The organism is Saccharopolyspora dendranthemae, from assembly GCF_007829955.1.
Taxonomy (GTDB): Bacteria; Actinomycetota; Actinomycetes; order Mycobacteriales; family Pseudonocardiaceae; genus Saccharopolyspora; species Saccharopolyspora dendranthemae.
The window spans coordinates 396756-452790 of record NZ_VIWX01000003.1 but is presented as its reverse complement, the minus strand read 5'-3'; the positions used below and the strand labels follow the sequence as shown (position 1 = coordinate 452790).

Below are 56035 nucleotides of genomic sequence, written 5' to 3'. Positions count from 1 at the left end.
GGTCAGTCGTCGTCGTGCCTCTTGCCCGGACCTTCGATCGTCATGGCCACGGAGAAGGCCGCCCAGATGACGATCGGGATCGCCGGCCAGAAGAACTTGAGGTCACCGGACACGGCCGAGGTCACACCCCAGATCGCGATCATGACGACCGCTCCGCCCGCCCAATCCCGCCACTCCTTGGACACCTTCGCCTTGTGCTCGTCGCGGGCGACGACCTCGGCGGACGGCTGGGGAACGGGGAGATCGCTGGTCAGCGGCCGCAGCTCGCCGAGCGTGGCCGCCGCGTAGGCGCGCTGGAGCCGCTCGTCGTACTCGGTGACGGTCAGACGTCCCTCGTCCAGCCCGGCTCGCAGCCGCCCGGCGACCTCGTCGCGGTCGGAGTCGGACGCCCGCATGCCCCCGTCGTTCGGCTCGACCATGCCCTCACCCCCAGGTGTCGATTGACCGGCCGTCACGTTCACCCGATCAATGACGTGGCGAAAATCGCACATCGTCTCATCAGTTTGCCTTGATCGGCACCGCCGCGGTGGTGGAACCGCGATCGCGCCCCTGGTCGCCCCGGGCGTTCAACAGCGACAACTCCAGAAACACCCGGCACCCCGGATGACCGCGCTCCGGTCGCCGCTGCAGCGAAAATAGCAGAAACCTGAACGAATGCCCAAGTAGTTTTTCGACCCGGGGTCTCGCAGAATCACCGACTGTTCCCGAAATTCGCGCCCAGGCCCCCGTGGTTACCAGCGGGTAACAGGGCGTACGCTCCCCAAACGGACAACCCCCGAAACAGGAGGCCACGAGCATGGGTGCTGTGCAGATCACGCTTGGCGCGATCTCAGTCGCGCTCGGCGTCGTCGCGTGGAGCATGTTCGCCATGACCATCGCCCGATTCGTGCGGATCATCCGCCTCGGGCAACCCGACGGCACCCGGAACGCTCCGGCTCTCGCGCGTCTGGCCACGCTGGTCAAGGAGTTCGCCGCGCACACCCGGATGAACAAGTTCCGCAACGTCGGTGTGTGGCACTGGCTGGTCATGTGGGGCTTCCTGCTCGGCTCCCTTGCCCTGTTCGAGGCCTACGGCGAGGTCTTCGTCCCCACCTGGGGCTGGCCGATCCTCGACGACCTGGCGATCTTCCACTTCGTGATGGAGTTCCTGGGCGTCGGCACGATCGTCGGCATCCTGGTGCTGATGGCGATCCGCCAGGCCAACCACCCGCGCAAGGCCGGGCGCGTCTCGCGCTTCCAGGGCTCCAACTTCAAGTGGGCCTACTTCATCGAGGCCGTGGTGCTCGTCGAGGGCATCGGCATCATCGGTGTCCGCGCCGCCAAGGCCGCGCTGGGCGTGCACGAGATGCCGCTGTGGGCCGAGTTCGCCTCGGGCCCGATCGGGCAGCTGCTGCCCGCCAGCGAGAACCTGGTCTCGGTGTTCGCCTTCATCAAGCTGATGAGCGCCACCATCTGGCTGATCGTCGTCGCCCGCACCATGACGATGGGTGTGGCCTGGCACCGCTTCTCCGCGTTCTTCAACATCTACTTCAAGCGCGAGGACGACGGCGACGTCGCCCTGGGCGCGGTCAAGCCGATGATGTCGGGCGGCAAGCCGCTGGACTTCGAGGAGGCCGACCCGGACGAGGACGTGTTCGGCGCCGGCAAGATCGAGGACTTCTCCTGGAAGGGCTGGCTGGACTTCACGACCTGCACCGAGTGCGGTCGTTGCCAGTCGCAGTGCCCCGCCTGGAACACCGGCAAGCCGCTGTCGCCGAAGATGATGATCACCCAGCTGCGGGACCACGCCTACGCGAAGGCCCCGTACCTGCTGGCCGGTGGCAGCAAGGACATGGCAGGCGACGAGGTCGGCATCACCGGTGACGGCGCCGAGGAGAAGCTGGCCGGGATCAACGCGCTGGCGCTGGCCGAGGCCGAGCGCCCGCTGGTCGGCGGCCCGGAGGAGATGGGCGTCATCGACCCCGAGGTGCTGTGGTCCTGCACCTCCTGCGGTGCCTGCGTCGAGCAGTGCCCGGTCGACATCGAGCACGTCGACCACATCGTCGACATGCGCCGCTACCAGGTCATGATCGAGTCGAACTTCCCGACCGAGCTCGGCGGGATGTTCAAGAACCTGGAGAACAAGGGCAACCCGTGGGGCCAGAACGCCAAGGACCGGCTGGCCTGGACCGAGGACCTGGACTTCGAGGTCCCGGTCTTCGACGGTGAGCTCGCCGACGACGACGAGTACCTGTTCTGGGTCGGCTGCGCCGGTGCCTTCGAGGACCGCGCGAAGAAGACCACCCAGGCCGTCGCCGAGCTGCTGCACATGGCGGGCGTGAAGTACAAGGTGCTGGGCCCGGAGGAGACCTGCACCGGTGACCCCGCTCGCCGCGCGGGCAACGAGTTCATCTTCCAGATGATGGCCCAGCAGAACGTCGAGGTCCTCAACGGAGTCTTCGAGGGCCGCGAGCCGGGCAAGCGCAAGATCGTCGCGACCTGCGCGCACTGCTTCAACAGCCTCGCCAACGAGTACTCCGAGCTCGGCGGCGACTACGAGGTCGTGCACCACACCCAGCTGCTGAACAAGCTGGTCCGCGAGAAGCGCCTGACCCCGGTCGCCCCGGTCGCCGAGGACGTGACCTACCACGACCCCTGCTTCCTGGGACGGCACAACAAGGTCTACACGCCGCCGCGCGACCTGGTCGGCGCCGCGGGCGCGACCTTCCGCGAGATGCCGCGGCACCAGGAGCGCTCCATGTGCTGCGGTGCCGGCGGCGCCCGCATGTGGATGGAGGAGCGCATCGGCAAGCGGATCAACCTGGAGCGCGTCGACGAGGCCCTGGGCACCGCCCCCTCGAAGATCGCCACGGGCTGCCCGTTCTGCAAGGTGATGCTCTCCGACGGCGTCACGACCCGGAAGAGCGAGCAGGCCGCCGACGAGTCCGTCGAGGTCCTCGACGTCGCCCAGCTCCTGCTCAACGCCGTCAAGCGCGGCGATGGCAAGCAGGACGACGCAGCTGAGGCGGAGCCCGCCAGCAGCTGATCGGTCTGAAACGCGAAGAAGGGCACCTCCCGCGCGGGAGGTGCCCTTCTTCGCGTTCAGCGGCCGGTGAGGGAGCTCAGGAACCGCCGCCAGGAATCAGCGGGGAACGCCAGCGCCGGGCCGTCCGGGTCCTTGGAATCCCGCACCGCCACGGCTTCGCTGACGAACGCGACTTCAACGCAGTTCCCATCGCCACCGCCGCCGCTACGACTGCTCTTGCGCCACTGGGCATCCGAAAGATCCATGGTTCCGCGCCTTCACTCGTGTTAGCAGTCGGACACTAGCCGACTGATGAGCGCGGCCGAATCCTCGTCGTTCAAGGCGCTGACCCGCATCTGCTCGAAGGTCGAGGCCGCCGTCGAGACAGCATCTGGCTTGTCGATGTGCAGCGAACCGGCCGCGTGCTCCAGGAAGAGGACGTCGTCCTCGTCCACGTCCGCATAGCTGAGCAAGGTGAACGAGCCCTCCAACCCGCGATGAGCACCTGCCACCACGGGCAAGACACGCAGCTCCACGGTCGGGAGGTCGATGAATCCCAGGAGCGCGACGAGCTGCCCGCGCATCACCGCGGGCCCACCTACCGGTCGCCGCAGCACTGACTCATCGACCAGCGCCGAGAGGTGCAGCGGAGCGTCCGAATCGTGCAGACGATGCCGCCGGCGCATCCGCGCGGCCACCGCTCTGTCGATCTCCTCGGCTTCCAGCACGCTCACGCCCTCGAACACTCCGCGCGCGTAGTCCTCGGTCTGGAGCAATCCCGGCACGAACGACGGCTGCCAATCGCGGACCGAAACAGCCTCTTCTTCCAAGTCGTAATACCCGCGACTGGTAATGCCGTACGCGTGCCACCACGGCTTCGCCTTCGCTGACCTGGCCAGATCGACCAGGCCCGGGTCGTAGACGTCGTAGAGGTCCATCATCGAGCGCACCTCGTGCACGGACGTGCCGACCTCGCCGGTCTCCTTGCGGCTGAGAGCACTTGTCGACATGTCGAGCGAGGCGGCGGCATGCTCCTGCGTGATCCCCGCGCTCTCGCGCAACCGCCGGATCCGCCGCGCGAGCCGACGTCGCCGGAACGTGGGGCTGGTGCGCACGATTTCCATGATCGCAGCGGGATCCCGGGATCGGGATTCCCGATTGCGGTGATCCCGGTGGGGTGATCCCGCCCGGATGCTCCACGCCATGACACCGAGGCTCTTCGGCTTGGCCGAGAAGAACATCGACGGAACACCCGACCCGGGCAACGTCCAGATCTGGGGGATGGAGCTGGACGGCAGAGCGGTCCTCTACTGGCTGGAGGACGGCATCAGCCAGTTCGCGGTCTTCGACACCGCCGAGAGCGCCGACGAGCGCTTCGGCCGGATCTTCGACCTCGCGCTGTACTTCCCCTAGACGCGATCGAGGGCGTCCCCCTGCGCCGGGGACGCCCTCGATCCGGGGAAGGGGATCAGCTGCCCATCTCCTCCAGGGAGCGGCCGTTGGTCTCCTTCAGGTACTTGACCACGAACACCACCGACAGCGCCGCGAACGCCGCGTAGATGAAGTACGTGACCGGCAGGTTCCAGTCCCGCATGCTCGGGAAGCTCACCGTCACCAGCCAGTTCGCGATCCAGTTCGTCGCCGTGCCCAGGGCCAGCGCGGCGGCGCGGATGCGAGCCGGGAACATCTCGCCCAGCAGCACCCACATCACGACGCCCCAGGAGGCGGCGAAGAACAGCACGAACGCGCTCGCCGAGATCAGCGCGACGACGCCCCACTGGGGCGGCAGCACCGCGTCCTCGCCGACGACCTGCGCGAAGCTGAACGCCCAGCCGGTCACCGCCAGCGACACGGTCATGCCGACCGAGCCGATCACCAGCAGCGGCTTGCGGCCGATCTTGTCGACCAGCGCGATGGCCACGAGCGTGCCGATGATGTTCACGATCGAGGTGAACAGGCTCAGCAGAAGCGAGCTCTCCTCGTCGATGCCGACGGAGTGCCACAGCGACGACGAGTAGTAGAAGATCACGTTGATGCCGACGAACTGCTGCAGCGCGGCGATGGCCATGCCGACCCACACGATCGGCAGCAGGCCGACCTTGCCGCGCAGGTCGCTGAGCCGGGGCTTGCGCTCGCCGCCCAGGGCTTCCTGGATCTCGGCGATCTTGGCGTCGGCGTCACCCGACTCGATCTTGGCCAGCACGTCCCGCGCCTGGTCGATCTTGCCCGCGGCCACCAGGTAACGCGGCGACTCCGGGATCGCCGAAGCGACCACGAGGTAGACCACGGCCGGGACCGCGGCCACGCCCAGCATCCACTGCCAGGCCTGGATCGGCCCGAGCATCCCGGACGCGCTGCCGCCCGCGAACGCCGCGAGGGCGTAGTTGACCAGCTGAGAAAGGGCGATGCCCAGCACGATCGCCAACTGCTGCAACGAGGCGAGCCTGCCCCGGTACTCGGCCGGAGCCACTTCGGCGATGTAGGCAGGGGCGATCACCGAGGCGATGCCGATGGCGATACCGCCGACCACGCGCCAGATCGCCAGGTCCCAGATCGCGAAGGGAACGGCCGACCCGATGGCGCTGATGATGAACAGCACCGCGGCCAGCTGCATGACCCGGATCCGGCCGATCCGGTCGGCCAGGCCACCGGCGATGCCGGCACCGACGGCCGAACCCAGCAGCGCCGAGGACACGGTCAGTCCGGTCAGCGCCGAACCGACGCCGAAGTGCTCCTGGATCGCGTCGACACCACCGTTGATCACCGAGGTGTCGTAGCCGAACAAGAAGCCGCCGAGAGCCGCAGCCCCGGCGATCATCACCACGTGCCCGAGGTGCTTGGCGCCTCCGCTCTGGGCACGCGACTGCAATGCGGACATCGAATCTCCCGCTTGCCCACACGCCGATCCGCCCCGTTGCGGGATCGTTCCAGAGCGCCGGGCGCAGGGGATCGTAAGTTCTGAACCCCGTACTTGCCTTGCTCGATTCAGGGTGATTTGTTTCACCCCGGCTCAAACCCCCAGGCAACAACCCTTACCTGGCAAAACGTCACATTCCCTGGGAACGCACCCAGTCACCGCCCGACCCCGCACCGCACCCTCTCCCAGTTTTAGTCATAACTGAGCAGACATTTCGGACATGATCATGGCTCGGTTTGGACTAAAACTGGGAGCGGGCGACAGAACCACCCAACCGGGCCACGGCTCAGCGGCGGGTGCCGGCGCCCACGGCTCAGCGGCGGGTGTCGGTGACCTGGAAGTTGAGGTGCGCGCGAGACGGCGTCGGGCCGCGCTGCCCCTGGTAGCGCGAACCCGCCTGCTTCGAGCCGTACGGGAAGTCCGCGGGGCTCGACAGGCGCAGCAGGCACAGCTGCCCGATCTTCATGCCCGGCCAGAGGGTGATCGGCAGGTTCGCGACGTTGGACAGCTCCAGCGTGATGTGCCCGTTGAAGCCCGGGTCGATGAACCCGGCGGTGGAGTGCGTCAGCAGACCCAACCGGCCCAGCGACGACTTGCCCTCCAACCGGCTCGCCAGATCGTCGGGCAGCTTCACCGACTCGTAGGTCGAGCCGAGCACGAACTCGCCCGGGTGCAGCACGAACGGCTCGTCCTCAGCGGCCTCGACGAGCGACGTCAGCTCGTCCTGCTGCTTCGACGGGTCGATGTGGGTGTACCGGGTGTTGTCGAAGACCCGGAAGTAGCGGTCCAGCCGCACGTCGATGCTCGACGGCTGGATCATCGACGAGTCGAACGGATCCAGTTCGAGACGTCCCTCGTCCAGCTCTTTACGCAGGTCCCGATCACTCAGCAGCACACCACAAGGGTATCGGGAGCCTGAGTCGATCTTGATCGCCCACCGTGCTAATCTACGCAGCGTCGAACGGCAGTCGGCTTTCAACGACAGTCGTTGCGGCGATGCGGATGTAGTTCAATGGTAGAACATCAGCTTCCCAAGCTGAGAACGCGGGTTCGATTCCCGTCATCCGCTCTTCAGAGCAAAGACCCAGGTCAGAGGCATTCCGCCTCACCTGGGTCTTTCTTTTTCGGCATTTCTCGCGGGTCACCCGGAGCCGAGCCCCATCAGCGGTAGGCAGGGGGCGAGGCCTTCGACCTCGACCTGGACGGTGCGGTGGCGCTCCCACTGCGCGCGATCCAGGCGCAGCCGCCGCTCGATGGTCAGCCGGCCTCTGACGGCCCGGCGCTGGTAGCCGTCGGGTTGGTAGCCGAGCTTGGTGGACACCGCGTGGGACGCGACGTTGTCGTCGAAGGCGGCGGAGACCGCCTCCTCCGCGCCGAGGTGGAGAGCGCTCAGCTCATCCGCGGAAGACGAAAGTTCGCTGGGCCAGGAAGTTGAACGCCGTCCCCACGGCTTGAGAAATCGCCCAGGCCAGGGTGATCCGCCAGACGGGTTCCGGGAGCAGCTGCAGCGACAGCGCGTTGACCACGCCGACCAGCGCGAACGTCACCGCCAGCACGATCGCCAGGGTGATCACCTCGCGCGAGTTGCGGCGCGAGGTGAAGGTCCAGCGGCGGTTCACCAGGTAGACGGCGGTGCTGCCGATGCTGAAGCTCAGCACGCGCGCCAGCTCCGGCACGACGCCGAGCACGAGGATCAGCTGAAGACTGCTGAAGTCGACGACCGCCCCGCCGAGGCCGACGATCCCGAACCGGAAGGCCTGCGAGAAGAACCCCGCGCGGTTCGTCTCCCGAGGCGCGTCCGCTGCGTTGGAAACCACTCGTCCCCCCAGGTCACAGCTCGAACGGAGCGACCGTAGCAGCGCCGTCGCAGCTCGCATCAGCGCCTTCCGCCCGGACCGCTGCCTAGACTCGCCGCATGGCGGAATCGCACGGGTACGACGTTTCGATCGACTGGACCGGCAACCTCGGGACCGGGACCGACACCTACCGGACCTTCAGCCGAGCGCACGAGATCCTGGCCGGCGGGAAGCAACCGATCGCCGCCTCCGCCGACCCCGCGTTCCGGGGCGACCCGGCCCGCTGGAACCCGGAGGAGCTGCTGGTCGCGACGGTCGCCCAGTGCCACATGCTCTGGTTCCTGCACCTGTCCGCGAACGCCGGGGTCATCGTCGTCGACTACTCCGACGACGCCCACGGCGTGATGACCATGGACGAGCGCGGAGGCGGTGGCCAGCTCACCGAGGTCACGCTCCGCCCCCAGGTGACCGTCACCGACACCTCGATGATCGAGACGGCGAACGCGCTGCACGGGAAGATCCACGAGGTCTGCTTCATCGCCCGATCGGTGAACTTCCCCATCCACCACGAGCCTCACGCCCAGGTGCTCTGACCACACCAGGTTCCGAGGAACGCCTCGGGAAATGCGAGCACGCCGCCGGCGAACGAGTAGTGGCCCGCATTGCGCCGAGCCACCACTCGTCGCGTCAGATCAGGGCCGGAGGTTGTGACTGCACTCCCGCGCAACCCACGCGAACGCGGTGGGGTGATCGGCGCTGTCGTACACGTGCACCCAGCGAGAGCCGACGACGCCGTCGCCGCAGTCGTACGTCCCGCCGACAACGACCTCGTTCGTCGCGTAGATCGTGACCTCGGGGTTGGAAGCGAGCTTGCAATCGAGGTTCACAGCGCCGAGCGCGGCGCTCCCCGTCGTCGGCTCAGCGCGAATGGCAGCGGTCCCGTACTGATCGTTCGCGCAGATGGGATTGTTTCGCTTCGGCTGGACGCCTTCGGCCGTCTCGCCTGCTTGTGCCGAGCCGGAAAGCGCGAGTAGGGCACCGGCGGCGAGCAGGGCAGCAAGACTGGAACGCATCATCACTCCACAAAGGATGTCGTCGGGCAACACGTGACTCAACTCGTGTTGGAGTTCGAGGTGTCAAAGGATCACACGACGTGTCGATCTTTGTGGGAACCTTGGGTTCGGCGTCACTCGGACAGACCAGCGCTCGTCAGACAGCACGACCGCTCAGTCGCCACCTGATGCCCTCCCGGAGCTGACCGTCGCGCACGCCGGGCGGGTTCCGGCCGCGCCTACTGATCGACACCGATCGGGACCGCGAGGCCTTCCTCTGCCGCGAGCACTTCTCCGCCGAACTGCGATCGTGCTGCGGCCACGGCTGTCCCGCGGTCGTTGCCCGGCCAGAAGTGGGTGAGCATCAGCCTTTTCGCGTGCGCGAGCTCGGCCCACCTCCCGGCTTCTGCCGCGGTCAGCAGGTTGCGTTGCGGAAGATCTGTCTCACCTGGACGTTCGGTGGCCTCGACGATGAACAGGTCGGCGTCTCGGCCCAGTTCGGCGAGGCTCGGGTCCGGCCCGGTGTCACCGGTGTAGGCCACCGCGAAGTCGCCGTCCTGCAACCGGATTCCCGCGTTGGGCACGAAGTGCGGCAGGTCGAGACCGGTCAGTTCGAACGGCCCGACCCGGTAGGCCCCGGGAAGCGGCTGCTCGTCGAAGACCGCTCGCAGGTCGACGTCGGGTTCCAGCCCCGCGAGCCGGTCGAGCACTCCGGGCGGGCAGTACAACGGCAGCTTCGCTCCGCCGCCGTAGAACCTCGCCCGGAACAGCCCGTGCAGGTCGATGCAGTGATCCGGGTGCTCGTGGGTGATCACCACGGCGTCGACGCGGCCGTCCGGCCAGTGATCGAGGAGCCTCGGCAGCGTTGCGTAGCCCAGGTCGAGGACCACCCGAAAGCCGTTCCAGTCCAACGCGAACCCGCTGCAGGCCCTGCCCGGCTCCGGGAAGGCCGCGCAGCTGCCGAGCACGGTGACGGTTCGCATGCCCTCCAGGATGCCCGTATTTCGGTGGACGTGTCTGGGACGATGTTGCGGTTCTGATGTTCGCGGAAAGTGGGGGAACGATGGATCCGAAGGACGCCGACGCCAGCAGGTTCGCCGGGGAGGCGCTGTCCCGAGGCGAGCCCACGGGCTGGTTCGAGCCGCTCTACGCGGCCGCTTCCGGCGGAAGTGCCGTGGTGCCTTGGGATCTGGAGGCGCCGCACGGACTGCTGCCCGGGTGGGGACGAGATGTGGACGGCTCCGGGCGCTCCGCGCTGGTGGTCGGGTGCGGGTACGGGCGGGACGCCGAGTACCTCGCTTCCCTGGGATTCCGGACCACGGCGTTCGACATCTCCGAGACCGCGATCCGCGACGCTCGCGCGCGCCACGCCGGTTCCACCGTCGACTACGTGACGGCTGATCTGCTCGATCCGCCCGCGGCGTGGATCGGCGGTTTCGACCTGGTGATGGAGTCGATCACGGTGCAGTCGATGCCGCTGTCGTTGCGCGCGGAGGCGACCGAGCGGGTCTCGGCGATGGTCGCGCCGGGCGGGGAGCTGCTGGTGATCTCGGGAATCCGCGCCGAGGGCGACGAGGTGGACGGCCCGCCGTGGCCGCTGACCCGCAGCGAGATCGATGCCTTCGCCACCGGCGGCCTGCAGCCGAAGCGGATCGAGCAGGAGCCGCTCCCGGCGAACCCGGACGTGCGCTCCTGGCTCGCGACCTTCACCCGTTAGAGCACTGCTCGGCGGGCTCTCGCGCGAGCCCGCCGAGCAGGGACCTCAGAGTTCGAAGACGACGCCGGTCTTGACCTGCATCGTGCAGCTGTTGGAGAACGTCTGCGTGTAGTTGATCTCCTTGCCGCGCCACTTGCCCTCGATCTTCGCGGTGACGGGCTGGTACTGCATGGTGCAGACCTTCGAGACGTTCGCCTGCATGGCGGTGAAGTCGCCGTTGACCTTCTCCAGCTCCTCGCAGGCCTTCGCGGCGTGCTGGTGCGTGCCCCCGGCCGGGTGACACTTGAGCTCACCGAACTGGGTGGCGGTGATGTCCTGGCCCTGGACTGTCAGGCGCATCGTGCTCTCGGCGGGCGCCGCGCTGGCGACCCCGGGGACGATGGCGGTTCCGGCGATGATGGCCGATGCGAGAAGCACTCGGCGAGTCAGTTTCGCAAACACCGTTCCTCAACTCTCCTGTTGGGATGTCGGTTCAGCTGGGATTGAGCACGAGAAACCTTCTGCGCGCCAACGGTTTCCCGCGAGTTCTGGACCCGATCGACGTACCCGCCACACCGGTGCGACACACGCTACTGCACTACCCGCGGTGAACCCCGTGTCACCCAAACCGGGGACGCCCCAACGTGCTTCACGCACGAGTAGTAATCACGTCTACTGAGGACCAGTCACTTCGTCCGCCGATTCCCGCGGAAATCGACTGGATGATTTCCATTGAAATCCGCGTGCTCGGCACCGGCAACTTCGACGATCGCGGTCGGTCACCGCCCGAACGGCTGCCGTTGTCCGCCGCAGGTGCCAGGCTGGCGAACATGGACGCGAAGGAATTCAACTGGCCCCAGGCTCTGCGCGAGCAGTGGGAGTGGCACTGGACCAACCTGATCCGGCCGCGCATCGAAGGACTCACCGATGAGGAGTACTTCTGGTCGCCGGTCCCGAACAGCTGGAGCGTCCGGCCGCGCGGCACCTCGAACGCGCAGATCCAGGCAGGGGCCGGCGACCTCACGATCGACTACGGCTTCCCCGCACCGGACCCGGCACCGTTCACCACCATCGCCTGGCGGCTCGGGCACGTCATCGTCGGCGTGCTCGCCATGCGCAACGCCGCGCACTTCGGCGCCCCGGAAACCGACTACGACTCCTGGGAGTACGCGGGCGATGCCGCCACCGCGCTCCACCAGCTCGAATCCCAGCTCGACGTCTGGCTCACGGGAGTCAGCGGCCTCAGCGAAGCCCAGCTCCGCGAACCGGTCGGCGACAAGGAGCCCTACCCCGACGCCCCCTTGGCCGAGCTCGTCCTGCACATCCACCGCGAACTGATCCACCACATGTCCGAGGTCTGCCTCATCCGCGACCTCTACGCCCACAGCTGACGGCTTCCGGCCGCGCAGATCGGCTGCTTGAATCATGCCGTGAACGACTACACCGTGAGCAGTCAACGCGAGATCGCCGCCGACGCCGAGCGGATCTTCGACCTGATCGCCGATCCGTCGCACCAGCCGCACTGGGACGGCAACAACAACCTCTCCCAGGCCCCGGCAGGTCAGCGCGTCCGCGCCACCGGCGAGGTGTTCACCATGACGCTCACCAACGGAGGCATCCGGGAGAACCGCGTCGTGGAGTTCGAAGAAGGACGCCTGATCGCCTGGCTCCCCTCGGACGCCGGTCAACCCCCCGCCGGTCACCTCTGGCGCTGGGAGCTGGAACCGATCGGCGAGGGGCGCACCCTGGTCACCCACACCTACGACTGGTCCCAGCTGAAGGACGAGAAGCGCCTGGTCCGCGCCCGCGCCACCACGCCGGAGAACCTCAGGTCCTCACTGGACAACCTCGCCAACCACGCCGAAACCTGACCGCCCGCTGGTTCCCCGCCGAGTAGCCTGCGTGACCGTGAATGCCAGTGATGCCTGGATCGACGTGAGCGTCCTGCCCCCGTTCGTCGCTGCCGTCCTCGTCCTGCTGCTCGCACCCGGACCCGACATGGCGTTCATGGTCGCCACCGGGCTCCGCGACGGTCGGACCGGAGCGGCGCGCGCAGCTGTGGGCATCACCGCCGGAGTCAGCGTCTACGTGGTGCTCACCGCGCTCGGTCTCGGCGCGTTCCTCGCCACAGCACCCGGAGTCATCGACACGATCCAGCTGATCGGCGCCGCCTATCTCGCCTATCTCGCCTGGACGACCTGGCGGAGCAGCGGTGAGCCCTTGGAGGTGACCACCGCGCAACACACCGGGGTGTTCCGCCGGGGCTTCATCGTGAACATCTCCAACCCGAAGATCATGCTCTTCTTCACGGCGTTCCTCCCGCAGTTCCTCGGCGAGGCGACTGGAAATCCGGTCCTCCAATTGCTGATGCTCGGCTTGCTGCTGCAAATCCTCGGCCTCGCCGTGGATCTCGCAATCGGCTTCGCCGCAGGCACGTTCCGCACCCGAGTGCTCGAACGAGACAACGTCCGAAAGCTCCTCGAGCGCTTCGCGGCTACGGTTTACGGAGCACTGGCAGCCGTCCTCATCGCCGACACGACGCGCTGATCCCCGATTCCCGCGCGTGCCCGAGATCAGAGTTCGAGGAACATCAGGATCTCGTCGCGCGTGTCATCGGGGGAGAGTCGGAGCGCGCCCGGCCACCGGCCGATCTCCTTCCACCCGAGACGTTCGTAGAAAGTGCCCAGTTCCCATCTCGTCCCGGGCCACGCGACAGCCTCGTCCGGGGAGGAGCGCGCGATTCTGCACATCCCCAGACACGGCGCTGAATCGGGCCGGACGGGAACCTCTTCCGTCACTCTGTGAAGGTGGCGGGTTTCCCGGGGAGTTCGGGCCCGGACTTCGCGGTTCCGGCGAGAAGGATGGCGAGCACCCGGTCTCGCTGGCCGGTGCCGGCGTGGAGGTCCAGACAGTTCTGCGTCATCCCGGCTGCGGCGGTGGCGAGGAACGGCACATCGGTCCATGACAGGTCCGGGCGCACGGCACCGGCCTGTTGTGCTCGTTCAGTCGCCCGGCGAACGAGATCGCGCAATCGTTCGCGCGCCTGGTCGGCCTCGAGACTCCCGCCCTGCGCGGTCAGCGCGTCCGACAGCCCCTTGTTCTCCACCTGGGACAGCGTGAACGCCCGCAACAGCGCGGCGAAACCCCGACCCGGATCGGGATCCTCGAGCGCAGCCCGCGCCTCGTCCTCCAGTTCGCCGATGACCTCCAGCAGGATCGTCTCGAGCAACGCCTGCCGGGACGGGAAGCGCCGGTAGAACGTGCCCGGACCGACACTGGCCCGTTTGACGATCTCGTTGGTCGACACCTCAAGTCCGACTTCCGCGATGGCCTCCCGCGCCGCCGCGACCAGTGCCACCTCACTTCGCCGGGCGTCCGCCCGCAGTCCTGCCATGCACTTCACGCTAGACGGAGAATGGTTCTCCGTCTAGCGTCGACCGCATGAGAAGACGGGTGCGGCTGCTCACCGGTGCGTCCGGCGGCCCCGGCGCGGCGCTAGCGCGAGCGGCCTCGACGCCCAGGGACGAAGTGGTGCCGATCAGCCGGAAATCCAGGGAACACCCTGTGCAGGTTCGACAGGTCGTCGCCGCCCGTGCCCGCCAGCTGGCCGACTTGGAGACCCGATGGATCGTCTGACCGGAAAGACCGCGTTGATCACCGGCGGCAGTGAGGGAATTGGCCTTGCCATCGCCACTGCGTTCGCGCGAGAGGGGGCGAACCTCGTGGTCCTCGCCCGCGACAGGCAGAAGCTCGACGCCTTGACGTTGACGAACACGCGCACCGTCGCCGTCGACCTCAACGACGAGGACGCACTCGTCACCGCTGTCGAATCCCTGGACGTCGACGTGCTCGTGAACAACGTCGGCCTCGCGCAGATGCCGCCGCTGGCCGAACTCACCAAGTCCCAGTTCGACGCGATGGTGCACCTCAACCTGCGCGTGCCGGTGCTGCTGACTCAGCTGTTGCACGAGCGGCTGACCGCGATCGTGAACATCTCCAGCTACTGGGCGGACAAAATGGTCGCCGGCCGCCCGTCCTCGGTCTATTCGGCCACCCGCGGCTCGCTCAACTCGCTCACCAAGGCGCTGGCCAACGAGCTCGCTCCGCACGTCCGAGTCAACGCCATCGCACCCGGCTCAATCCACACGCCGACGTTCGAACGCGCGCATCTCGCGCAGATGACTGCGGACCAGCGAGCGGAATACGAGCACTACGTCCACGACGCGTATCCGGCCCAGCGGATCGGCGAACCCGAGGACGTGGCCGAAGCCGCCGTCTACCTCGCCTCAGACGACGCCCGCTGGGTGACCGGCACAGTGCTGCAGGTCGACGGGGGTTTGACGGTCAGGTAGTGCTCACGCTGCCCCACTTCGAGAACCCACTGGCCGGTGACTACTCCTGGGCCATGTCGACGAAACGGCTGTAGTGGAGCTGGTGGGCGACCGTGATCGTGGCCGTGGGGCCGGCACGGTGCTTGGCGACCATCAGGTCCGCCTCGCCCATGCGCGGGTCATCGCGTTCGAAGGCGTCGGGGCGGTGGATCAGGATCACCATGTCCGCGTCCTGCTCCAGCGAACCGGATTCGCGCAGGTCGGAGAGCTGCGGCTTCTTGTCCGTTCGCTGTTCCGGACCTCGGTTGAGCTGGGAGATCGCGACCAGCGGCACTTCGAGCTCCTTGGCCAGCAGCTTGAGGTTTCGGGAGAACTCCGAGACCTCCTGCTGACGGGACTCGACGCGCTTGCCCGAGGTCATCAGCTGCATGTAGTCCACGACGATGAGCTGGATGTCGTGACGCTGCTTGAGACGCCGGGCCTTCGCGCGGATCTCCATCATCGTCAGGTTCGGCGAGTCGTCGACGTAGATCGGCGCTTCGCTGATCTCGCTCATCCGGCGGGCCAGCCGGGTCCAGTCGTCGTCGGTCATGCGGCCACCGCGCATGTCGCCCAAGCGGATGCGCGCCTCGGCGGAGAGCATGCGCATCACGATCTCCGTGCGCCCCATCTCCAGCGAGAAGATGACGCTCGCCATGCCGTGCTTCACGGACGCTGACCTGGCAAAATCCAGTCCTAGTGTGCTCTTGCCCACACCTGGCCTCGCCGCGACGATGATCATCTGGCCTGCGTGGAGGCCGTTGGTCAAGGCGTCGAGGTCCGCGAAGCCGGTGGGGATGCCCTGGGACTCGCCGCCCCGGGACGCGATCGCGTCGATCTCGTCCATCGTGGGCTGGAGGAGCTCCTCCAGGGCGTGGTAGTCCTCGCTGGCCTTGCGCTCGGTGACGTCGTAGATCGACGCCTGTGCGCGGTCCACGACCTCTTCGATCGCCGCGCCCTCCGAGCCGTGGTAGCCCAGCTGCACGATGCGGGTGCCCGCCTCCACCAGGCGGCGCAGGATCGCCTTCTCCGAGACGATCTCCGCGTAGTAGCCGGCGTTCGCGGCCGTGGGAACCGTGGAGATCAGCGTGTGCAGGTAGGGAGCACCGCCGACCTTGACCAGTTCCTGGCGGCGCTCCAGCTCGGCGGAGACCGTGATCGCGTCGGCCGGTTCACCACGGCCGTAGAGGTCCAGGACGCAGTCGTAGATCGCCTGGTGCGCGGGCCGGTAGAAGTCGCTCGGACTCAGCGCCTCGACCACGTCGGCGATCGCGTCCTTGCTCAGCATCATGCCGCCGAGCACGGACTGCTCGGCCGCCAGATCCTGCGGGGGCTGGCGCTCGAACGTGCTCGCAGCGCCAGGGGCTCCACCGCTGTCGGTGAAGTACGGGTCGTCCTCCCGATCGTCGGGAACCGTCACCGGACCCCGTCACCTCCTCCGCCAGCAGCCTTCTCGCCCGTGCAACCCACGTGGCCGAACCTTCTAGTCCTCCCGCGTCCACGCCACGTGCGTACTGAGACTCACCGTAGGCATGGGCGTCCGCGCGCGAAGTTAGATCGCCCGCATAGAGCAGGCAACTCAAGTTGTGGATAAACCTCGGGACAACCTGTGGATAGCTTGATCCGAGGTGGGGATAACTCCGGACAGCGTTTCGGGCCACTGGGGACAACTTGGGGACAAGTAGCCTTGATCGACTAGAAACCCCAGTTCAGAGCCTGCGGATAAGCTGTGGAAGAAATCCGTGGAAAACTCCCGGCGTGTCGCCACCATCGGCGTGTCGCAATCAACAGCGGTGCGTGATCAGCGAGAGATCATCGTGACCGCCAGTGCGCGGCCGGGACACGGCATCGCCCACCCCGTCACACGAATGCCGGAGCGGGCGATGCCGTTGTGAGAAGTCCGGTACTACCGGGTCACTTGTCGCCGGTGACCTGGACGTTGACGTTGGCCGTCACGTCAGGGTGCAGCTGCACATCGACGATGTGCTTGCCCAGCGACTTGATGTGGCCGCGCAGCGAGACCGAACGCTTGTCGATGTTCGGGCCACCGGCCTTGCGAACAGCCGCGACGACGTCGCCGCTGGTGATCGAGCCGAACAGCTTGCCCTGCGGGGAGACCTTGGCGGTCAGCGTGACCGCGTCCAGGTTCTGCAGCTGCTGCTTGAGCTCGTGGGCGTGCTCCAGGTTCCGCACGCGGCGGTTCTCCTGGACGCGGCGGATGGTCTCCACCTGCTTCTGCGCACCCTTGGTGGCCACGATGGCCACGTTGCGGGGCAGCAGGTAGTTCCGCGCGTAACCGTCCTTGACCTCGACGATGTCGCCGGACTCGCCGAGACCGGACACGTCAGCAGTGAGGATGATCTTCACGACGTGATTCCTTTCTCTTGATCAGCGAGCAGTCGAGGTGTAGGGCAGCAGAGCCATCTCACGCGCGTTCTTCACCGCGATGGCGACGTCGCGCTGGTGCTGGCTGCAGTTGCCGGTAACCCGGCGGGCACGGATCTTGCCGCGGTCGGAGATGTACTTCCGCAGCAGCGTCGTGTCCTTGTAGTCAATCAGCGTGGCCTTGTCCTTGCAGAACACGCAGACCTTCTTCTTCGGCTTGCGCACAGGCGCCTTGGCCATGGGTCTTCCTCCTGAACGAAAAACTTCCTAAGCGTTAGCTGCGACGAAGCGTCAGAACGGCGGTTCGTCGCTGAAGCCGCCACCGGATCCCGCCGGCGGGGCCGAACCCCACGGGTCGTCGGCAGGCGGACCGGACGGGGCGCTGCTGCCGCCGCCGAAACCGCCGCCACCGCCACCGCGGCTGACCTTGTTGACCTTGGCGGTGGCGTAGCGCAGCGCCGGGCCGATGTCATCGACCTCGAGCTCGACGACCGTGCGCTTCTCGCCTTCCTTGGTCTCGAAGGACCGCTGGCGCAACCGACCCTGTGCGATCACCCGCATGCCCCGGGTCAGCGTCTCGGCCACGTTCTCCGCAGCCTGCCGCCAGATGTTGCAGCGCAAGAACAGCGCTTCGCCGTCCTTCCACTCGCCGCTCTGGCGGTCGAAGGTCCGCGGCGTGGACGCGATCGTGAAGTTCGCGACCGCAGCACCGGACGGGGTGAAGCGCAGCTCCGGATCGGCGGTCAGGTTGCCGACCACCGTGATTACCGTTTCACCAGCCATGACCTGGGGACTCCAGTCTGGTCGTTAGCGGGTACGGACCTGGATCAGGCAGACGCCTTGGCGGCACGGGCCTTGGCGGCGCGCGCGACCTTGCGGGGCTCAACGATCTTCCGCTGGACCTTGGTCCGCAGGATCGACTCGTTGAGGTTCAGCTGACGGTCCATCTCCTTGACGGTGGCCGGCTCAGCGTTGAGGTCCAGGACGACGTAGATGCCCTCGGAGTTCTTGTTGATCTCGAAGGACAGCCGACGACGGCCCCAGACATCGACCTTCTCGACGGTGCCACCGTCGTTGCGGACGACGTTGAGGAAGTTCTCCAAGGACGGAGCGACGGTGCGCTCGTCCTGGCTCGGGTCCAGGATGACCATGAGCTCATAGTGACGCATGAAGACCATTCACCTCCTGTGGACTCACGGCCACGGACTTTCCGTGGCAGGAGGGTCGTTCGCGTCAACGAACCCAGCAAGGCTAGCAAGCGGGTCCGACACTCCAACGATTGGCCCACTCAGCGGTACAAAAGCCCCGAGCAACCGGCGAAGCCGGTTGCTCGCCACCCGGCGACCAACCCACGTCAGGCAAGCACCGAAGGTGCTTTCTCAGTACCCCGAGCAAGCAACCGGCACCGCCGCGGGTTCTGAGCGGCTCTCTGGTGAGGACAGCCGCAGCGCCGCGTATCCACTCATACTCAAGTCGCGGATCCCGGAGCCAGAGAGCCGCTCAGGTTCCGCTACCCGCACCGCCCCGCAAAGCGACCACGGAGCTGTAAAACCCGAGGTCAATGACGACGAAGAACCCAGGTGCGGACTAGGGCTGCCGTGACTACCGCCAACGAGACAGCGGCGATGAGGACCGGGAGGGCCACTCGCTCGGAGACCTCGGTCGGGAGGGCTTCTGCCTGGCCGGCGGCGCGGATCTCGTCCTGCTCGTCCTGCACGCGCTGGCGCTCCTGGGCCTGGCGAGCCAGGTCACCGACGTTGGGCGCCATACCGGGCGCCGTGCCGGGCACCTGGCCGTAGCGGGCCTGGGCCCACGGCAGCGAGGCCCCGCGCAGGCTCGGCGGCAGCATGCTGACCGCGGCCGGAGCACCGCTGGCGGTGGGCATGGTGGGCACCGGGCTGGTGGCGGGTGCGGACGGCGGCGGTTCGACCGGCGCGGGGGCCGGCTGCGGCTGCGGGGTCTGCGAGGGCTGCTCCGGCGGCGGCTGCTCCTGGGACGGCGGCGGAGCGGGCTCCTCCTCGTCCGGCTCCGGGGCGTTGACCGTGAGCGAGTTGCCGAGGCTGACCAGGTTGGTGAAGTGGAAGCGGACCGATTCCACCTTGTCCTCGGGCAGGCCGAGGGAGCTCAGGCGCGACGTGGCGGCCTTGGCGATCTCGCGGCCGGAGAAGGAGTTGGCACCGGGCTCGGCGGTGCCGAGCGCGATGGGGCCGCTGGCGGCGAACTGCTCGGCGGCGTCGGAGGCGGGCCCGAACGCCAGCGGCATCGCCAGCAGGACCGCCTGGTTGACCTTGAAGTCGAGCGTCTTGGGCAGCACCGAGATCTGCTGGCCGACCTCGCCGGAGACGATGGCGATGGGGTGATCGACGACCAGCGGCTCGGACGCGGCGGCCGTTCCCATTCCCAGGCAGCTGCCCGCGAAGATCGCCAGACCCGCGACACCTGCCGAAACGGTGCGACGGAGCGCGCTCGGTTTGATCAGTGGGTTGGGGTTTCCCCTGGCACCCATGGTTCGCCCTCCCGCGATCGACTCCGAATCGAGAGACACTGTCTCAAAGCTCCTAACGCGTGAATACCGCCTTTGGTTGCGGCCATCCGGCAAATCCGTTGATGTTCCACAGTGTGGAACAGCCCGGTTCGCCCCGGATCCCGGGCCCGGACGACTCGGACGAATAGACTGCGGACCATGCGTATCGGCGCCCACGTTCGCGATGACGACCCGCTGACCGCTGCCGCTGAGCGCGGCGCGGAGGTGGTGCAGTTCTTCCTGTCCGACCCGCAGGGGTGGAAGGCGCCGAAGCCGCATCCTCAGGCTGAGCAGCTGCGGGGCAGCGACGTCGCCGTCTTCATCCACGCTCCGTACGTGATCAACGTGGCCTCGTTGAACAACAGGATCCGCATCCCATCGCGGAAGTCCGTCGCGCAGCAGGCGAAGGCCGCCGCTGAGGTCGGCGCGCAGGGGCTGATCGTGCACGGCGGGCACGTCACCAAGGACGACGACCCGGCCGAGGGCATCGCGAACTGGCGCAAGCTGTTCGAGCGGCAGGCGGCCGAGGGCGGTTTCGAGGTGCCGATCCTGATCGAGAACACCGCGGGCGGCGCGAACGCGATGGCCCGGCGGTTCGACGTGCTCGACCGGTTGTGGGAAGCGGTGGGCGAGTTCGGCGCGGGGTTCTGCCTGGACACCTGCCACGCGCACGCCGCGGGCGAGGACCTGCTGGACGTGGTGGACCGGGTCAAGGCGATCACCGGCAGGATCGACCTGGTGCACCTCAACGACTCGCGCGACGCGTTCGGTTCGTCGAGGGACCGGCACGCGAACATCGGTTCGGGCAACATCGATCCTGAGCTCCTGGTGGGCGTGGTGTCGAAGGCGGGTGCGCCGGTGGTGGTCGAGACCCCGGGCGAGGGGCAGGCCGCCGACATCGAATTCCTCCGCTCGAAGGCGAGCTGAACGGCGGTTTCCCGGCATGACCGGGTGAGAGGAGCCCGGTATCAAGGTCGCGCGGGGCTTGACTGTGTCGGCGTTGGCGGTGCTGTGCCTGCTGACAGCGGTGACTCTGGCGTTGGGGTACGCGAACAAGGCGCGTTGCACCGGGCCGGAGTTCAACGAGTGGGGCCGGTCCGGCCCGGACTACCAGTCGCGCTCGTATCGCGACGTCTGCTACTCCGACGTGCAGAACCTGTGGGTCGGCCGCGACATCGATCGTCACGTCTTCCCCTACGTGCACGGGGGCATCGACTCGGACGGGTCGTTGTGGGGCGGTGTCGTGGAGTACCCGGTGCTGACCGGCGTGCTGATCTGGGCGGGCGCGCTGCTGGTGAACACCGACGCCGGGTTCCTGCTCTCGTCGGCGCTGCTGATGGCGCCGTTCGGGTTGGCGGTGGCCTGGTGGCTGGGGCGGTTGAGCCGCTGGCGGGCGTTGCTGTGGGCGATCGGCCCGCCGGTGGTCCTCTACGCGTTCCACAACTGGGATCTGCCGGTGGTGGCGAGCGCGGTGGCGGCGGTGTTCGTGATGCATCGCTGGCGGGAGTCGCTGGCGCGTCGTTCGACGGTGGCCGCGGTGCTGCTGGGGCTCGGGTTCGCGTTGAAGCTGTATCCGGCGATCTTCGTGCTGCCGCTGATGTTGTACGTCTTCACCGAGGGAGGCAAGGACTGGCGGGGCGCCTTGCGGGTGGCCGGTTCAGCGGCGGGAACGGGCCTGCTGGTGAACGTCCCGTTCGCGCTGGCGGGTTTCCAGGGCTGGGCGGCGTCGTTCGAGTTCCAGTCCCGGCGTCAGGTCGACATCAGCACGAACTCGGTGTGGTACTGGGGTTTCCGGAACTGGACCGGTGACGACGGCTTCCAGAACGCGATAGACGTCGTCTCGCCGGGACTGATGCTGGTGTCGTTCGCGCTGGCGTGCTGGATCGGCTGGTTGCGGTACGAGCGGACCGGAACGTACCCGTGGGTGCAGGTGTCGGCGGCGATGCTGTGCGGGTTCCTGCTGCTGCACAAGGTCCACTCGCCGCAGTACACGTTGTGGTTGCTGCCGTTCTTCGTGCTGGTCCAGGTGCGCTGGGGCTGGATCGCGGCGTACCTGCTGGCGGACTTCGCGATGTGCACCGGGGTCTTCCGCTGGCTGTACCTGAACAACGAGGGCATCCCCAGCGGCATCCACGACGGTTTCACGGCGCAGGCGCTGATGATCGGCGTCTGGGGCCGGGCGGCCCTGCTGGTGGGTCTGTTCGCGGCGTTCCTGTCGGCCCGCACCACGATCCACCGCGAGGAGCCGGTGGCGGAGGTCCCGGCCGCGCCCTCGCCGACTCCCGCCAGGAACGGGAGCCTCAGCTGAGCAGGCCTGGAGATGAAGCGGGACCCGCGGCTGCGCGCCGCGGGTCCCGCGTTCTTCTGAGGGGTCCGGATCAGAAGACGGACTCGTCGAGCTCCATGAGGGAGTTGTCGGCGTTCTCGATGGTCTTGCGACGGCCGGTGAGCTCCGGCAGGACGTTCTTGGCGAAGAAGCGGGCGACCGCGACCTTGCCCTGGTAGAACGACTCGTCCTTGCCGGCGCCGGCGTCGAGCGCGGCGAGCGCGATCTCGGCCTGCTGCAGCAGCTTCCAGCCGATGAGCAGGTCGCCGACCGACATCAGGAACGACACGGCGTGCTGGCCGACCTTGTAGATGTTCTTGATGTCCTCCTGGGCGGAGGTCAGGAACTCGAACAGGGTGCCGAGCTGGCCCTGGGTGTCCTGCAGGGCCCGGGTGACCAGCGCCCGCTCTTCCTTGAGGCGCTCGTCGGCGTCGGTGGCCTCGAGCGTCTTCTGGATCTCACCCGCGATGTGGCCGATGGCCGCGCCCTGGTTGCGGACGATCTTGCGGAAGAAGAAGTCCTGCGCCTGGATCGCGGTGGTGCCCTCGTAGAGGCTGTCGATCTTGGCGTCGCGGATGTACTGCTCGATCGGGTAGTCCTGCAGGTAGCCGGAGCCACCGAGGGTCTGCAGCGAGTGCGTGAGCATCTCGTAGGCCCGCTCGGATCCGACGCCCTTGACGATGGGCAGCAGCAGGTCGTTGACGGCCTCGGCGAGGGTGACGTCGGTGCCGTCCTGCTTGCCCTGGGCGATCTGGTCCTGGTAGTCGGCCGTGTAGAGGTACACGGCGCGCAGGCCCTCCGCGTAGGACTTCTGCAGCATCAGCGCGCGGCGCACGTCGGGGTGGTTGGTGACGGTGACGCGCGGGGCGGTCTTGTCGGTGCTGCGGGTCAGGTCCGCGCCCTGCACGCGCTCCTTGGCGTAGTCGAGGGCGTTGAGGTAACCGGTCGAGAGGGTGGCGATGGCCTTGGTGCCGACCATCATCCGCGCGTACTCGATGACCTGGAACATCTGCGCGATGCCGTCGTGGACCTCGCCGAGCAGCCAGCCCTTGGCGGGGGTGCCGTGCTGGCCGAAGGTGACCTCGCAGGTGGCGGAGGCGTTGAGGCCCATCTTGTGCTCGACGTTGGTGACGTAGACGCCGTTGCGCTCGCCGGGCTCACCGGTCTCGCCGTCGAAGTGGTACTTCGGCAGCAGGAACAGGCTCAGGCCCTTGGTGCCGGGCTTGGACTCGATGCCCGGTCCTTCGGGGCGGGCGAGCACCAGGTGCATGATGTTCTCGGTCATGTCCTGGTCGGCGGAGGTGATGAAGCGCTTCACGCCGTCCAGGTGCCAGGTGCCGTCCTCCTGCTGCACGGCCTTGGTGCGGCCGGCGCCGACGTCGGAGCCCGCGTCGGGCTCGGTGAGGACCATGGTGGCGCCCCAGCCGCGGTCGATCATGAGCTCGGCCCACTTCTGCTGCTCCGGGGTGCCGTTCTTCCAGAGGATCGTCGCGAAGTTCGGGCCCGCCATGTACATGTACACGGCCGGGTTGGCGCCGAGGATCAGCTCACCTGCGGCCCAGTTGACGGTCGGCGGGATGCCGTAGCCACCGAGCTCGTCCGGCAGGCCGAGGCGGTACCACTCACCGTCCATGACCTGCTGGTAGGACTTCTTGAAAGCCTCGGGCAGGGTCACCGAGTGGGTGGCCGGGTCGAAGTGCGCGGGGGTGCGGTCACCTTCGACGAAGGACTCGGCGAGCGGGCCGGTGGCCAGGTCGTTGAGTTCGGTAAGCACGCCGCGGACGGTGTCCTGGTCGGACTGCTCGAAAGCGCCCTTGCCCAGTCGCTCCTGCACCTTGAGGACCTCGAAGAGGTTGAACTCGAGGTCTCGGACGTTGCTCTTGTAGTGGCCCATCGAAGGCTCCCTCTTGCGCGCTGCTGCGGGTGGGCCCGGCTACGAGCCCTTACTCGTCGGTAACAAGAGGGTATTACCTGGCGGTAACTTCTGTCGAGGCGACCCGTGCCACCCTCCCCCCGCACCCCGCCTGACCTGCGTTCCCGTCCGCAAAAATCCCCCTGTCGGAAATTCGGGAGCGCTGTGTCACCCCGCCGACCTACAGTGGCGCGAACCGGATATCACGCTGGGGGATGAGATGACCGCAGTACGTGCGGAATCACTGGTCAAGAGCTTCGGCCGCACCCGCGCCCTCAACGGCATCGACCTGGAAGTCCCCAGCGGTGAGGTCCTCGGGCTCCTCGGCCCCAACGGCGCGGGGAAGACGACCACCGTCCGGATCCTGACCACGCTGCTGCGGCCCGATTCCGGCCGCGCGTTCGTCGCCGGGCACGACGTGCTCGCCGACCCGCACGCCGTGCGCCGCTCGATCGGGCTCTCCGGGCAGTACGCGGCCGTCGACGAGAACCTCACCGGCTACGAGAACCTCCACATGGTCGGCCGCCTCTACGGCATGTCCCGCTCGAACGCCTCCGCCCGGGCCCGGCAGCTCATCGACCGCTTCAACCTCGCCGACGCGGCCGACAGGCCCTCGAAGGGCTACTCCGGCGGCATGCGCCGCCGGCTGGACCTGGCGGGCGCGCTGGTCGCCTCGCCCGCCGTGGTCGTCCTCGACGAACCCACCACCGGACTCGATCCGCGGGGCCGGCTCGACACCTGGGAGGTCATCGGCGAACTCGTCGCCGACGGCACCACCGTGCTGCTGACCACCCAGTACCTGGAGGAGGCCGACCAGCTGGCCGACTCCATCGCCGTCATCGACCAGGGTCAGGTCATCGCCAGCGGCACCGCCGACCAGCTCAAATCCCGCGTCGGCGGCGAGCGCCTGCAGCTGGTCGTGCACGACGCGGACGACCTGCCGGTGGTGACCCGGGTGCTGAGCGAGGTCGGCGTGGGCGAACCGCAGGTCGAGGAACCCCTGCGGCGGGTCACGGTGGCCGTCGAAGCCGGGTCGAAGGCGCTCATCGAGGCCTTGCGGCGGCTCGACCTCGACAACGTCGCGGTCAACGACGTCGGCCTGCACCGGCCGACGCTGGACGACGTGTTCCTGGGACTGACGGGCAGGCACGCCGAGGAGGAGCAGGCATGAACGCGCTGGCGGTGAGCATCCGCGACAGCAACGTCGTGGCCTGGCGGAACCTGATGAACATCAAGCGCAACCCCGACCTGCTGCTGGCGGGCACCGCGCAGCCGATCATGTTCGTGCTGATGTTCGCCTACGTCTTCGGCGGCAGCCTCGGCGGCGAGGCGTACCGGGAGTTCCTGATCGCCGGGATCTTCGTCCAGACCGTGGCGTTCAACAGCGCCTTCACCGTGATCGGCCTGGCCAACGACCTGCAGAAGGGGATGATGGACCGCTTCCGGTCACTGCCGATGTCGCGGGTGGCGGTGCTGCTCGGACGCACCACGTCGGACTTGCTGGTCAGCGTGCTGACCGTGGTCATCATGTCGCTGTGCGGGCTGATCGTCGGCTGGCGGATCCGCGGGAGCGCGCTCGACGCGATGCTGGCCTTCGGTCTCCTGCTGCTGTTCTCGTTCGCGATGTCGTGGGTCGGGGCCTACATCGGGCTGGTGGCGCGCAGCGTCGAGGTCGCGCAGAGCGCCGGTCTGCTGTGGATGTTCCCGGTGACGTTCGTTTCTTCGGCCTTCGTCCCCGCGGAGTCGATGCCCGGCCCCCTGCGGACGTTCGCCGAGTGGAACCCGATCACGGTGTACTCGGACGCGTTGCGGCAGCTCTACGGCAACCCGGTGCGGGTGACCGGTCCTCCTCCGGACAGCTGGCCCGCTCAGCACGCGGTGCTGTACTCGATCCTCTCGGCGCTGGTGATCCTGGCGGTCTTCATCCCGCTCGCGGTGGCTCGCTACCGCCGCGTGGCGAGTCGGTGACCAGTCCGTCAAGCTGTCCACAGGGGACAGCCAGAAGACCGGAGAAATACCACGTTTTCCCTGATGGAACACACCACGGTGGTAACTCCATGGTGTGAAAAGAGCCCGGACTCGCCCGTTGGTTGAGCGAATTCGGGCCGATCGACCCGCACTATCTGGCCCGTCTCCGAGAAACGCACCACGGACCGCGAGGTGGGTAATGCGCCGAACCAACGTCAAATACGCAGCAGCAGTGATCGCTTGCACGTCGGCATTGCTCGCCGGGTGCGGTGGCGGCCCAGAAGGCGGGATGCCCGCTCCTCCGGCACCTCCGGGTGGCGAGCAGCAGCCCGGAGGCGGCGAGCAGCCGCCGCCCGGTGGTGGCGAGCAGCAGCCCCCCGGCGGGATGGGTGAAGGCGAGCAGGGCGGTGACCAGGCCAAGGCCCAGCTGCAGGGGCAGCTCGACCAGCTCAACCAGAGCGCGCCGATCACGTTCGACCCGGACAGCAGCGAGCTCAACGAGCAGGGCAAGCAGACGGTGACCAAGGTCGCCGAGATGCTCAAGACCGCTCCGCAGGAGCTGAAGTTCCAGGTCTCGGGCTTCACCGCGTCCGGGACGACCTCCGACAAGGACAGCAAGGAGCTGTCGCAGGCGCGCGCCCAGGCGGTCGCCGACCAGCTCGCGCAGGCCGGGATCCCGGCCGAGCGCCTGCAGGTCAACGGCGAGGGCGACGCCGGCGGCGACCCGGCCGCCTCCCGGAAGGTCGAGGTCAAGGTCCAGTAGCAGGTCCCAGGAGCGGGGCGGCCGGAGCACGATCGGCCGCCCCGCTCCTGCGCGTGCCGCGAGGTTCGCGCTGCCATCACCCGATCGGGGAGTCACGACACGAGTGCACGACCCCGCCCGCGCTCCGCGGATGCGGTTCGGGTTGTCTCTAACCTTGAGGCACGAGATCCGCACACGTGAGCGAATGGGGTCGCCATGCGCACCGTCTTCATCCACGGCGAGCAGGAACGCTTCGACGAGGCCTGCGCCGAACTGATCGACCGCTTCACCCGCCGCCACCCCGAGCTCGGCTCGGCGGAGCTGCTCGAGCTGCTGCTCGACGACAAGGTCCTCGCGGACGGGATGCTCGCGCACTGGTGCGAGGACGACCTCGTGCGAGTCCTGACCGAGGTGGTGCCACGGCGGGCGGTGCTGACCGACGACTGGTCGGCAGCCCCGGAACTGCTGCACCGCTGGCTCGATTTCCTCGCCGATGAGCGCCTTCTGACCTCGAACGATGCGGTGTCGGCACTGCACGAGGCGGTCGACGCGGCCACTCCCGCCTACTTGCGGGCGATGGCCGATCCGAGCGAGTGGGGTTCGGACAAGTTCTGGACGATCACCATGCGGGAGCTGGGAGTCGACGACTCCGACGACGCCGCGGTGGAGGCGTTCCACGATGCCGTCGACGCCGGTGAGCTCGACGTCGACCAGGACACCGCCGACGAGATCACCTCGCGCGAGGCCGCCGAGCCGACCCCGGAGCCGAAGGTGTGGCTGAGCCCGGTGGAGCTGGCCGAGGACGAGCCGCACCGCGAGATCGCGGCGGGCGCTCCGATCATCGACCGCATCCGCTCGGTCGTGGAGCACGCCGGCGAGGGCGACGCCGAGAAGCTGGCCGCGACCCTGGGCAGCGACACCGGCACGGCCGGGCTGCTGCTGGAGTGGGCGCAGCGCGCCGGGCTGCTGCGGAGCCACGGCGACCAGCTGGTCCCGACGCTGATCGCCGCGCCGCTGCTGGCCCAGCCGGAGCTGGTGTGGACGAAGCTGTGGCAGAGCTTCGTGCTGCTCGACGACGCCTTCCGCGAGGGGCTCGACGCGATCGCCGGGGACGAGGACGACGACGAGGACAAGCTGCCCGACCTGGTCCAGTCGGTGCTGAGCGTGCTCTACGGGGCCGGCGAGCCGATCCCGCTGGAGATCGTGGCGTTCACGGCCGCCGACGTGCTGGACGCCGACGACCAGAACCCGGTGAACGAGCTGGTGGGCCGGATCGTCGAGCAGTGGGAGTCGATGAACGCGCTGCGCACCAGGCCCGCGACCGAGGAGGAGCGCGCCGAGATCCCGTTCACGACCTACGTGGAGCTGCTGCCCGCGGGCGTGTGGGCCGCGCGGGAGTCGTTGCGGGCGTTCGGATTCCACGTGCCGACCATGGATTCGCTGCGCCTGGCCCCGGCGGAGCTGGCGGTGCTGCTGTTCGCCGCTTCCCCACCGCCGGCTCAGGAGGCGCTGGCGGCGAGCTGGATCGGCGACCGGGGTGCGCAGCAGGCGGCCGAGGAGCTGACCGCGCTGCTGGAGCTGGTGGACGACCCGGTGGTCCGGCTGCCCGCGCTGGCGCTGCTGGAGCAGACCGGCGAGGACGGCGTCACCGCTGCGCGCGCGGTCGCCGACGACTCGGTGTGCGGTCCGGCGGTGCGGATGTGGCTGGAGTCGGCCACCGGCGAGCAGGTGGCGCGCGAGGGCGACCAGCTGTTGGTCGGCGTGGACGCGATGGCGGTGGTCCTGGAGACGGACGTGGGGCTGTTCATGGGCGACTTCGCGGACCAGCCGCAGGACGAGCAGCTGCGCATGGTCGGCGACCTGGCCTCCAGCGAGCACGCGTACGCGAACGTGCTGCTGGCGGCGATCGCGGAGCACCACGAGGTCGAGGAGGTCTCGGCCGCCGCGAGGAACGCGCAGGATGCCTGATTCGCGGTGACGCTGCTCATGTCCGTTTGTTCTGCTAAAGAGAATTGTTTAGCATTGCGAACGAATTGACTTGGAGCAGCCGCAACCGCAGCTGCCGACGCCGTGGATGAGGGGTGGCGTGGCGATGAGCACCGGGCACGAAGTTCGGTTACTCGACGTCTTCAAGGGACAACCGAAGGCGGTGTGGATCACCGCGTTCGCGGCGGTCATCGCCTTCATGGGCATCGGCCTGGTCGATCCGATCCTGCTGTCCATCGCCCAGGCGATGAACGCAGGACCGGAGCAGGTCACCTTGCTGTTCTCGTCCTACCTGGGCGTTCAGGTCGTGGCGATGCTGGTCACCGGCGCCTTCAGCGCCCGCTACGGGCCGAAGCGCACGGTGGTCACCGGCCTCGTGCTGATCGTGCTGGCGACCATCGCGTGCGCGCTGGCCGGTTCCATCGGCCAGCTCGTCGCGCTGCGCGCGGTGTGGGGCCTGGGCAACGCGTTCTTCATCGCCACCGCGCTGTCGGTGATCGTCGGCGCCGCCTCGGGCGGTCAGCAGGCCGCGGTCCTGCTGTACGAGGCGGCGCTGGGCATCGGCCTGTCGACCGGCCCGCTGCTCGGGGCGCTGCTCGGCGACATCTCCTGGCGCGGCCCGTTCGCGGGCACCGCCGCGCTGATGGCCGTCGCGCTGATCCTCTCCGCCGGTTTCCTGCCCAAGGACGGCGACCGCTCGACCCGCGCCAAGATCGGCATCCTCGATCCGATCAAGGCGCTCAAGCACGGCGGACTGCTGCGCACCTCGCTGGGCTCGGCGTTCTACACCGCCAGCTTCTTCATCGTGCTGGCCTGGTCGCCGTTCGTGCTGGAATTCGGCGCGATCGCCGTCGGTCTGGTGTTCTTCGGCTGGGGCCTGTGCGTCGCGGTCGCGGGCGTGACGCTCGCGCCGAAGCTCGCGGCCCGCTTCGGCGAGGTCGGCGGCACCATCATCGCCGTGCTGCTCTACGCGGTGATCCTCGGCGTCATGGCGTTCGGCACGAAGCCCGTCGTGGTCGTCGGCGTGATCCTCAGCGGCCTGGCCTCGGGCCTGCTCAACACGCTGTTCACCGGCTCGGCGATGAGCGTCAGCGACGCGCCGCGGCCGGTCGCCAGCGCCGGGTACAACTTCTGCCGCTGGCTCGGCGGCGCCGCGGCCGCCACCCTGGTCGGCCACGTCGCCACCTGGTTCGGCTCCGACCACGCGCCGTTCGGCGTCGGCGCGGCCCTGTGCGTGATCGCCGCGCTGCTGCTGGTCACCGACCTCCGCACCAAGGCCGACCGGCACCAGGTCCCGGCCGAAGCCGCCGTGGTGGGCGAAGAGGTCTGATCGGACGGAGCGGAGGGGCGTGCGGATCTGAAATCCGCACGCCCCTCCTCGCGTTCGCCCATTGTTCGCCAAGAGGTTGCGCGCTGGTCACTTTCGCTTACGCTCCAAGCCGTTCTCGAACAGCCTGGAGGTCCCCGTGTCTCCCGAACGTCGATTCCTGCCGCTGCTCAACGCCGGCGGACGTGCCCGCGTTACCTGCCGGTACCGGTGCGGTGACCAATGCGCCGAACATCCCCCGAACAACTCGGACAACGCCTACTTCGGGCAGGTCCTGGGTCAGGTCCTCAGCCGCCGCGGCCTGCTGAAGGCCGGCGCGGTGGCCTCCGCCGCGCTCGCCGTCCCAGCGCTCGCCTCCCGCGAAGCCGCTGCCGCACCGGGTCTGGACTTCGTCCCGATCCAGCCCAACACCGAGGACGCCGTGGTGATCCCGGAGGGGTTCCAGCAGGAGATCGTGATCCGCTGGGGCGACCCGATCCTGCCCGGGGCCCCGGAATTCGACTTCGACGCCCAGACCCCGGAAGCGCAGGAGCGCCAGTTCGGCTACAACAACGACTTCTGCGCGCTGCTGCCGCTGCCCGACGGGCGCAGGCTGATGGTCAACAACCACGAGTACGTGACCGAGGAGTTCGTCTTCCGCGGCTACGACCCGGAGAACCCGACCGAGCAGCAGGCGAAGATCTCCTGGGCCGCGCACGGGCTTTCAGTCGTAGTGCTGGAGGACCGGAAACCGGTGATCGACCCGCTGAACCGGCGGATCACCCTCAACACCCCGTTCGAGCTGCGCGGACCCGCTGCCGGGAGCGACCTGCTGAAAACCCCCGCGGACGCCACCGGAACGCGGTCGCTGGGCACCATGAACAACTGCTCCGGCGGTGTCACTCCGTGGGGCACGATCCTGTCCGGCGAGGAGAACTTCCACCAGTACTTCGCCCACGCCGACGGCGTCACCGATCCCGCCACCCGGCAACGCCTGGCGCGCTACGGGGTCTCCGGTGGTGCGACCGACCGCAAGTGGGAGCGGTTCGACTCGCGCTGGGACCTGGCCCAGCAGGTCAACGAGCCCAACAGGTTCGGCTGGATCGTCGAGGTCGACCCGCACGATCCGTCCTCCACCCCGGTCAAGCACACCGCGCTCGGCCGCTTCAAGCACGAGGGCGCCAACATCCGGCTCCTCGACGACGGCCGCGTCGCGGCGTACATGGGCGACGACGAGAAGTTCGAGTACCTGTACCGGTTCGTCTCCGACGAGAAGATGAAGCCCGGCAGCACCGGACTCGCCCGCAGGCACAACATGTCGCTGCTGGACTCCGGGACCCTCTTCGTCGCGAAGTTCACCGGTGACAACCCGACCGAGATCGACGGGACCGGAAAACTGCCCTCCGACGGCGAGTTCGACGGCGTCGGCGAGTGGATCCCGCTGGCCCACAACGACACCAGCTTCGTCGAGGGGATGAGCGCCGAAGAGGTCTACGTCTTCGCCCGCCTGGCCGCCGACGAGGCCGGCGCCACCAAGATGGACCGGCCCGAGGACGTGCAACCGCACCCCACGACCGGGCGCGTCTACGCGGCGCTGACCAACAACTCCGATCGCGGCACCGAAGGCGAAACGCCCGCCGACGAACCGAACCCGCGCAACACCAACAAGCACGGCCAGGTCCTGGAGCTCGACGACGACCCGGCAGGCGTGCGGTTCAGCTGGCGGCTGCTGCTGGTCTGCGGTGATCCCGCCGACCCGTCGACCTACTTCGGCGGGTACGACAAGTCGCAGGTCAGCCCGATCACCTGCCCGGACAACGTCGCCTTCGACAGCCAGGGCAACCTCTGGATCACCACCGACTCCAGCGCCGCGCTCGGCTTCAACGACGGCCTCTACGCCGTCCCGCTGGAAGGTCCGGAACGCGGGCACGTCAAGCAGTTCCTGAGCGTCCCCCGAGGCGCCGAGGCCTGCGGCCCGGTGATCGAGGACGACCTGGTCCTGGTATCCGCGCAACACCCGGGCGAGCTGGACGGCGCCAACGCCGACAACCCCGCCAGCCACTGGCCCGACGGAGGAACCACCCAACCCCGCCCCTCGGTGGTCGCGGTCTGGCGCTGATCGCAGAGCCCACCACGACGACATCCCGGCACCGCGAGACCGGCACGGCCACGTGCCGGTCTCGCGGTTCTCGACGTCCCGAATCCCCGTGACTCAGCGGCTGGTGACGAGGACCCGGACGTCACCCGGTCCCAGTTTTAGTCCAAACTGAGCCGACATTTCGGACATGATCATGGCTCAGTTATGACTAAAACTGGGACTTGGTGCGGCGGGTGCCCGCGCCGAGGGCTGGCAGCACGGACTCCCGGCGGGGTGTAGACGACTCTGCGTTGCTTGTTCGGTTCTTGTTCACCCGGATGTACCGGGGACATCGCCCGATCTGACTAGCGTTCGAGTGTTCCGACCAATCCCATGGAGGTCCGCTTGTCTTCCCGACCGGACAGCGGGCGGGTCATCCCGCTCCCTCTCGCATCCCACCACAGCGCCGGCCGTTCCTCGATCACCTGCAAGTACCGCTGCGGCAACGCCTGCCAGCACGAGGCGCCGAACACCTCCGGCAACGCCTACTTCGGTGACATCGTCGAGTCCGTGCTCAGCCGCCGAGGCGCGCTCAAGGCCACCGGCGCGCTCGCGCTGACCGTCGGCGGCGCCGCCGTGCTCAACGGCACCGCCGCTGCCGCACCCGGGCCCGCGCCGGCCCGAGGCGCCGTACCCGGCACCGACTTCGCGCCCGTCGCGCCCAACACCGAGGACGCCGTGGTCATCGCCGACGGCTACCGGCAGGGCGTGGTGATCCGCTGGGGCGATCCGGTCGTCGAAGGCGCGCCCGAATTCGACTTCGCCCACCAGAGCGCGGCCGCGCAGGAGAAGCAGTTCGGCTACAACAACGACTTCGCCGAGCTCATCGCGCTGGACCGCACCGGTTCCGAGCACCTGCTGGTGTGCAACCACGAGTACACCACCGAGGAGCACATGTTCCTCGGCTACGACGAGAACAACCCCACCGAGGAGCAGGCCCGCATCGCCTGGGCCGCGCACGGTCTGTCGGTGGTGCTCGTCAAGCGCCAGGACGACGGCAGCCTCACCCCGGCGCCCAGCCGCTACAACCGGCGCATCAGCCTCAACACGCCGTTCGAGCTGCGCGGGCCCGCCGCGGGCAGCGACCTGCTGAAGACCTCGGTCGACCCGACCGGCACGACCGCCTTCGGCACCCAGAACAACTGCGCGGGCAGCCTGACGCCGTGGGGCACGATCCTGTCCGGCGAGGAGAACTTCAACCAGTACTTCGCCAACGCCGACGCGATCACCGACCCGGTCGCCAAGGAGCGCCTCGGCCGCTACGGCATCGAAGGCAAGGCCAGCACCCGCAAGTGGGAGCGCTTCGACAAGCGCTGGGACATCGCGCAGGAGCCCAACGAGGTCAACCGGTTCGGCTGGATCGTCGAGATCGACCCGCACGACCCGTCCTCCACCCCGGTCAAGCACACCGGCCTCGGCCGCTTCAAGCACGAGGGCGCGGCGATCCAGATCGCCGACGACGGCCGCGCGGTGGCCTACACCGGTGACGACGAGCGCTTCGACTACATCTACAAGTTCGTCTCCCACGGCAAGGTCAAGCAGGGCACCAGCGCTTTGGCGCGCAGGCACAACATGACCCTGCTCGACGACGGCACGCTCTACGTCGCGAAGTTCACCGGCAACAGCCCGGCGAGCGAGATCGACGGGACCGGGAAGCTGCCCGCCGACGGCGAGTTCGACGGCATCGGCGAGTGGATCCCGCTGGCCAGCGGGAAGGAGTCGTTCGTCCCGGGCTTCACCGCCGAGGAGGTCTACGTCTTCACGCGGCTGGCCGCCGACGCGGTGGGCGCGACGAAGATGGACCGGCCCGAGGACATCCAGCCCAACCCGGTCAACGGCAAGGTCTACTGCGCGCTGACCAACAACACCAACCGCGGCAGCGAGGGCAACGCCGCTCCGGACGAGGCGAACCCGCGCGTCGGCAACAAGCACGGTCACGTGCTCGAGGTCGACGACGACACCACGGGCACCCGCTTCGGCTGGAAGCTGCTGCTGGTGTGCGGTGATCCGAACGACGCGGGCACCTACTTCGGCGGGTTCGACAAGACCCAGGTCAGCCCGATCTCGTGCCCGGACAACGTGGCCTTCGACCGCCACGGGAACCTGTGGATCTCCACCGACGGCAACGAGCTGGACTCCAACGACGGACTGTTCGCGGTGCCGGTCGACGGGCCGGAGCGCGGTTTCGTGAAGCAGTTCCTGACCGTGCCCAAGGGCGCCGAGACCTGCGGGCCCGTGGTGCGCGACAAGCTGGTGACCGTGTCGGTGCAGCACCCGGGCGAGATCGACGGGCACAGCGCGGAGAACCCCGGATCGCACTGGCCGGACGGCGGCACCTCGCAGCCGCGCCCGTCGGTCGTGGCGATCTGGCGTGAGGACGGCGGTGAGATCGGCCGCGGCTGATCTCACCTTGCGAGCGCGGGGGTCCCCGGCCACACGGCCAGGGACCCTCGTTGCGTTCTCGGCCCCGCACCCGGGGAGACGGGGGCGGAGGTCAGTCCTGGCGCTGCGCTGGGGCAGCTCGGAGGGCGATGACCGTGAGGGCTGCGGCGACCATGACGATGCCGACGACCCAGAGGCCGGTGCGCTGCGAGCCGGTGACGTCGGCCAGGGCTCCGGTGATGTACGGGGCGGCGAAACCGCTGATGTTGCCCAGCGAGTTGATCAGAGCGATGCCGCCCGCCGCCGCGGCGCCGGCGAGGAAGTTGCTCGGCAGCGCCCAGAACGTCGGCAGCGCGGCGCACACGCCGACCGCGCAGATCGTCACCGCCACCATCGCCATGAACGGGTTGCCCAGGTAGAGCGCGATCGGGATGGACACGCCGCCGAGCAGCATCGGCAGCGCCACGTGCCACACCCGCTCCCGGGTGCGGTCGCCGTGCGCCGCCCAGATCACCATCGTCACCGCACCGATCACGTACGGAACCGCCGTGACCAGACCGGTTTCCATCGTCGACAGCTCGGTCCCGTACTGCTGCTCGAAGCCCTTGACGATCGTGGGCAGGAAGAAGCCCAGCGCGTACAGCCCGTAGGCGATGCCGAAGTAGACGAACGCCAGCGCCAGGATCCGCGGGTGCGTCAACGCCTTGCGCAGCGGCCACGCGTGCGCGGACTCCGTCTCGGCCCGCTCGGCTTCCAGCTGACCGGACAGCCACTCGCGCTCCTCGGCCTTGAGCCACGTCGCCTGCTCCGGCCGGTCGGTCAGGTAGAACCAGGTGACCACCGCCAGCAGCATCGCCGGCACGCCTTCGACCAGGAACATGAACCGCCAGCCGGACAGGCCGAAGAGGCCGTGACCGCTGCTGATCAACGCGCTGGACACCGTCGCGCCGATGGCGCTGGAGACGGGAACGGCGGCCATGAACAGCGCGACCGCTTTCGCCCGCTGCACGGCGGGGAACCAGTACGTCAGGTACAGGATGATGCCCGGGAAGAACCCGGCTTCGGCGATGCCCAGCAGGAATCGCAGCGCCACCAGCGTCGTCGCGTTGGGCACGAACGCCATGACGGTGGCGACGATCCCCCAGGTGATCATGATCCGGGCCAGCCACTTGCGGGCGCCGAAGCGGTGCAGGGCGAGGTTGCTCGGCACCTCCAGCACCAGGTAGCCGAGGAAGAAGATCCCCGAGGCGAAGCCGAAGACCGTTGCGGTCATGCCCAGTTCGTCGTTCATCCCGTTCGGCCCGGCGAAACCGATGTTCACGCGGTCCAGGTAGTTGACGAAGTACAGGAGGCACAGGAAGGGCATCAACCGGACCGCGACCTTGCGCAGGATCCGGTTCTGCATCTCAGCGGAGACGTTGGGGCTGCTCACCGGAAGGGCATACGCGCCCGCGACCCACCCGGTCAAGACCGGACCGGGCGAGGGGACGGCCGGTGACCTGGGTGAATTGCGCCACCTGTAGCGTTAAAGACATGCCCGAACGCCCGATTGCCCTGGTCACCGGCGCCTCACGAGGCATCGGGGCCGCGGTCGCGCGTGAGCTGTCCGACACACATGACCTGTTGTTGGGCGGCCGCGACACCGACGCCATCCAGTCCCTCATCGACGAACTACCCGGTGCCGCCCGCGCGTGGCCGGTCGAACTGACCGACCAGTCCGCGCTGGCCGACGCCACGACCGACATCGAGCGCGTCGACGTCCTGGTGCACTGCGCCGGACTCGTCGAGCTCGGCACCATCGCCGACGCCACCGGCGATTCCTGGCGGCGCACCTTCGAGGTGAACCTCTTCGCCGTCACCGAGCTCACCCGCCTGCTGCTGCCGCAGCTGCGCGCCTCGAAGGGGCACGTGGTGCTGGTGAACTCCGGTTCCGGCCTGAACCCCAAGCCGAACTGGGGTGCCTACTCGGCCAGCAAGTTCGCGCTGCGCGCGTTCGCCGACGTCCTGCGGGCCGAGGAAGCCGCCAACAGCGTGCGCGTGACCTCGGTGTTCCCCGGCCGGACCGCGACGGACATGCAGCGCACCGTCCGCGAGCAGGAAGGCGGAGCCTTCGACGCCGACCGCTACCTGCGCCCCGAGTCCGTCGCCCGGCCGATCATCTCGGCCGTGCACGCCACCCCGGACTCGCACCTCACGGAGATCATCGTCCGCCCCGCAGCGGCCTGATCTCCCGCACTCACAGAGCCCCGGACCCACGGTCCGGGGCTCTCGTCATCCAGGAACCGTTGAACGCGGCGGTAGCCGCCGTTTCAGGTGTGGGACTCAGCCGGCACCGCCGCGGGTTCTGACACGTCTTCTGGCTGAGTACGCCGCGACGCCGTGTATTGGCATACATCAGGAGTGGCGCACGGAGGCCAGAAGACGTGTCAGGTTCCGCCACCCGCACCGCCACGCAAACCAGCCCCGAAACTGACCTACCCCCGGACGTGTTGGGCTGCGGTGCGGGCTGCGGCCTGCACCGTGCGCCGGTCCACGCGGGTGGGTTCCCGGTCGTTGAGGACCTCCTCGCCGGCCACCCACGCGTCCCGCACGCTGCGAGAGCCCGCCGCCCACACCACGTTGGACAGCACCTGCTCGTCCGGCGCGTCGAGACCCGTTGCGAACGCGGGGTTGTCGACGTCGAGGTGCACGATGTCCGCCCACCGGCCCGGTTCCAGGGCACCGATGTCGTCCCTGTGCAGCGCCTCCGCCCCACCTCGGGTCGCGGCCAGCAGCGCCGCCCGGGCGCTCAGCGCGGTCGCGTCACCGGTCACGGTGCGCGCGAGCAGGCCCGCGAGCTGCACCTCTTCCCACAGGTCGAGGTCGTCGTTGCTGGACGGGCCGTCGGTGCCCAGCCCCACCGGGACTCCGGCGTTGAGCAGCTCGACCAGTCGCGCGGTGCCGGAGGCGAGCTTGGCGTTGGATCCCGGGCAGTGCGCCACGCCGACGCCGCGACTCGCGAAGAGCGCGATGTCCTCGTCGCTGAGGTGCACGCCGTGCGCCGCCGTGACCCGTCCGTCCAGCACGCCGAGCTTGTCCAGCAGTGCCGGGACCGAGCCGTGCTCCTCGCGTTGAACGGCGTCCTCGGTGCGGGTCTCGGCGACGTGGGTGTGCACGAGGGCGTTGCGCTGCTGCGCCGACTCGCCGATGGTCTGCAGGGCCTCGGTGGGCAGCAGGTAGGCCGAGTGCGGGCCGTAGGCGAGCTCGATGCGCTCGCCGGGACCGAAGCGCAGGCCGTCGGCGTCGATCCAGCGGTCGATGGCCTCGACGGCGCCGCGCCAGCCGCCGAGCGCTTCCAGCGCCGGGGTGTCGATCACGGCGGAGGCCAGAACCGCGCGGGACCCCACCGCCAGCGTCGCCTCGACCATGGATTCGGCGATGAAGTACATCTCGGCGCTGGTCGTGATGCCGGCGCGCAGCATCTCCACGCAGCCCAGCTCCATCCCGGCCCGCACGTCGGACGGCCGGAGCCTGGCCTCGGCCGGGAAGATCACCTCGTTGAGCCAGCGCAGCAGCGGGAGGTCCGCTCCCATCCCGCGCAGCAGCGTCATCGGGCTGTGGGCGTGCGCGTTGATCAGACCGGGCAGCAGGATCCCGACGCACTCCCGGACGACGACGTCGTTCGGCCGTTCCGGCGCGCCCGGTCTGGGGCCGCAGTAGCTGATGCGGCCGGTGTCGTCGACGTCCACCACGGCGTCCCGGATGACCGAGCAGGCCGGGTCGCAGGGCAGGGCCATCGGTGCGTGCAGGCGGAGTGCGGTCGGCATGACGGCATTCTGCCGCACGGCTTTCCGCACCCGGACGGCCTCGGTGCGCGGACGCCGTCCGCTGCGGTCCTCAGGAGCGGGCGGCGACGATCTGCTCGCGCAAGATGTCGCCGTGACCGGCGTGCCTGGCGAACTCCTCGATCATGGCGACGAGGGTCCACCGCATGCTGACCGCGCCCTCGCGGGGGTTCTCCTTGACCTCGTCCAGGTCGAAGCGTGCCGCGATCTCCCGCGATCGCCGGCTGGCCCGCTCGAACTCGGCGATGACGTCGGCGAGGGACTCGCCGTCGCCGACGGCGAACGTGCCTTCGTCGCGTTCCGAGTACCCGTCGCACTCGCTCGCGTCGAGTCCGCCCCAGAAGCGTTGGAACCAGATCCGTTCCGCGGCGGCTGCGTGCTTCAGCAACGAGAGGGGCGTCGTCAACGAGGTGACGAGTCGCCGCCGGGCGTCCGCGTCGGAGAGGCCGTCCGCGGTGGCGACGAGGGCTCCGCGGTTGCGGTCGAGCACGTTCTCGAGGATGGCGCGCTCAGCTCCGTTGGTGACTCTGGGATCGCTCATGCGGTTCGCTCCGATCTCCTTCACGAGGGACGACGTCCTGATCAGCGGGTTGACCGAAAGGCCGACGGCGCGCTGGCCTATCGGCTGATCTCCGCGCCCCGATTGCTGGCCTGCGGGCCGATACCGGTTTCCGGCGTGGTGGACGAACCTGGAATCAGGCCGGAGCGAGGCCCCGCCCCTAGGGGCTGGACCCCGATGGGCCAACCGAATGATCAGGGAAAACATCCCCGGCTGGCCGATCCGCGCAGGCCCTGGCAGCAGCCACGCTGGGAATGACGAACCCGAGTCGGGGAGGTTCACCATGTTCGAAACGACGATGACCGCAATTGCCGCCGCGATCGCCATGCTGGCGTTGCTGCTGATGGCGCTGAGCTCGGTGCTGCCGGATCTGCTGGAGAACGGCAATCACGGCGAGAGCACCGGCCGCTTCAGTCCTGGGGCAGGTCCGTGCCCAGACACCGGCGGCTCATCCGGGCCAGAACGTCGTAGCGGGGCCGATTTCGCTCTTCTGGAGACGCGGCCCGCTCAGGCGCGACCGACGCTCGGTGCCCGGTTACCCGCACCTCCTGCGCTGGTGGATCGTCCGCTCCGCTTCTGGCCCGGCGGGCCGCGGTCCTGCTCACCGTGAACGCGGGCGCCGAACCGCTGGGACGCCGTCCCGCGCGCAGCCACTCGAGCCGGTGCAGGGCTTCGCTGTGGTGATCGGTGATGGTCACGCGGGCGGCGTCGAAGGAGTGCAGGACGGCCCGGTTGATCTCGACGATCGCCCGGTCCCGCCACAGGCTGCGTTCGGTCGAGGTGTCCATGCCGAGTCGTTCGGCGACCTGCGGGGTCTGTCCGTAGGCGTTGTCGTCCGCCAGGCCGCGGGTGCCGATCTCGGTTCCCACGAACCAGGTGTTGAACGGTGCTGCCGGGTAGCGGATCCCGCCGATGGTCAGCTGCATGTTGCTGATCAGCGGGACGCTGTGCCAGCGCAGTCCGAGCTCGCCGAACCAGCGGTAGTCGGGGTGCTCCAGCGGCACTTCCTGGACGACGTCGCGCGGCACCGGGGCGAGCTTGACGCCCTCGTGCTCGGTCTCGACGACCAGCGGCAGGTGGTCGAAGCGCCCGCGCTCGGCCGGGGGTTTCCACCCGAGGCGCTGCACCTGCGAGGTGAAGCCCTGGTAGCGGGCGTCGCCGAGCACTCCGCCGTCGGCCAGCGCGTAGCCGGCGTAGCGGACGACCTGCTCGTTCCAGATCTGCGGTCCGGGGGCGTCGGGGGAGTCGGGGGCGAAGACGGTGACCAGGGGCTGGATGCGGCCGGAGTGGGTGGCCAGCCGGAGGTGCTCGAAGCACTCGCTGGCGATGGCCGAGGCGTTGCGCAGCCCGCGCAGGTCGCGGACCTTCAGGCGCCGCCAGGGCAGGCCGCTGGTGCACCAGCCGCTGTCCCGGAGAGCGACGCGAGCGCCGTAGGTGAGCTCGGCGGTGGTGTGCCGGTAGGTCCCGGTCTCGGCGATGCTGCGCCGGACCTCGGCGAGCCGATCGCGCAGCGAGCCGGCTCCGGGGTGGGCGGAGTGGAACGAGCGCAGGAAGTCCTCGGCGGCCGTTTCCGACGGGGTCGTCTGGCTCGGGATGAGTTCCTCGCGAATAGCCGTCACGCCGCGAAAACGTAGTCGTGAAACCTGCTCACACGGCAGCCCTGATCCGTTCTCTTTCCGGTGATCTTGACTGGCCACTAATGAGTGGTCGATGACGTGATGTAACTAGTTTCGACGCGATTGACGGATCCCTTGATCGACCATTCGAGTGAACATCTAGGTCGATCAAGGTTCGCCCAGGTGGAGTCAGACCCGTTCGTAGATGAGGTCGTGGATCTCGCGACCCTCGTCGTGCGCGCGGTTCTCGAACTTCGTGACCGGACGCCACTCGGGCCGCGGAGCCCAACCACCGGGCTCGTCGGCGTAGCGGTTGCGCAGCTGCGGCTCGGCCTCGCACACCGCGAGCATCTGCTCGGCGTAGTTCTCCCAGTCGGTGGCCAGGTGCAGCACACCGCCGGGGCGCAACCGCGAGGTGATCAGCTCGACCGACTGGGGCTGCACCAGGCGGCGCTTGTGGTGGCGCTTCTTCGGCCACGGGTCCGGGAAGTAGATCCGCACCTCGTCCAGCGAGCCCGGCTCGACGTGGTCGCGCAGCAGCACGACGGCGTCACCGCGCAGCAGCCGGAGGTTGGCGGCCTCGAACTTCTCGGCGCGCAGCATCAGCTGGGCCAGACCGGGCTTGTAGACCTCGACCGCCAGGTAGTTGACGTCCGGCTGCGAGGCGGCGAGCTGGGCGGTCGTCTCGCCCATGCCCGAGCCGATCTCCAGCACCACCGGAGCGCTGCGGCCGAACCAGGACTCGACGGCCAGCGGCCCCTCGGGCAGCTCGGTGACGTCAGAACCGAGCTCGGGCCAGTAGCGGTCCCAGGCCCGCTGTTGCCCGACGGTCATCCGCTCGCCTCGCTGGACGTAGCTGACGACGGTGCGGCGGAACGGAACCTGCTGGTCAGAGGAATTCACGAGGAAGAATTATCGCAAACCGGCGACGGCGCCCGCGTGCAGGCCCGCTGCCGCGGGCCCGGCGATGGCTCAGGTCACCAGGCCTCGACCTGCGGGAGCAGGGACAGCAGCGTGGCGGTGCTGGTCGGCACGGGCAGCGGTTCCGCCTCCCGATAGGCGGGCACGACGTTCAGGTAGCCCTCGTGCTCGTCGGTCAGGACGACCGCGGTGGGCATCTTGACCGTGCCGTGGTCGGACGGCGCGTATTCCCAGTAACCGGCTTCGCTGATGCCGACCCAGGGCACGAAGACCCATCCCGGCCGGGCGGAGAGGACCGCGTGCACCTCGTCCTCGACCTCGAAAGCCGCAGCGCGCGAAGCGATGTCACCCCGGTCGAGCGCGCGCAGCCACCACGGAGCGGGCAACCGGCGCTTCGCCCCGTTGAGCTTGCGGAACAGCTCCAGGACCTGGCGCTCGGAAGCGGTGTGGATCCAGCTGCCGCGGAGCGACGCGGGTGACGCCGCCTCCGTGGCGGGTGGATGGGCTTCGGTCGCCAGCGACCACTCCAGTCGCGGGACCGGTTCCAGCTGGACGTCGTTGCCGATGCGCTTGGGTCGGATGTTCCCTCCGCGCGTTGCTTCGACCAGTGCAGGCTCTTGTGAAGACAGCATGTGGCCCACTCCTCATTGTGTGGAGAAAGACGCGAGCCGAACTACTCGCCCACGGCCAGCGCATGCCCCCAAGCGACGCTGGTTGCGGGACAACTTCTCCTTATGCCTTACCACAGCCAATACGATGAATGAGGCATCCATGTAAAATGTGATGGCAATCACAGACAAAACTCGTTCGGTTGACCTAGTGGACGTTGGCTCGACAACACGAGCCCAGGCGGTTGGAGTAGAGGCGTGCCGGACCAGACATTCCAACGCGTGGAGATCAACGGCGGGGTCGTGGTGGGTGTCGACACCTCCGCCTCGTCGCTGCGAGCCCTGACCGTGGCCTGCGAGGAGGCCGAGCGGCGCAACGCCGTGCTGCACGTCGTGCGGGCCTGGAGCATGCGCACGGCCCCCCGCCCCGCCGACTGCCCGCCGAACGCGGTCCCCAGCACCGAGGCCTTCCAGCGGGAGGTGGAGCGGGAAACGGCGAACCTGGTTGCGAGCAAGGTCGGCGACCCGCCGAAGGTGACCGCCGAGATCCACGTCGTCCACTCGCCCTCGCCCCAGTCCCTCCTGGCCGCGTCCAGAGGCGCAGACCTCCTGGTCGTGGGCCACAGGGGCAGAGGAGGCTTCGCAGGCCTCATGCTCGGCTCAGTAGCAGAACAATGCGTCCGCCACGCAGCCTGCCCAGTCCTGGTAGTACGCCCACAGGTCTGAGGAGAACAGCAGCAAGGGCGACAACCGAGGCAACCGAGGCACCGTCAGGCAAGCACCGCAGGTGCTTTCGCACTACCCCACCAAAGCACCTGGCACCGCCGGGGGTTCTGAGCGGCTTCGTGGCGAGCACGCCGCGACGCCGTGTATTGGCATACATCAGGAGTGGCGCGCGGAGTCCACGGAGCCGCTCAGGTTCCCCTACCCGCACCGCCAAGCAAGATGACCACGGAGTCGTGTCCGTAGAAAACAACCACGTCCAGGACAGAAGACGAGCCGAGCAACGTCCCCGACGAAACATAAAAAGAAGAAAGCACAGGGCCCGGGCCATCCCCCGAATGACAGCCCGGGCCCTCCCCCGTCCCGACCGCCGGCGCCCCCGAGCGCTACTGCAGTCGGTCGTCTTTGGTTGTGCTTCAGCGTTCTCGAATCACCGGGTGATCCGTCGCTGACCCACCGTGTCCGATGTGACCCGGTGCGATCGGGGTGCCGATGGCGACCGCTCGATCTTGCAGGTGATCCTATCGGTCGGGGTGATCAGACTCTCGGCCGGGCTCGGTAACGTTTTGCGATCCCAGGCCCAGCTGGGGATTCCCCGTTTTGATCAAGGTTTTCGGGACTCATGATCAAATCCGCTGGTCAGGCATCGCGCCGGTGCGTCACGACCAATCCGATCACCCAGACACCCACCGTGACCGCCGCGAAGTACGCGAGCGCTCCCCAGGGCCCCAGGGGCATCTCGATGGCCATGCTCCCGCCGCCCGACAGGAAGTGGTCGGCCATCACGAAGGGCATCCACTGCTGGAGGTCCGGGCCGATTTCGGGGATCAGCGCGACGAGGCTCTCGACGAGCAGCGACCACAGCAGGAGCAGGGTCACCGCGCCGGCGGTCTGCCGCAGCAGCATGCCGACGCCGACGGCGAGCACGGCGGAGAGGGCGAACACCGGCCCGACTCCGGCGACCTGGCGCCACTGCTCGGCGGTGGTGATCGCGAGTTCGGCCGACTCGGGGTGCAGGAGCTTGGAGATGCCCCAGGAACCGAACGCGCCGACCTCGCCGATGATCAGCGCGAGCACGCCGACGACTCCGGTCTTGGCCAGCAGCACCGCGGTTCGGTTGGGCACGGCCTGGAAGGTCGCGCGGATGGTGCCGAACCGGTACTCGGTGGTGATCGCGAGCGCGGCCAGCACGAGCGTCACCATCAGCCCGAACTGGTGGCCGAACTGCGTGGTGCTCAGCGCGATTCCGTCGGAGTAGGCGGCGATGAGCGCGGTGAACCCGATGGGCAGCGCGAGCGCGAGGATCATGCACCACCACGGGGAGCGGGTGGAGAAGAGCTTCATCCGCTCGACGGCGAGCAGGGTCATCGGGCCACCCCCTGGGCGGTCAGCTCGGTCGCCTGGCCGAGCGAGGTCTGGTATTCGACGGCGTCGCTGGTCATCTGCATGAAGGCGTCCTCGAGCGAGCCGCGCTGGGCGGTGAGCTCGTGCAGCACGATCTGGTGCTGTGCGGCGAGTTCGCCGATCTGCTCGGTGGTGGCTCCGTCGACGACGAGCCGGTCCGCCTCGGAGGTGCGGACGGTGCACTCCTGTTCGCCGAGCAGCTGCTGGAGCTGCTGGGCTCCGGGCGAGCGGACGAGCACCGAGGTGCTGCCCGCGCTGTCGACGAACTCGGCGGTGCTGCACTGGGCGATCAGCTTGCCGCGTCCGATGACGACGAGTTCTTCCGCTGTCAGCGCCATTTCCGACAGCAGGTGGCTGGAGACGAAGACCGTGCGCCCTTCGGCGGCGAGGCCCTGCATGAACCGGCGGATCCAGTGGATGCCCTCCGGGTCGAGGCCGTTGACGGGCTCGTCGAAGAGCAGCACCTCGGGGTCGCCGAGCAGCGCGGTCGCGATGCCCAGGCGCTGCGACATGCCCAGCGAGAACCCGCCGGCGTTGCGCCGCGCGACCTCGGTGAGGCCGACCTGCTCCAGGACCTCGTCGACGCGCTGCATCGAGATGCCGTTGGAGCGCGCCATCCACCGCAGGTGAGCGCGGGCGGAGCGGTTCGGGTGCACCCACTTGGCGTCCAGCAGCGCTCCGACGGTGCGCAGCGGGTTGCGGAGATCGCTGTACCGCTTGCCGTTGATGTGCACTTCGCCTGCGGTGGGGTTGTCCAGGCCGAGCATCATCCGCATCGTGGTGGACTTGCCCGCGCCGTTGGGGCCGAGGAACCCGGTGACGTGACCGGGTTTGACGGTGAACGACAGGTCGTCGACCGCCACCTTCTGGCCGTATCGCTTGGTGAGGCCTCTCGCCTCGATCATGATCACTCCTGTTGCTGGGACGCGGAGCTGTTCCGGAAGTAGTGAATCGGCTCCGAGGATGACGCACCTCAGGGTTGTCCCCGAGCGGCACCCCTGTCCCCGGGACCCGACCCGCAGAGGGGGCCCGCGGTGGACCTCTCAGCGGAAGAAGCGGTCCAGCTCGGCGGCCAGGCCGTCCTCGGCGACGGTGCCGATGGTGGCGTCGGCCGTGGCGCGCAGCTCCAGGGGTGCCTGGCCCATCGCGACGCCGCGAGCGGCCCAGCTCAGCATCTCGAAGTCGTTGGTGCCGTCACCTGCCGCGAAGGTGCGTCCTTCGGCGATGCCGAGTTCGGTGCGCAGCTTCTCCAGCGCGGCGCCCTTGGACAGCCCCTCGGGGACCACGGTGACCCACGGCTCGTAGGTGTCGACGGTGATCGTGCAGTGCGGCAGCCGGACACCGGCCACGGTCTCCGCGAGCTCGGCCGGGTCGTGCCCGGTCCACTCGGCGATCAGGCGCGGCACCGGCTCGGCGGTCAGCTCGTCGACCGGTGTGAGCCGCTGCGGCCCGTGCAGCTTCTCCGGGTCGAACGGGGCGGAGACGAGGTTGCCGATGCCGACGTCCTCCGCCGCGAAGATCGCGCCGGGCAGGTGCTCCTGGAGCACGCGCAGCGTCGGGGTCGCGTCGAACGAGGCCACCGACACCGGCTCGCGGCGAGCCACGTCCACCAGCACGGCACCGTTGGAGCACAGCGCGAATCCGCTGGTCAGCGACAGCTCGTCGAGCACGGGGGTGACGCCCAGGAAGGTGCGGCCGGTCGCGAGGACCAGCTGCGCGCCTGAGTCCACCACGCGCCGCACGGCTGCCTTGACCGCATCGGAGATGGTGTCGGTGTCCGGGTTCAGCAGGGTTCCGTCGATGTCGAGGGCGACGAGTTCGGGCTTGAGGTCAACGCTCACCTCCGCAGGCTAGAGCTTGTTCGTGACTTGCCTTGCGTAGCGGTGCGGGTAGCGGAACCTCACACGCCGCCTGGACTCCGTGCGCCACTCCTGATGTCTTCCGCTTACCCCGGGGTGGACATCGGCATCGCGGCGTACTCGCCACGAAGGCGATCAGAACCCGCGGCGGTGCCAGCTGAGTCCCACACCTGAAACAGCGGCTCTGCCGCATTCCTCAACAGCTCCTAGGCGGCTGGGCGGCGATCGCTCATCGGTCCTTTGTGGACTGAGGCCGTGGCGTGGGTGCGGCGTGGCAGGATGGGGCGGGCGAGTTCCCGGGAAGTCCGGATCGTCCGAACCGCCGGAAGGGCATCTAGCGCGTGAGCACGGCACCCGAGCAGCAGAGCTGGCCAGGCCCGTTGTCGGCCTCGGTCGCCCGGCTGTGCGCGGGACTGCAGCCGGAGGTCTCGGAGAGGACCGCCGAGGGCTTCGCCGAGGTGCTCGACCGGCTCGGCGCCCCGCTGCAGGTCGCCGTCGCCGGACGGATCAAGTCCGGAAAGTCCACCCTGGTCAACGCGCTGATCGGGCGCCGGGTGGCACCTACCGACGTCGGCGAGTGCACGCGGCTGGTGACGCGCTTCCAGTACGGCACGGTCGACCGCGTCGAGGTCGTCTTCCACGACGGCCGCAAGCAGGCGGTGCCCTTCGACCAGGGCGGCGGCATCCCGGCCGACCTGGGCGTGGACTTCGAGGAGGTCTCGCACCTGGAGGCCTACCTGACCAACGCGGTGCTGCGGGACCTCACCGTGATCGACACCCCCGGGCTGGGTTCGCTGGACTCGGCCTCGGTCGCCCGCACGGAGCAGGCGCTGGGCACCCAGCAGCTCGACCCCGTCTCCCGCGACGCCGTGATCGGCGCGGAGGCGGTCGTCTACGTCGTCACCCAGGGCGTCCGGGCCGACGACGAGCAGGCGCTGGCCGCCTTCACCGCCGCGACGGCGAGCCGCGAGGCCGGCCCGGTGAACGCGATCGCGGTGCTCAACAAGGCCGACATGATCGAGGCGGACACCGTCGAGGGGGCCGACGACGATCTCTGGAAGGCCGCCGAGATCCTGGCCGCCAAGCAGTCGCAGCTGCTCAAGCCCAAGGTCGCCGACGTGATCCCGGTGATCGGACTGCTCGCCGAGACCGCCGAGACCGGTGGTTTCACGGCCCACGACGCCGAGGCGTTGCGCTCGCTGGCCAAGCTCGACTCCTCGACGCGGGAAACCCTGCTGCTGTCGGCGGACCTGTTCACCAGCTGGGAGTGCGACGTCCCGGCGGGCACCCGCACCCACCTGCTGGAGCGGATGGACCTGCACGGCGTGCGCCGGGCCTTGGACGCGCTGGACGGCGAACCCGACATCACCGCCGGTGAGCTGCGGCGCCGGGTCCGCGACGCCTCCGGGCTGGCATCGGTGCTCGACCGGCTGGACTCCGTGTTCCGGGTGCGCGCCGACGGCATCAAGGCGGCGGCGGCGCTGGCGTCGATCACCGCGCTCGCGCACTCCTCCGGCGAGCGCGAGGAGCACCGGAAGGTGCACGACGCGATCGAGGGACTGCTGGCCAGGCCGGAAGCTCACCAGCTCCGCGTCCTGGAGGCGCTAACGCTGGTCGCGGCCGGTTCGGTGGAGATGCCGCCGGACCTGGCCGACGAGGTGATGAGGGTGGGCGGCAGCACCGCCCCGGCCGAGCAGCTCGGCGGCCCGGGACTCTCGCCCGCCGAGCTGACCGACCTCGCGCTGGAGCGCGCCAACTGGTGGCGGTCCTTCTCCTCGTTCGGCGCCACGCCCGCGCAGAGCCGGGTCGCGCACGTGGTGCACCGGGCGTACTTCCTGCTCTGGCAGCAGCTGCGGACCAGGTGATCACGGTGCGGAGCTGGCGGCGGCGGAAGAAGTCACCCGAAAGCGGAACCGAGCACCTTTCGGGTTCGTCTGCTCTGGAAGACGCCGGCGACCCGGCCTCCGACGCAGACGCCGATCAGGGGACAGACATGACCGCCGTGACCAGCGAAACCGTCATCGACCCGCTCGACCAGGCGGTGACGGACCGGACCGCGCTCATCCAGCTGTGCGTGTACGCGGTGGATCGCGCCCGCAGCGCGGCCGTCGCCGAACGCCTCGCCGAGGGGCTCACCCGAGTCGGGGTGTTCGCGCTGCGACCCGAGGGCGAGCGCTTCGATCCCGCCCTCCACGAAGCCGGCGGCACCGTGCCCACCGACGACCCGGCACTGGACGGCGTCATCGCCGAGACGGAACTCCTCGGCTTCGCGGACCGGGACAGGGTCCTCCGCACCCCGGTGGTCACCATCTACCAGCTCCGCAGGTGAACCGGTACGTTCGGAGCGCTTGAGGAGCCCGGCGGAAGCCGCTCCGTCGCGCACGCAGGATCAACAGCCAGGAGGTAGGAGATGACGACTCCTGGGGTTGCTGTTGCTGCTGCGCTCCCGCAGCAGGTCAAGCAGACCCGCGACAAGCTGCTCGGCTTCCTGCGCGAAGCCGACCCCGAGGCGTGGGAGTGGGTCGAGCAGGTCCGTCGCAGCCGTCCCGCCACACCGAGCGCGGCGGTGGTCGGCGAGACCAACCGCGGCAAGAGCTCGCTGGTCAACGCCCTGCTGGAGCACCCGGAGCTGTCGCCGGTGGACGCCGATGTCGCCACCGCCACCTACCTGCGGTTCGAGCGGGGGGAGCAGTGGGAGGCGCACGCCTGCTACCCGGGGCAGCAGGACCCCGTTCCCTTCGACCTCGACGAGCTGCCGAACTGGACCACCGCGGGTCGCGAGCTGCCCGAGGGACAGCTGCCGCCGCGCTACGTGCGCGTCACCGCACCCCTGGACGCGCTGACCCGGCTGACCGTCGTCGACACGCCGGGCGTCGGCGGGCTGGAGGAGCTGCACGGCGAACTCGCCCGCGAAGCCGCCGCGTCGGCCACCGCGCTGCTGTTCGTCGTCGACGCCTCATCCCCGTTCACCCGGGGCGAGCTGGAGTTCCTGCAGCAGGTCGGCGACCGCGTGGAAACCGTGGTGTTCGCGCTGGCCAAGACGGATCAGCACCGCGGCTGGCGGCAGGTGCTGGCCGAGGACCGCAGGCTGCTGGCCGAGCACGCGCCCCGGTTCGCCGAGGTCCCGATCTTCCCGGTCTCGGCCCGCATGCACCTGCGCGCGGCGCAGGCTCCCGAGTCCGCCAACGCGGCGCTGCTGCGCGAGAAGTCCGGCGTGGTCGAGCTCCGAGACGAGCTGGAACGGCTGATCGCCGGCCGCTCGGCGATGCTCGGCGAGGCCAACACGATGCGCGCGCTGTCGACCGTGCTGGGCGAGCTGACCGCGAACCTGGAATCCGAGAAGCGCGCGCTGACCGTCGGCGAGGACGAAGCCGAATCGCTGCGCGCGCGCCGGGACGAGCTCGCCACCGCCCGCCGCTCGTCGACCCGCGGCTGGCAGGTCAAGCTGCGCGGCGAGATCCAGCGCACGCGGGTGGAGACCAGCCACGAGGTCAGCCGTCAGGTCCGCGACGTGCAGAACTGGTTCCGCCGGTCCATCGACGGCGCCGGGCGCAAGGACATCGGCGACCTGCCGCGGCAGGTCGACATCGCGTTGCAGATGGCCTCGACCCGCATCGCCACGATGCTCTCGGCCCGGCTCGCGGCCGTCGCCGAGCAGGCGCTCAACGACCTGTTCTCCGCCGAGGAGCTCGACGTGATCCGCTCCCAGTTCGCGCGGGGCGCGCAAGCTCCGATCGTGCTGCGCCCGCCGGACAAGCGACCGCCGACCGCCGAGGACAAGCTGCTGGTGTTCATGGGCGTGTCCGGTGGGCTCGGCGTCGGCCGCGCGGCCGCGATGCCGCTCGCCGGGCTGGGCGTGGCGGCGCTGAACCCGGTGGTGCTGCCGGTGACGATCGTGCTGGGGCTGGGCGCGGGGTGGTGGATGGCCCGCACCCGCAAGCACGCCGCCGACAAGCAGCACCTCAAGCAATGGCTCACCGATGCGATCGCCGACGCCCGCTCCGCCTTGGACCAGCTCGTCGCGGAGCAGCTCATCGAGGCCGAGCAGCAGCTCTCGCTGGCTCTCGACGATGCGCTGACCAGGCGGATCGAGGCGATCGAGGGAGAGCTCCGCGACGTCGACAAGGCGCTGAAGATGGACGCCGCCGAGCGCAGCCGCCGTCTCCAGACCGTCGACCGCCGCCTCACCGAGGCCACCACCGGACGAGAGCGCGCCGAGCACCTGCTGGCCGGGATCAGGAACCTCCGAGACACAGCACCCTAACGAGGCAATTCCCAGTTTTAGTCCTAACTGAGCCGACATTTCGGACATGATCATGGCTCGGTTTGGACTAAAACTGGGACTCGGTGCGGCGGGTGCCGTTGTCTTCAGGTGTGGGACTCAGCCCGCACCGCCGCGGGTTCTCACACGCTGTCTGGCGAGTACGCCGCGACGCCGTGTATTGGCATACATCAGGAGTGGCGCACGGAGTCCAGACGGCGTGTGAGGTTCCGCCACCCGCACCGCCAAGCAAGGTGATACTGCAAAGACCCCTAAAACTGGGAACGGACTCCGGCGTCCGTCCTGGTGAAATCGGTGGGTTGTGGGCCATCTGGTTCCGGGGTGGAACCCCTGACCTCTACGCTGCGTCCAAGGCTTGCAGGTGAAGGCGGCGGAGGGTGCCGACGTGTACATCGAGGAGACCGGCGCGGGCGACGGGGACATCAAGGTCACCGTCGACGGCGAGGAGTACACCGCCGAGGCCAACTACGACCTCGACGGCGACGGCTTGGACGAGACCGTCTCGGTGATGACCGACGACGGCTACGTCGCTTACGTCGACGACAACGCCGACGGCCAGGCCGACCTCATGCAGACGATCACCAAGGACGGGCAGGTCGTCGACCAGGCGCGCTTCCACGCCGACACCGGTGAGTGGACGGCCGAGACCCCGCACCAGAACCCCGGCGGCGCCCCGGACGGGCACCCCGACGAGGGCAAGCAGATGGTCATGGACACCCCGCAGGGCGACGTCCAGGTCGGCCCGGCGACCGAGGACACCAACTCCGACGGGATCGCCGACACGGCGGTCGTGCAGTCGGAGAACGGCAACACCGTGATGGTCACCGACGTGGACGGGGACGGTTCCGCGGACCAGGTCGTCGAGATCACCCAGACCGGCGACGTGACCATCTCGCACCACACCGGCGACGGGCAGTGGACCGTCGTCGAGCAGGGCCAGATCGGCGACAACGGCCAGTACGCGCCGAACCAGGTCGCCTCCGCGACCGACGACGCGACCTGGACCTTCGACGAGCCCGAGTTCCAGCCGAAGCCCCCGGCCCCGGAGGCCGGACCTGGGGATCTCTGCACGGGTGAACCGGCGACGTCTGCGAAGGACAGCACCTGGGTGTGACGCCCGGTCGCGTCTTTCTCGACGGAATGTGATTCCGCCACCCGCTCGTGGCTCAATTCTCAAGCCATCGAGCGGTTTTGGCGCATTTTGCCTTCGCAAGCAGCAACCGCCATTCGGCGGCTATCGCGGGTTCACCGGTCGTTCGCACTCATGTCCGCTTCGCCGGAAAATCTGGCACCCCAGGCACGTCCTGCGACGAGATTTCCGCGAGAGCCGAAGCGGAAATGCCAACTGAATCGATTCCCTTATCGTTCCTGTGAGAGAACCGACAACCCCGATCTTCATTGCGCGCCGTTATCCCCGTTAGCCTCGTTGCATCCCTTTTTTGACTTCGCCCGGCTCTCCGGGCCGGGCGAAGCGTTCCCTGCAAACGTCAGCGGGTGCACCCGCCGACGACCAGTCCGGGCTGTGGCGCCCAGTCAGGAGACACGTCGCGATGACCGCATTGACCATTCCCGGTCTCGACCAGGCCCCGACCAAGCACGAGCGCCTGTTGTCGTGGGTGCGTGAGGTCGCGGAGCTGACCACACCCGACCGCGTGGTGTGGTGTGACGGTTCGCAGGACGAATGGACGCGGCTGACGGACCGCCTCGTGGAGGCCGGCACCTTCACGCGTCTCGACAAGAAGCCGAACTCGTTCTACGCGGCTTCGGACCCGTCCGACGTAGCGCGCGTCGAGGAGCGGACCTACATCTGCTCCGTCGAGGAGAAGGACTCCGGGGTCACCAACAACTGGATGGACCCGGCCAAGATGAAGGCCACCATGACCGAGCTCTACCGGGGCTCCATGCGTGGCCGCACGATGTACGTCATCCCGTTCTGCATGGGCCCGCTGGGCGCCGAAGAGCCGAAGCTGGGCGTGGAGATCACCGACTCCGAGTACGTCGTCGTCTCGATGCACATCATGACCCGGATGGGCGCGAAGGTGCTCGAGCGCTTGGGCACCGACGCCGAGTTCGTCCCGGCTCTGCACTCCGTGGGCGCGCCGCTGGAGCCCGGCCAGGAAGACGTGCCGTGGCCGTGCAACGACACCAAGTACATCACCCACTTCCCCGAGGAGCGGATGATCTGGAGCTACGGCTCCGGCTACGGCGGCAACGCGCTGCTGGGCAAGAAGTGCTACTCGCTGCGCATCGCCTCGGCGATGGCGCGCGACGAGGGCTGGCTCGCCGAGCACATGCTGATCCTCAAGCTGATCTCCCCGGAGAACAAGGTCCACTACATCGCGGCCGCGTTCCCCTCCTCCTGCGGCAAGACCAACCTGGCGATGCTCCAGCCGACGATCCCGGGCTGGAAGGTCGAGACCCTCGGTGACGACATCGCCTGGATGCGCTTCGGCGAGGACGGCCGCCTGTACGCGGTCAACCCCGAGGCCGGCTTCTTCGGCGTCGCACCGGGCACCGACGAGCACACCAACCCGAACGCGATGCGCACCATCGAGAAGGGCAACTCGCTGTTCACCAACGTCGCGCTGACCGACGACGGTGACGTCTGGTGGGAGGGCATGGGCGGCGAGACGCCCGCGCACCTGACCGACTGGAAGGGCAACGACTGGACCCCGGACAGCGACGTCAAGGCCGCGCACCCGAACTCCCGCTACTGCACGCCGATGTCGCAGTGCCCGATCCTGGCGCCGGAGTGGGACGACCCGCAGGGCGTGCCGATCTCGGCGATCCTGTTCGGCGGGCGCCGCAAGACCACGGTTCCGCTGGTCAACGAGTCGTTCAACTGGCAGCACGGCGTGTTCATGGGCTCCACGATGTCCTCCGAGACGACCGCTGCGGCGGCCGGCCAGGTCGGCGTCGTGCGTCGCGACCCGATGGCGATGCTGCCCTTCATCGGCTACAACGTCGGCGACTACCTGCAGCACTGGGTCAACACCGGCAAGGACGCTGACGCCTCCAAGCTGCCGAAGATCTACTACGTGAACTGGTTCCGCCGCGACGAGTCCGGCAAGAAGATCGTGTGGCCGGGCTTCGGCGAGAACTCGCGCGTGCTCAAGTGGATCGTCGACCGGATCGAGGGCAACGCCGCCGCCGTGGACACCCCGATCGGCCGCGTTCCCTCCGCCGACGAGATCGACATGTCCGGCCTGGACACCGCGGTCGAGGACGTCGAGATCGCGCTGAACGTCGACGTCGACGAGTGGAAGGCGGAGCTGCCGCTGATCCAGGAGTGGTTCGACACCATCGGTGACGACCTGCCCACCTCGATGCGCGACGAGTTCGAAGCCCTCAAGCAGCGCCTGGGCTGAAACCAGGGCGGGCGGCGGTACCGGATCGTCGTGGGAAGCTCCGGTCCCGCACCCGCCTGACGCGGACGTCGAACGTGCGCGTACCCGAAGCGGCGTCTCCCCTCTGCGGAGGGGAGGCGCCGCTTTCGCATGTCCCCGAACTCGGTCGATGACGATCAGCAACCGAGCGGGCACTCCGCGCGTCCTACGGACATCCGCTTCGCGAAGACGACGAGGCGGCAGTCCGGACCAAGGGGGTGTGTCCGATGGCCAACCTGGCGATGCTGGCGTTGTCCCTGGTCGCGACCGCAGCGGTGCTCCTCGTGCCGCGCAGCGCGACCGTCGGGTCGAACGAGAAGACCGGCGCTTCGTCCGACGAAGCGCAGACCCGTCGCGAGGGCGGAGGTTCCCGTTGAGGCCTCTGCTCCCGGTGCGGGGGCGGAGGTTCCAGCCGGAACTTCCGCCCCCGCGACGCTAGTTCTTGATGGCTCCGGCCAGGTTGAACGCTCCGCCCAGGTAGCGCGAGACGACCAGGTAGAGCGCGATGACCGGTGCCGTGTAGAGGATCGAGTAGGCGGCGAGCTGACCGTAGGCGATCAGGCCGCCCTGGCCGAAGAAGGCGAAGACGCCCACGGACGCAGGTTGTTTCGCCTGGTCCAGCAGGAGCACGAAGGGGACGAAGAAGTTCCCCCAGGCGTTGATGAAGGTGAAGATCGCGACGACGCCGACTCCCGGGACGATCAGCGGCAGCACCACGGCGCGCAGGGCCTGCATCGCCGACGCGCCGTCGACCCACGCGGCCTCTTCGAGGCTGATCGGGACGCCGTCCATGAAGTTCTTGGTCATCCAGATCGCGATCGGCAGCGAGGTCGCGGCCAGGAACAGCGTCGTGCCGAACATCGAGTCCACGAGCTCCACCTGCACGAACATGCTGTAGACCGGGACCATCACGGCGGTCATGGGCAGGCCGGAGGCGAACAGCACGAGGTACAGGAACGGCCGCCGGAACCGCAGCTGGTAGCGCGACAGCGGGTAGGCGCACAGCACGGCCGAGACCACCGAGATCGCTGAGGCACCCCCGCACATCAGCACGCCGTTCCACAGCGGGCGGCCGCTGGTCTCCCAGCTGAGCACCTGCGCGAAGTTGTCCAGGGTGAAGGCGCTCGGGAGTTGCGCCGACAGCGGTGCTTCCGCGTCGACGGACGCGGTGAGCAGCCACAGCAGGGGCGCGAGGAAGGCGAGGGCGACCACGCCCAGCACCAGGTGGACCACCACCGACACCGAACGCCGCTTCGCGAGGGTGACTCCGGCCATCACGTCCCGCCCTCGTCCGGATCGCCGATGCTGGCGGCGTAGAGCACCGCGAACAGCCCGCCGATCGCCAGCAGGACCAGCGAGATCGTGGCGCCGTAACCGATCTCGTCGAACTCGAACGCCGAGTCGTACATCAGCAGCGGCAACGTCTGGGTCGCCGCGTTCGGTCCGCCCGCGGTGAGCACGTAGATCAGCGTGAACACGCCGATGGTCTGCAAGGTGATGAGCATCAGGTTGGTGGTGATGGTCCGGCGGATCACGGGCAGCGTCACGTGCCAGAACCTGCGCAGCACCCCGGCACCGTCGACCTCGGCGGCCTCGGTGAGATCGCTGGGCACCTCGGCGAGCGCGGCCTGGTAGACCAGCATCGAGAAAGCCGTTCCCCGCCAGACGTTTCCGAGCACGACCGCGAGCATCGGCGCGTGGTAGAGCCAGTCGACGCCGTCCGCTCCCAGCGCCACGAGCAGGTTGTTCAGGGTGCCTTCGGAGTTGAGGAACGCGTAGATCGCGAACGCGGCGACGAGTTCCGGCAGCACCCAGGCGGAGACGACCGCGATGCCGACGACGTTGCGCAGCACGCGGTTGCGGTGCCGGGTCAGCAGGGCGATGAACATGCCGAGGCAGTTCTGCCCGATCACCGCCGAGGCCGCGGTGAACACCACCGTCATCCACACCGCGTGCCACAGCGCCGGATCGGAGAACATCCGCCGGTAGTTCTCCAGCCCGACGAACTCCGGTTCGCTGGCCGAGGTCCCGGTCAGCGCGGCGTCGGTGAACGAGACGTAGCCGCTCCACAGGATCGGGCCGATCACGAACAGCCCGAGCAGCAGCACGGCCGGCGCCATCGGCGCCAGCCACCGCCGCACCGCCGTCACCGTCAGCCCGCCCGCGTGTTGGCCGGTTCGACGATCCGCGAGACCTGCTGCGACCACTGCTCGGACACCTCGGCGGGCGGCCGTCCGGCCACGACGTCGAGCACCGAGGACTGGATCTCCTCGGAGACCTTCGGGTACTCGGGCAGCGCAGGGCGGTAGTGGGTGTTGTCCAGCAGGCCGATCCAGAACGGGTTGAGCGG

At 68.6% G+C, this 56035-nt stretch carries 57 protein-coding genes and 1 tRNA gene (1 of these 58 running past the window's edge); 27 read left to right on the top strand and 31 right to left on the bottom strand.

Going from position 1 to position 56035, the window contains the following annotated elements; genetic code table 11:
* Window positions 1-2: 2 nt before the first annotated feature.
* Window positions 3-419 carry a DUF1707 SHOCT-like domain-containing protein gene (locus tag FHU35_RS17305; protein ID WP_145740894.1) on the bottom strand — a complete coding sequence of 139 codons (417 nt, stop codon included), beginning with the start codon at window positions 417-419 and terminating at the stop codon, window positions 3-5.
* Window positions 420-796: 377 nt separating this feature from the next.
* Here FHU35_RS17305 and FHU35_RS17300 point away from each other — a divergent pair, with 377 nt between their 5' ends.
* Entirely contained in the window at window positions 797-3025 is a 2229-nt protein-coding gene (locus FHU35_RS17300) for a (Fe-S)-binding protein (protein WP_145740892.1), read from the top strand.
* A gap of 56 nt (window positions 3026-3081) precedes the next feature.
* On the opposite strand, the gene FHU35_RS17295 is transcribed toward FHU35_RS17300, so the two are convergent.
* Window positions 3082-3270 (bottom strand): DUF397 domain-containing protein, encoded by a 189-nt coding sequence (locus FHU35_RS17295; RefSeq protein ID WP_145740890.1) that lies wholly within the window; start codon window positions 3268-3270, stop codon window positions 3082-3084.
* Window positions 3271-3291: 21 nt separating this feature from the next.
* The gene (locus FHU35_RS17290; protein WP_246110372.1) at window positions 3292-4128 is read right to left on the bottom strand and encodes a helix-turn-helix domain-containing protein; all 837 of its coding nucleotides are present in this window, start codon (window positions 4126-4128) and stop codon (window positions 3292-3294) included.
* Window positions 4129-4207: 79 nt separating this feature from the next.
* Between FHU35_RS17290 and FHU35_RS17285 the strand changes: the two genes are divergently transcribed.
* Window positions 4208-4417, top strand: a complete 210-nt coding sequence (locus tag FHU35_RS17285; protein ID WP_145740887.1) for a hypothetical protein — start codon at window positions 4208-4210, stop codon at window positions 4415-4417.
* Between the two features lie 55 nt (window positions 4418-4472).
* Here the strand turns inward: FHU35_RS17285 and FHU35_RS17280 are convergent, their stop codons facing one another.
* Window positions 4473-5882 carry a sugar porter family MFS transporter gene (locus FHU35_RS17280; RefSeq protein ID WP_145740885.1) on the bottom strand — a complete coding sequence of 470 codons (1410 nt, stop codon included), beginning with the start codon at window positions 5880-5882 and terminating at the stop codon, window positions 4473-4475.
* A 352-nt stretch (window positions 5883-6234) separates the two neighbouring features.
* Window positions 6235-6816, bottom strand: coding sequence for a dCTP deaminase (gene dcd / locus FHU35_RS17275; protein ID WP_145740883.1), 582 nt, complete (start codon window positions 6814-6816; stop codon window positions 6235-6237).
* A gap of 103 nt (window positions 6817-6919) precedes the next feature.
* Here dcd and FHU35_RS17270 point away from each other — a divergent pair.
* A tRNA-Gly gene (locus FHU35_RS17270) sits at window positions 6920-6990 on the top strand.
* 72 nt (window positions 6991-7062) lie between these two features.
* Here the strand turns inward: FHU35_RS17270 and FHU35_RS29340 are convergent.
* Together FHU35_RS29340 and FHU35_RS17260 are read right to left on the bottom strand one after the other, a co-directional pair.
* A complete protein-coding gene (locus tag FHU35_RS29340) occupies window positions 7063-7242 on the bottom strand; it encodes a hypothetical protein (RefSeq protein WP_186459474.1) in 180 nt (59 codons plus the stop codon).
* A 73-nt stretch (window positions 7243-7315) separates the two neighbouring features.
* Complete coding sequence (locus FHU35_RS17260; protein WP_186459473.1) at window positions 7316-7738, bottom strand: GtrA family protein; 423 nt, start codon at window positions 7736-7738, stop codon at window positions 7316-7318.
* Between the two features lie 98 nt (window positions 7739-7836).
* On the opposite strand from FHU35_RS17260, the gene FHU35_RS17255 reads away from it, so the two are divergent.
* On the top strand, window positions 7837-8310 hold the full coding sequence (locus FHU35_RS17255; RefSeq protein ID WP_145740877.1) for an OsmC family protein: 474 nt from the start codon (window positions 7837-7839) through the stop codon (window positions 8308-8310).
* Window positions 8311-8409: 99 nt separating this feature from the next.
* On the opposite strand, the gene FHU35_RS17250 is transcribed toward FHU35_RS17255, so the two are convergent.
* Together FHU35_RS17250 and FHU35_RS17245 are read right to left on the bottom strand one after the other, a co-directional pair.
* Window positions 8410-8820, bottom strand: a complete 411-nt coding sequence (locus FHU35_RS17250; protein WP_145740870.1) for a hypothetical protein — start codon at window positions 8818-8820, stop codon at window positions 8410-8412.
* A 188-nt stretch (window positions 8821-9008) separates the two neighbouring features.
* Complete coding sequence (locus tag FHU35_RS17245; protein ID WP_145740868.1) at window positions 9009-9752, bottom strand: MBL fold metallo-hydrolase; 744 nt, start codon at window positions 9750-9752, stop codon at window positions 9009-9011.
* Window positions 9753-9832: 80 nt separating this feature from the next.
* Here FHU35_RS17245 and FHU35_RS17240 point away from each other — a divergent pair, with 80 nt between their 5' ends.
* Window positions 9833-10486: a class I SAM-dependent methyltransferase gene (locus tag FHU35_RS17240; protein WP_145740865.1), complete on the top strand. Its 654-nt coding sequence runs from the start codon at window positions 9833-9835 to the stop codon at window positions 10484-10486.
* A gap of 45 nt (window positions 10487-10531) precedes the next feature.
* Here the strand turns inward: FHU35_RS17240 and FHU35_RS17235 are convergent, their stop codons facing one another.
* A complete protein-coding gene (locus FHU35_RS17235) occupies window positions 10532-10903 on the bottom strand; it encodes an SSI family serine proteinase inhibitor (RefSeq protein ID WP_145740863.1) in 372 nt (123 codons plus the stop codon).
* Between the two features lie 392 nt (window positions 10904-11295).
* Between FHU35_RS17235 and FHU35_RS17230 the strand changes: the two genes are divergently transcribed.
* From FHU35_RS17230 to FHU35_RS17220, 3 genes are read left to right on the top strand one after another with little or no spacing between them, the layout of a single operon-like run.
* Complete coding sequence (locus FHU35_RS17230; protein WP_145741489.1) at window positions 11296-11856, top strand: DinB family protein; 561 nt, start codon at window positions 11296-11298, stop codon at window positions 11854-11856.
* Between the two features lie 39 nt (window positions 11857-11895).
* Window positions 11896-12336: an SRPBCC family protein gene (locus FHU35_RS17225; protein ID WP_145740861.1), complete on the top strand. Its 441-nt coding sequence runs from the start codon at window positions 11896-11898 to the stop codon at window positions 12334-12336.
* A gap of 37 nt (window positions 12337-12373) precedes the next feature.
* Window positions 12374-13012 (top strand): LysE family translocator, encoded by a 639-nt coding sequence (locus FHU35_RS17220; RefSeq protein ID WP_145740859.1) that lies wholly within the window; start codon window positions 12374-12376, stop codon window positions 13010-13012.
* Window positions 13013-13038: 26 nt separating this feature from the next.
* On the opposite strand, the gene FHU35_RS17215 is transcribed toward FHU35_RS17220, so the two are convergent.
* Together FHU35_RS17215 and FHU35_RS17210 are read right to left on the bottom strand one after the other, a co-directional pair.
* On the bottom strand, window positions 13039-13263 hold the full coding sequence (locus FHU35_RS17215) for a GNAT family N-acetyltransferase (protein WP_145740857.1): 225 nt from the start codon (window positions 13261-13263) through the stop codon (window positions 13039-13041).
* Complete coding sequence (locus tag FHU35_RS17210) at window positions 13260-13823, bottom strand: TetR/AcrR family transcriptional regulator (protein WP_222429412.1); 564 nt, start codon at window positions 13821-13823, stop codon at window positions 13260-13262. Before FHU35_RS17210 ends, FHU35_RS17215 begins: the two co-directional genes overlap by 4 nt.
* Window positions 13824-13906: 83 nt before the next feature.
* Between FHU35_RS17210 and FHU35_RS29335 the strand changes: the two genes are divergently transcribed.
* Together FHU35_RS29335 and FHU35_RS17205 are read left to right on the top strand one after the other, a co-directional pair.
* Window positions 13907-14101 (top strand): hypothetical protein, encoded by a 195-nt coding sequence (locus tag FHU35_RS29335; protein WP_186459472.1) that lies wholly within the window; start codon window positions 13907-13909, stop codon window positions 14099-14101.
* Entirely contained in the window at window positions 14089-14817 is a 729-nt protein-coding gene (locus tag FHU35_RS17205) for an SDR family NAD(P)-dependent oxidoreductase (RefSeq protein ID WP_145740853.1), read from the top strand. The genes FHU35_RS29335 and FHU35_RS17205 overlap by 13 nt, the downstream gene beginning before the upstream one ends.
* 40 nt (window positions 14818-14857) lie before the next feature.
* On the opposite strand, the gene dnaB is transcribed toward FHU35_RS17205, so the two are convergent.
* From dnaB to FHU35_RS30200, 6 genes are all read right to left on the bottom strand, one after another.
* Entirely contained in the window at window positions 14858-16255 is a 1398-nt protein-coding gene (gene dnaB / locus FHU35_RS17200) for a replicative DNA helicase (protein ID WP_145740852.1), read from the bottom strand.
* Window positions 16256-16749: 494 nt separating this feature from the next.
* The gene (gene rplI / locus FHU35_RS17195) at window positions 16750-17202 is read right to left on the bottom strand and encodes a 50S ribosomal protein L9 (protein WP_145740851.1); all 453 of its coding nucleotides are present in this window, start codon (window positions 17200-17202) and stop codon (window positions 16750-16752) included.
* A 21-nt stretch (window positions 17203-17223) separates the two neighbouring features.
* Window positions 17224-17460: a 30S ribosomal protein S18 gene (gene rpsR / locus FHU35_RS17190; RefSeq protein WP_093419808.1), complete on the bottom strand. Its 237-nt coding sequence runs from the start codon at window positions 17458-17460 to the stop codon at window positions 17224-17226.
* A 51-nt stretch (window positions 17461-17511) separates the two neighbouring features.
* Window positions 17512-18003 (bottom strand): single-stranded DNA-binding protein, encoded by a 492-nt coding sequence (locus tag FHU35_RS17185; RefSeq protein WP_145740849.1) that lies wholly within the window; start codon window positions 18001-18003, stop codon window positions 17512-17514.
* A 44-nt stretch (window positions 18004-18047) separates the two neighbouring features.
* A complete protein-coding gene (gene rpsF, locus FHU35_RS17180; RefSeq protein ID WP_246110371.1) occupies window positions 18048-18398 on the bottom strand; it encodes a 30S ribosomal protein S6 in 351 nt (116 codons plus the stop codon).
* 380 nt (window positions 18399-18778) lie between these two features.
* Complete coding sequence (locus tag FHU35_RS30200) at window positions 18779-19726, bottom strand: hypothetical protein (protein WP_145740845.1); 948 nt, start codon at window positions 19724-19726, stop codon at window positions 18779-18781.
* Window positions 19727-19903: 177 nt separating this feature from the next.
* Here FHU35_RS30200 and FHU35_RS17170 point away from each other — a divergent pair, with 177 nt between their 5' ends.
* On the top strand, window positions 19904-20671 hold the full coding sequence (locus tag FHU35_RS17170) for a deoxyribonuclease IV (RefSeq protein WP_145740842.1): 768 nt from the start codon (window positions 19904-19906) through the stop codon (window positions 20669-20671).
* 64 nt (window positions 20672-20735) lie between these two features.
* Window positions 20736-22052 carry a glycosyltransferase family 87 protein gene (locus FHU35_RS17165; RefSeq protein WP_145741487.1) on the top strand — a complete coding sequence of 439 codons (1317 nt, stop codon included), beginning with the start codon at window positions 20736-20738 and terminating at the stop codon, window positions 22050-22052.
* Window positions 22053-22122: 70 nt separating this feature from the next.
* On the opposite strand, the gene FHU35_RS17160 is transcribed toward FHU35_RS17165, so the two are convergent.
* Window positions 22123-23964, bottom strand: a complete 1842-nt coding sequence (locus FHU35_RS17160; RefSeq protein ID WP_145740840.1) for an acyl-CoA dehydrogenase — start codon at window positions 23962-23964, stop codon at window positions 22123-22125.
* A gap of 238 nt (window positions 23965-24202) precedes the next feature.
* On the opposite strand from FHU35_RS17160, the gene FHU35_RS17155 reads away from it, so the two are divergent.
* The 7 genes from FHU35_RS17155 (at window position 24203) to FHU35_RS17125 (ending at window position 34524) form a co-directional block, all read left to right on the top strand.
* Window positions 24203-25153: an ATP-binding cassette domain-containing protein gene (locus tag FHU35_RS17155; protein ID WP_145740838.1), complete on the top strand. Its 951-nt coding sequence runs from the start codon at window positions 24203-24205 to the stop codon at window positions 25151-25153.
* On the top strand, window positions 25150-25950 hold the full coding sequence (locus tag FHU35_RS17150) for an ABC transporter permease (protein WP_145740836.1): 801 nt from the start codon (window positions 25150-25152) through the stop codon (window positions 25948-25950). The genes FHU35_RS17155 and FHU35_RS17150 overlap by 4 nt, the downstream gene beginning before the upstream one ends.
* Before the next feature lie 232 nt (window positions 25951-26182).
* Entirely contained in the window at window positions 26183-26713 is a 531-nt protein-coding gene (locus FHU35_RS17145; RefSeq protein WP_145740834.1) for an OmpA family protein, read from the top strand.
* Between the two features lie 195 nt (window positions 26714-26908).
* A complete protein-coding gene (locus tag FHU35_RS17140; protein WP_145740830.1) occupies window positions 26909-28660 on the top strand; it encodes a hypothetical protein in 1752 nt (583 codons plus the stop codon).
* A 124-nt stretch (window positions 28661-28784) separates the two neighbouring features.
* Window positions 28785-30008: an MFS transporter gene (locus tag FHU35_RS17135; RefSeq protein ID WP_145740827.1), complete on the top strand. Its 1224-nt coding sequence runs from the start codon at window positions 28785-28787 to the stop codon at window positions 30006-30008.
* A gap of 136 nt (window positions 30009-30144) precedes the next feature.
* Window positions 30145-32103 (top strand): PhoX family protein, encoded by a 1959-nt coding sequence (locus FHU35_RS17130; RefSeq protein ID WP_186459471.1) that lies wholly within the window; start codon window positions 30145-30147, stop codon window positions 32101-32103.
* Window positions 32104-32466: 363 nt separating this feature from the next.
* Window positions 32467-34524, top strand: a complete 2058-nt coding sequence (locus FHU35_RS17125) for a PhoX family protein (RefSeq protein WP_246110369.1) — start codon at window positions 32467-32469, stop codon at window positions 34522-34524.
* 91 nt (window positions 34525-34615) lie between these two features.
* Here the strand turns inward: FHU35_RS17125 and FHU35_RS17120 are convergent, their stop codons facing one another.
* Window positions 34616-35908 carry an MFS transporter gene (locus tag FHU35_RS17120; protein ID WP_186459497.1) on the bottom strand — a complete coding sequence of 431 codons (1293 nt, stop codon included), beginning with the start codon at window positions 35906-35908 and terminating at the stop codon, window positions 34616-34618.
* 128 nt (window positions 35909-36036) lie between these two features.
* Here FHU35_RS17120 and FHU35_RS17115 point away from each other — a divergent pair, with 128 nt between their 5' ends.
* The gene (locus FHU35_RS17115; RefSeq protein ID WP_145740821.1) at window positions 36037-36729 is read left to right on the top strand and encodes an SDR family oxidoreductase; all 693 of its coding nucleotides are present in this window, start codon (window positions 36037-36039) and stop codon (window positions 36727-36729) included.
* A gap of 248 nt (window positions 36730-36977) precedes the next feature.
* Here FHU35_RS17115 and FHU35_RS17110 read toward each other — a convergent pair whose 3' ends face one another.
* The 5 genes from FHU35_RS17110 to FHU35_RS17090 all read right to left on the bottom strand — a co-directional run bounded on the left by FHU35_RS17110 (window position 36978) and on the right by FHU35_RS17090 (window position 42055).
* Window positions 36978-38309, bottom strand: a complete 1332-nt coding sequence (locus FHU35_RS17110) for an amidohydrolase family protein (RefSeq protein ID WP_145740819.1) — start codon at window positions 38307-38309, stop codon at window positions 36978-36980.
* Window positions 38310-38379: 70 nt separating this feature from the next.
* Window positions 38380-38868: a DinB family protein gene (locus tag FHU35_RS17105; RefSeq protein ID WP_145740817.1), complete on the bottom strand. Its 489-nt coding sequence runs from the start codon at window positions 38866-38868 to the stop codon at window positions 38380-38382.
* A gap of 428 nt (window positions 38869-39296) precedes the next feature.
* Window positions 39297-40505, bottom strand: coding sequence for a nitric oxide synthase oxygenase (locus FHU35_RS17100; protein ID WP_145740815.1), 1209 nt, complete (start codon window positions 40503-40505; stop codon window positions 39297-39299).
* A gap of 186 nt (window positions 40506-40691) precedes the next feature.
* On the bottom strand, window positions 40692-41405 hold the full coding sequence (gene trmB, locus FHU35_RS17095) for a tRNA (guanosine(46)-N7)-methyltransferase TrmB (protein ID WP_145740812.1): 714 nt from the start codon (window positions 41403-41405) through the stop codon (window positions 40692-40694).
* A gap of 74 nt (window positions 41406-41479) precedes the next feature.
* On the bottom strand, window positions 41480-42055 hold the full coding sequence (locus FHU35_RS17090; RefSeq protein ID WP_246110368.1) for a hypothetical protein: 576 nt from the start codon (window positions 42053-42055) through the stop codon (window positions 41480-41482).
* Window positions 42056-42289: 234 nt separating this feature from the next.
* On the opposite strand from FHU35_RS17090, the gene FHU35_RS17085 reads away from it, so the two are divergent.
* Entirely contained in the window at window positions 42290-42757 is a 468-nt protein-coding gene (locus FHU35_RS17085) for a universal stress protein (RefSeq protein WP_246110367.1), read from the top strand.
* Window positions 42758-43393: 636 nt separating this feature from the next.
* Here FHU35_RS17085 and FHU35_RS17080 read toward each other — a convergent pair.
* The 3 genes from FHU35_RS17080 to FHU35_RS17070 form a co-directional block, all read right to left on the bottom strand.
* Window positions 43394-44122 (bottom strand): ABC-2 transporter permease, encoded by a 729-nt coding sequence (locus FHU35_RS17080; protein WP_145740811.1) that lies wholly within the window; start codon window positions 44120-44122, stop codon window positions 43394-43396.
* The gene (locus FHU35_RS17075; RefSeq protein ID WP_145740808.1) at window positions 44119-45063 is read right to left on the bottom strand and encodes an ABC transporter ATP-binding protein; all 945 of its coding nucleotides are present in this window, start codon (window positions 45061-45063) and stop codon (window positions 44119-44121) included. The genes FHU35_RS17080 and FHU35_RS17075 overlap by 4 nt, the downstream gene beginning before the upstream one ends.
* 138 nt (window positions 45064-45201) lie before the next feature.
* Window positions 45202-45999, bottom strand: coding sequence for an HAD family hydrolase (locus FHU35_RS17070; RefSeq protein WP_145740806.1), 798 nt, complete (start codon window positions 45997-45999; stop codon window positions 45202-45204).
* A gap of 359 nt (window positions 46000-46358) precedes the next feature.
* On the opposite strand from FHU35_RS17070, the gene FHU35_RS17065 reads away from it, so the two are divergent.
* The 6 genes from FHU35_RS17065 to FHU35_RS29330 all read left to right on the top strand — a co-directional run bounded on the left by FHU35_RS17065 (window position 46359) and on the right by FHU35_RS29330 (window position 54062).
* Window positions 46359-47882, top strand: coding sequence for a dynamin family protein (locus FHU35_RS17065; protein WP_145740804.1), 1524 nt, complete (start codon window positions 46359-46361; stop codon window positions 47880-47882).
* A 128-nt stretch (window positions 47883-48010) separates the two neighbouring features.
* The gene (gene grpE, locus FHU35_RS17060; RefSeq protein WP_145740802.1) at window positions 48011-48346 is read left to right on the top strand and encodes a nucleotide exchange factor GrpE; all 336 of its coding nucleotides are present in this window, start codon (window positions 48011-48013) and stop codon (window positions 48344-48346) included.
* An 81-nt stretch (window positions 48347-48427) separates the two neighbouring features.
* Entirely contained in the window at window positions 48428-50281 is a 1854-nt protein-coding gene (locus FHU35_RS17055) for a dynamin family protein (protein WP_145740800.1), read from the top strand.
* Between the two features lie 379 nt (window positions 50282-50660).
* A complete protein-coding gene (locus tag FHU35_RS17050) occupies window positions 50661-51413 on the top strand; it encodes a DUF6802 family protein (RefSeq protein ID WP_186459470.1) in 753 nt (250 codons plus the stop codon).
* A 436-nt stretch (window positions 51414-51849) separates the two neighbouring features.
* Window positions 51850-53667: a phosphoenolpyruvate carboxykinase (GTP) gene (locus FHU35_RS17045; RefSeq protein WP_145740798.1), complete on the top strand. Its 1818-nt coding sequence runs from the start codon at window positions 51850-51852 to the stop codon at window positions 53665-53667.
* Window positions 53668-53912: 245 nt separating this feature from the next.
* Entirely contained in the window at window positions 53913-54062 is a 150-nt protein-coding gene (locus FHU35_RS29330) for a hypothetical protein (protein WP_186459469.1), read from the top strand.
* A 58-nt stretch (window positions 54063-54120) separates the two neighbouring features.
* Here FHU35_RS29330 and FHU35_RS17040 read toward each other — a convergent pair whose 3' ends face one another.
* The 3 genes in view from FHU35_RS17040 to FHU35_RS17030 are tightly spaced (each overlapping or abutting the next) and all read right to left on the bottom strand, a layout consistent with a single transcriptional unit that may run on beyond the window.
* On the bottom strand, window positions 54121-54960 hold the full coding sequence (locus FHU35_RS17040; RefSeq protein ID WP_145740796.1) for a carbohydrate ABC transporter permease: 840 nt from the start codon (window positions 54958-54960) through the stop codon (window positions 54121-54123).
* Entirely contained in the window at window positions 54960-55892 is a 933-nt protein-coding gene (locus FHU35_RS17035) for a carbohydrate ABC transporter permease (RefSeq protein ID WP_246110365.1), read from the bottom strand. Before FHU35_RS17035 ends, FHU35_RS17040 begins: the two co-directional genes overlap by 1 nt.
* Window positions 55838-56035: the final stretch of an extracellular solute-binding protein gene (locus FHU35_RS17030; RefSeq protein ID WP_145740794.1), read on the bottom strand. The gene runs 1137 nt beyond the window's last position; only the last 198 of its 1335 coding nucleotides appear in the window; the start codon falls outside the window, past its right edge; it ends in the stop codon at window positions 55838-55840. The genes FHU35_RS17035 and FHU35_RS17030 overlap by 55 nt, the downstream gene beginning before the upstream one ends.

What these genes read in the sequence shown, in the direction of transcription:
- FHU35_RS17305 (WP_145740894.1), bottom strand. Translation starts at nt 419, where the DNA reads ATGGTCGAGCCGAACGACGGGGGCATGCGGGCGTCCGACTCCGACCGC.
- FHU35_RS17300 (WP_145740892.1), top strand. Translation starts at nt 797, where the DNA reads ATGGGTGCTGTGCAGATCACGCTTGGCGCGATCTCAGTCGCGCTCGGC.
- FHU35_RS17295 (WP_145740890.1), bottom strand. Translation starts at nt 3,270, where the DNA reads ATGGATCTTTCGGATGCCCAGTGGCGCAAGAGCAGTCGTAGCGGCGGC.
- FHU35_RS17290 (WP_246110372.1), bottom strand. Translation starts at nt 4,128, where the DNA reads ATGGAAATCGTGCGCACCAGCCCCACGTTCCGGCGACGTCGGCTCGCG.
- FHU35_RS17285 (WP_145740887.1), top strand. Translation starts at nt 4,208, where the DNA reads ATGACACCGAGGCTCTTCGGCTTGGCCGAGAAGAACATCGACGGAACA.
- FHU35_RS17280 (WP_145740885.1), bottom strand. Translation starts at nt 5,882, where the DNA reads ATGTCCGCATTGCAGTCGCGTGCCCAGAGCGGAGGCGCCAAGCACCTC.
- FHU35_RS17255 (WP_145740877.1), top strand. Translation starts at nt 7,837, where the DNA reads ATGGCGGAATCGCACGGGTACGACGTTTCGATCGACTGGACCGGCAAC.
- FHU35_RS17245 (WP_145740868.1), bottom strand. Translation starts at nt 9,752, where the DNA reads ATGCGAACCGTCACCGTGCTCGGCAGCTGCGCGGCCTTCCCGGAGCCG.
- FHU35_RS17240 (WP_145740865.1), top strand. Translation starts at nt 9,833, where the DNA reads ATGGATCCGAAGGACGCCGACGCCAGCAGGTTCGCCGGGGAGGCGCTG.
- FHU35_RS17230 (WP_145741489.1), top strand. Translation starts at nt 11,296, where the DNA reads ATGGACGCGAAGGAATTCAACTGGCCCCAGGCTCTGCGCGAGCAGTGG.
- FHU35_RS29335 (WP_186459472.1), top strand. Translation starts at nt 13,907, where the DNA reads ATGAGAAGACGGGTGCGGCTGCTCACCGGTGCGTCCGGCGGCCCCGGC.
- FHU35_RS17205 (WP_145740853.1), top strand. Translation starts at nt 14,089, where the DNA reads ATGGATCGTCTGACCGGAAAGACCGCGTTGATCACCGGCGGCAGTGAG.
- rpsR (WP_093419808.1), bottom strand. Translation starts at nt 17,460, where the DNA reads ATGGCCAAGGCGCCTGTGCGCAAGCCGAAGAAGAAGGTCTGCGTGTTC.
- FHU35_RS17185 (WP_145740849.1), bottom strand. Translation starts at nt 18,003, where the DNA reads ATGGCTGGTGAAACGGTAATCACGGTGGTCGGCAACCTGACCGCCGAT.
- rpsF (WP_246110371.1), bottom strand. Translation starts at nt 18,398, where the DNA reads ATGGTCTTCATGCGTCACTATGAGCTCATGGTCATCCTGGACCCGAGC.
- FHU35_RS30200 (WP_145740845.1), bottom strand. Translation starts at nt 19,726, where the DNA reads ATGGGTGCCAGGGGAAACCCCAACCCACTGATCAAACCGAGCGCGCTC.
- FHU35_RS17170 (WP_145740842.1), top strand. Translation starts at nt 19,904, where the DNA reads ATGCGTATCGGCGCCCACGTTCGCGATGACGACCCGCTGACCGCTGCC.
- FHU35_RS17160 (WP_145740840.1), bottom strand. Translation starts at nt 23,964, where the DNA reads ATGGGCCACTACAAGAGCAACGTCCGAGACCTCGAGTTCAACCTCTTC.
- FHU35_RS17155 (WP_145740838.1), top strand. Translation starts at nt 24,203, where the DNA reads ATGACCGCAGTACGTGCGGAATCACTGGTCAAGAGCTTCGGCCGCACC.
- FHU35_RS17150 (WP_145740836.1), top strand. Translation starts at nt 25,150, where the DNA reads ATGAACGCGCTGGCGGTGAGCATCCGCGACAGCAACGTCGTGGCCTGG.
- FHU35_RS17140 (WP_145740830.1), top strand. Translation starts at nt 26,909, where the DNA reads ATGCGCACCGTCTTCATCCACGGCGAGCAGGAACGCTTCGACGAGGCC.
- FHU35_RS17135 (WP_145740827.1), top strand. Translation starts at nt 28,785, where the DNA reads ATGAGCACCGGGCACGAAGTTCGGTTACTCGACGTCTTCAAGGGACAA.
- FHU35_RS17120 (WP_186459497.1), bottom strand. Translation starts at nt 35,908, where the DNA reads ATGCAGAACCGGATCCTGCGCAAGGTCGCGGTCCGGTTGATGCCCTTC.
- FHU35_RS17115 (WP_145740821.1), top strand. Translation starts at nt 36,037, where the DNA reads ATGCCCGAACGCCCGATTGCCCTGGTCACCGGCGCCTCACGAGGCATC.
- FHU35_RS17110 (WP_145740819.1), bottom strand. Translation starts at nt 38,309, where the DNA reads ATGCCGACCGCACTCCGCCTGCACGCACCGATGGCCCTGCCCTGCGAC.
- FHU35_RS17105 (WP_145740817.1), bottom strand. Translation starts at nt 38,868, where the DNA reads ATGAGCGATCCCAGAGTCACCAACGGAGCTGAGCGCGCCATCCTCGAG.
- FHU35_RS17090 (WP_246110368.1), bottom strand. Translation starts at nt 42,055, where the DNA reads ATGCTGTCTTCACAAGAGCCTGCACTGGTCGAAGCAACGCGCGGAGGG.
- FHU35_RS17080 (WP_145740811.1), bottom strand. Translation starts at nt 44,122, where the DNA reads ATGACCCTGCTCGCCGTCGAGCGGATGAAGCTCTTCTCCACCCGCTCC.
- FHU35_RS17075 (WP_145740808.1), bottom strand. Translation starts at nt 45,063, where the DNA reads ATGATCGAGGCGAGAGGCCTCACCAAGCGATACGGCCAGAAGGTGGCG.
- grpE (WP_145740802.1), top strand. Translation starts at nt 48,011, where the DNA reads ATGACCGCCGTGACCAGCGAAACCGTCATCGACCCGCTCGACCAGGCG.
- FHU35_RS17055 (WP_145740800.1), top strand. Translation starts at nt 48,428, where the DNA reads ATGACGACTCCTGGGGTTGCTGTTGCTGCTGCGCTCCCGCAGCAGGTC.
- FHU35_RS17045 (WP_145740798.1), top strand. Translation starts at nt 51,850, where the DNA reads ATGACCGCATTGACCATTCCCGGTCTCGACCAGGCCCCGACCAAGCAC.
- FHU35_RS29330 (WP_186459469.1), top strand. Translation starts at nt 53,913, where the DNA reads ATGGCCAACCTGGCGATGCTGGCGTTGTCCCTGGTCGCGACCGCAGCG.
- FHU35_RS17040 (WP_145740796.1), bottom strand. Translation starts at nt 54,960, where the DNA reads ATGGCCGGAGTCACCCTCGCGAAGCGGCGTTCGGTGTCGGTGGTGGTC.